Origin of the sequence: Brevibacillus porteri, assembly GCF_003013475.1 — a bacterium.
In the GTDB taxonomy this organism is placed as follows: Bacteria; Bacillota; Bacilli; order Brevibacillales; family Brevibacillaceae; genus Brevibacillus; species Brevibacillus porteri.
In genome coordinates this window covers 173,015-228,600 of the sequence record NZ_PXZO01000042.1, presented here as the reverse complement: position 1 = coordinate 228,600, position 55,586 = coordinate 173,015, and the positions used below count along the sequence as shown (strand labels likewise).

Genomic DNA, 55,586 nt, shown 5'->3' with positions numbered 1-55,586 from the left:
TCGTTCTACCGTTAAACTATGCCCCTATGGTAGCGGTGGAGGGGATCGAACCCCCGACCTTTCGGGTATGAACCGAACGCTCTAGCCATCTGAGCTACGCCGCCATAATTATTTCGTAATAAAAAGAAGTGGCGGAGGGAGAGGGATTCGAACCCCCGTGAGCTTGCACTCTAACGGTTTTCAAGACCGCCCCGTTATGACCACTTCGGTATCCCTCCGCAAAATATGGAGCGGGTGATGGGAATCGAACCCACGCGACCAGCTTGGAAGGCTGGAGTTCTACCATTGAACTACACCCGCTTGAATATGGTGCCGGTGAAGGGACTTGAACCCCCACGGTTTCCCTCACGATTTTGAGTCGCGCGCGTCTGCCATTCCGCCACACCGGCATATTCATTTGAAACATGGTCGGGAAGACAGGATTCGAACCTGCGACCCCTTGGTCCCAAGCCAAGTACTCTACCAAGCTGAGCTACTTCCCGACTATAGAAACTTCTTCACTTTTTAAGATGAAGATGCGTGCCCTGAGAGATTCGAACTCCCGACCTTTTGATTCGTAGTCAAACGCTCTATCCAGCTGAGCTAAGGGCACATGTTATGGAGCGGACGAAGGGTCTCGAACCCTCGACCTTCGCCTTGGCAAGGCGACGCTCTACCAATTGAGCTACGTCCGCATAAGAAGGAATTTCTTGGTGCGGTCGAGAGGACTTGAACCTCCACGGTGTTGCCACCACTGGCACCTGAAGCCAGCGCGTCTGCCATTCCGCCACGACCGCATATGAAGATCTATCTCTCGTTTTAAAAACTGGTGAGCCATGAAGGACTCGAACCTTCGACCCTCTGATTAAAAGTCAGATGCTCTACCAACTGAGCTAATGGCTCTCGAAAAATGGCTGGGGTACTAGGATTTGAACCTAGGAATGACGGAGTCAAAGTCCGTTGCCTTACCGCTTGGCTATACCCCAATAGCCATGAAGTAAAGATGGTGGGGAGAGACGGATTCGAACCGCCGAACCCGGAGGGAGCAGATTTACAGTCTGCCGTGTTTAGCCACTTCACTATCTCCCCAAGCTTGTCCTTCAAAAGTAAACCTTATTCAACTTTCAAAGAAAAAGTGGTGCCGGCAATAGGACTTGAACCCACAACCCCCTGATTACAAGTCAGGTGCTCTACCAATTGAGCTATACCGGCGTGCTTTGTATAAATGGTGGCTCGGGACGGAATCGAACCGCCGACACGAGGATTTTCAGTCCTCTGCTCTACCGACTGAGCTACCGAGCCTCAAGCGTAATTATTTCGCCATCGCTTGAGAAAAATGGCGGAGCTGACGGGACTCGAACCCGCGACCTCCGGTGTGACAGACCGGCGTGAACTCCAACTTCACCACAGCTCCATGTAAAACATTCAGTTGTTAAAAGTGGTGGAGGCTGACGGGATCGAACCGCCGACCCTCTGCTTGTAAGGCAGATGCTCTCCCAGCTGAGCTAAGCCTCCAGGACCCCTGCGTTTGCAGGGCGTTTTGCTAGGTGACCCGTAGGGGATTCGAACCCCTGTATGACAGCGTGAAAGGCTGCTGTGTTAAACCGCTTCACCAACGGGCCGTTTCAATGGCTCCTCGGGACGGACTCGAACCGCCGACCGATCGGTTAACAGCCGATTGCTCTACCAACTGAGCTACCGAGGAATAATCATATTTTAGAATGGTGGAGCTGAACGGGATCGAACCGATGACCTCCTGCTTGCAAGGCAGGCGCTCTCCCAACTGAGCTACAGCCCCATCCTAACGCTTTAATGACGCAATTGCCATGTCAGCTATGTAAGTGGTGGGCCTAGGCTGACTCGAACAGCCGACCTCACGCTTATCAGGCGTGCGCTCTAACCAACTGAGCTATAGGCCCATAATTACTTCCGGAACTTAAATCTAGCATACTTTTTAATTCATTGCAATAGAATTTTTGATTTTTTTTATTGCGTGGGTGAACTTTTTTTTGTGAATGGAACTTAACAAAAAGCACAATCTATTATAAGTCATGTTCATACTATATTTCAAATATGTTTTGATATTTTCATAAAGAAAAAGCTTGCCCGGTAAAGGACAAGCTTTTCTTCGTTCCAACTTAAATATCAAGATCGCGTACGTTTGCCGCGTATTGCTCAATAAACTCCCTGCGAGGCTCTACTTCGTCTCCCATCAGTGTCTCAAACACCATATCGGCATCCATAGCATCCTCGAGATCTACTTGAAGCAGTGTACGAGCTTCTGGGTCCATCGTAGTCTCCCACAATTGATCCGCGTTCATCTCACCTAGTCCTTTATAGCGTTGGACGTTAGGCTTTGGTTGAGCCTTCAAGGTAGCGAGTACCTGATCACGCTGCTTGTCGGTATAAGCATAATGCAACGTCTTCCCTTGCTTGATGCTGTAAAGAGGCGGCTGCGCAATATAAATATACCCCGCTTCAATCAACTGTTTCATGTAGCGGAAGAAGAACGTCAGCAGAAGCGTACGAATATGCGACCCGTCGACGTCGGCGTCCGTCATAATGACGACTTTGTGGTAACGTGCCTTTGAAATATCAAAGTCTTCGCCAACACCCGTTCCCAAAGCCGTAATAATGGCACGGATCTCGTTATTCCCGAGAATTTTGTCCAGACGTGCTTTTTCTACGTTCAATACCTTCCCGCGAAGAGGAAGAATGGCTTGGAAATGACGGTCGCGTCCCATCTTCGCAGAACCACCCGCAGAGTCACCCTCTACAATGAACAGTTCAGATTCGGATGCATCCTTGGAAGAGCAGTCCGCCAGTTTACCCGGCAAAGCACTTACTTCCAGCGCACTCTTGCGACGAGTCATTTCACGTGCTTTACGAGCTGCCTCACGGGCACGAGAAGCCATAAGCGCTTTTTCCACAACTTTTTTGGCTACACCCGGGTTTTCTTCCATGAAGGTGTTAAAACGGTCACCGAAGACAGACTCGGTAATGCTACGCGCTTCCGAGTTGCCCAGCTTCGTTTTTGTTTGTCCTTCGAACTGAGGCTCCTGAATTTTTACGGAGATAATCGCGGTAATGCCTTCACGCACATCGTCCCCGGAAAGATTGGGATCCTTTTCCTTCAGGAAATTAAACTTGCGGCTATAGTCGTTGATAACACGGGTAAGAGCCGTTTTAAATCCGGTTTCGTGCGTACCACCCTCATGCGTGTTGATGTTATTGGCAAAAGAGTAGATGTTGCTCACATAGCTGTCGTTGTACTGAAGGGCAACCTCTACGACAAGACCTTCTTTTTCCCCTTCGCAATAAATCACATCATCATGCAAGGCTTCCCGGTTTTTATTCAAGTATTCTACGAACTGGATGATACCGCCCTCGTAGTGGAAGGACTCTTCCTTCTGCTGATCTGGACGTGTATCTTTCAGCGTGATACGCAAGCCTTTGTTAAGGAACGCCAGCTCGCGAATACGTTTTTGCAAAATCTCGTATTCAAATACCGTTGTTTCGGTAAAAATAGTCGGGTCTGGCTTGAAGGTAACTTTTGTTCCCGTCTCTTCGGTCTCGCCCACTACAGCAAGATCGGCATCCGGTGCGCCTACTTTAAAGCGCATGTAGTATACCTGGTTATTTTGTTTAACCTCGACTTCCATCCATTCGGATAGCGCGTTCACTACCGAGCTGCCTACCCCGTGAAGACCGCCGGACACTTTGTATCCGCCACCACCGAATTTACCGCCGGCGTGCAATACAGTCAAAACGGTTTCAACAGTAGATTTTCCGGTCTTTTCATGAATGCCAGTCGGGATTCCTCGACCGTTATCGGTTACAGATACGGAGTTGTCTGGATGAATGACCACCAAGATCTCGTCGCAATAACCGGCTAACGCCTCGTCAATGGCATTGTCGACAATCTCCCATACCAGGTGATGCAAACCTCGGCTGCTGGTCGAACCGATGTACATGCCGGGACGTTTCCGAACTGCCTCTAACCCTTCCAGTACCTGAATCTGACTCGCATCGTAGTTTGTATCTTTCGTCGTCACTTGATCCACTACTCTGTCAACTCCTCCACTTCAGCTTGTACAAAGGGAAACTGATCCAAGCTGTCCACGAACTGAGCGCGTCGCTTCAGCGTCAGAGAAGAAATAGGTGAACAGTAAATGGCGTTCTGGGTGATTACATAAGACTTCGTTTCTTCCTCGCTATGATCAACAATTGTCTTACTTTTTTCGAGTAAAAACGCTTTGTTGATTTTTGAGGATTTCACAGTCTGATGATCAAGAATGGAAATGACTTCCTTCGTGCTCACCACAGTATCTCCACCAATGTGAATAAACATCCCTGTACCCCCTACCTTTCTCCGGAGATTTTCCCTTCCCTCACGTAAAAACGAGAGGCTTGCTGGAGAACCTGATGCTTTAAGCCTTCCACACCTGTGGTACTTACAAACGTCTGTACTCGATCCTGAATGGTTTCGAGCAGCAATGTTTGCCGATGTTCATCCAACTCTGACAAGACATCATCCAACAACAAAACGGGGTATTCTCCCACTTCTTCTTTAATCAGCTCAATTTCGGCTAATTTAATAGACAGCGCACTAGTGCGTTGCTGTCCCTGGGAACCATACGTTTGCACATCCATGTTGTTCACTTTAAGTGAAAAATCATCACGGTGTGGCCCAATAAGGGTGCTCCCCCGCATGATTTCCCGGTCGCGAACCTCTTCGTAGGCAGCAAGCATTTTATCTACAGCCTGATCTATCGTCATTTCTTCTGTAACGGGCGATGAGTTTACGTAATGCAAAGAAAGTCTTTCCCTGCCATCGGTAATGCCGGTGTGGATTTCCTGTGCCCACGTCTCCAACTTCCGAAGGAACTCAAAACGCTTCCGTAACAATTTTACCGCTAAATCGGCTAATTGGGTATTCCAAATTGCCAGCATTTCCAGCGAGTTACTTTTTTTCATGGCCAAATCCTTTAAAAGCTGATTTCGCTGGGCCAGCACTTTGTTGTAATTGCTCAAATAATAAAGATACGTAGGTGAAACCTGACCGATTTCCATATCGATGAAGCGTCTGCGCTGGGCAGGTGCGCCTTTGACAATGGAAAGATCCTCCGGTGCAAACATGACGACATTCAATGCCCCCACATAGGCGCTCAGCTTCTGCTGTTCCATTCCGTTGATTTTGGCCCGCTTTCCCTTGGTTGTCAACTGTAGCTCTAAACGAACAGAACCGTAGCGACGAAGAACATCGCTACGGATCGTGGCATAATCGGCATCCCAGGAAATTAGCTCCTTGTCACGGGGCGTTCGGTGGGATTTGGCGAGTGCCAAAACATAGATCGATTCGAGAGCATTCGTTTTCCCTTGAGCGTTGTTGCCAATAAACAACTGGATGGGACCGTCAAACGACAGGGACATCGTTTCGTAGTTGCGATAATTGGTTAGAGACAGGTTCTTGAGAAACAAGAATCACGCTCTCCTCTCAGGGGCGTACCACTTGATAGCGACCATAGCCTTCAATCGCCACTTCATCGCCAGGATATAGCTTGCGTCCACGTCTGTTGTCCAACTCTCCATTGACTTGGATCGGAACCTCAGCCAAAAAAGCTTTGGCCATTCCCCCCGTGTCAATGATTTCAGCCAGCTTTAAAAATTGGCCGAGAGCAATATAGTCTGTGCTAATGGAAACCTCACGCATGGCTTGGCTCCTTTCTTTTACGTAAAAACAAATTAGTACGTACGAACCGGCAAAATCAAATGGAGCATCCAGTCGTGATCGGTCGGACGAATCACAAATGGACTCATCGGGCCGCTAAAGCTCGCTTTGATTTCCGCGCTATCGATTGCACGCAGCGCATCGATCATGTATTTGGCGTTGAAGGAAATTTTCAATTCTTCGCCATTCATTGCTTTTGGCGTCAAAATGTCCGTTACCTTCCCGATCTCAGGTGCATTGGACGTAATTTCGACGGTTCCATCAGGCATCGTAACGAGCTTGACTACGTTCGATTTGCCTTCGCGGCTCAGCAAGGAAGCACGCTCAATGGATTGCAAAAACTCCTTGGTGCTGACGGTGATTTCCGTTTTACTTCCTTGTGGAATAATTCTGGTTGTGTCTGGATATGTTCCTTCCAAGAGACGGGAATAGAACAAGATATGCTTGGACTTCACCAAAATTTGATTGTCAGCAACAACGATATCCGCGAGATTTTGGTCGTCATCTAATATTTTTACCAATTCATTGCAGCTTTTACCCGGAACAACCACGTTATGGAAAGAAAGATCCTCTGGGCATTCGACCATAGCAGTACGACTAGCCAAGCGATGGCTGTCGGTTGCCACAAAACGCAATTTGCCTTGATCAAGCGACCACATCAAACCAGTCAAGATCGGACGCATTTCGGAAGTAGAGACACCAAATACAGTCTGGCGAATCATTGCCTTCAGTAAATCACAGGGAACACTGAAGACTTTATCTTCTTCCAGATGCGGCAGCTGTGGATATTCGTTGGCATCCATTCCGTTAATGGTGAACTCCGCTTGTCCGGAACGAATTTGGGTTACGAGACGATCATCAACTTGAATATCGATTTCATTGCTTGGCAACTTACGCACGATTTCGCTGAAAATACGTGCAGTCAACACAATGCTACCAGGTTGATGTACGGTTACTCCCCATTCTCCGGCTTCTTTCAGCGGGATCTGAACTTCAATAGACACATCAGAATCGCTTGCTGTCAGTGTCAAACCTTCATCATCCGTTTTGATTTTAATCCCGGTCAAAATTGGAATCGTAGTTCTGCTAGAAACTGCTTTGCTAACATGCGATACGGCGTTCGATAGCTTTTCACGCTGAACGGTAATATGCATCGACGTGAGCCTCCCTCTCCGGCGCCATTATTTTTGATTGGAATCTGCATAATGGCTGCGCCTTTATCATAACTTATTAGGATAGATCTTTTTAACAGAAGTAGTAATAGGGCCTGTGGATTTGTGGATATGTGGGTTCAATACGTAAAAGAGAGCCTATACACATGTGGGTAAGTTGTGTATAGGCTTTTTGCGTTATGCACAGGTTTAATGGTTTGCTTTTAACTTTTCAATGAGCGACTGAATTGTTGTTTGCATATGAGGGTCATTTGCCAGCGCACGAGAGATTTTCTCATGGGCATGGATGACTGTCGTATGGTCACGGCCGCCAAATTCATCACCGATTTTCGGCAAGGAGGCATCCGTCAGCTCTCTAGAGAGATACATCGCAATCTGACGTGGGAAAGCGACGGTTTTTGTCCGTTTTTTCGCCTTGAAATCTTCTAGTTTCAGGCTGAACGCTTCTCCGACTGTTCGTTGGATGTCCATAATGGTAATCACGCGTGGGCGGGAGGAAGGAATAATGTCTTTCAGTGCTTCCGCTGCCAGCTGCGTGTCGATATCGCGATTAATCAAGGAAGAGTAGGCAACGACACGAATCAGTGCGCCTTCCAGCTCGCGGATGTTGCTGTCGATCTGGTTGGCGATGTACGCCATTACCTCATTAGGGATATCGAGATTTTCCGCTTTCGCCTTTTTGCGCAAAATCGCAATCCGCGTTTCGAGGTCTGGCGGCTGAATATCCGTAATCAGTCCCCATTCGAAGCGTGAGCGGAGGCGATCCTCCAGTGTCGGGATCTCCTTGGGAGGCCGATCGGAGGAGATGATGATTTGTTTGCTTTCTTCATGTAAGGCATTGAACGTATGGAAAAACTCTTCTTGTGTCGATTCTTTGCCCGCTAAAAACTGAATGTCATCAATTAAAAGAACGTCAACACTCCGGTATTTATTGCGGAATTCGACGGCTTTGTTGTCACGAATAGAGTTGATGAATTCATTGGTGAATTTCTCAGACGACAAATAGACCACTTTCGCCGATGGGTTGTGCTGAATGACATAATGGCCAATTGCATGCATTAAGTGGGTTTTGCCAAGTCCGACTCCTCCGTATATGAAGAGGGGATTGTAAGCTTTTGCAGGAGCTTCAGCAACCGCAAGCGATGCGGCGTGAGCGAATCGATTCCCTGAGCCGATGACAAACGTGTCAAAGGTGTATTTGGGATTTAAGATACTGGGTGGCTGGTCATCCGCGACTGTTGGCGGCACGCTCATTTTCACCCGTGGGGCAGGTTGTTCGTCGGCAAAAGCCGCATCAGGATTTTGCATCGCGACGAACTTTACTTTCATATTGATACCCGTCACTTCATATAGTGTATCGGTAATCAGTTGTGCGTACCTGGTTTCTAGCCAATCACGAGCAAAGTCGTTTGGTGCGACGACGATCAGTGCATCTTCTTCTAATGTAGTTGCCTTTGTCGCCTTCAGCCAGGTATCAAAACTGGGTTTGCTTAGCGATTTTTCTATCTTGGCGAGTACTTTGCGCCATAGTTCGCTAATCGCTGCATCCAACCAGAATCCCTCCCTCTGGACCATCCGAAAAATTGATGAAGCACCGATCCATAATGATCGAGAAAAAGTGCAAAAACCTGCTATGTTGTGACCTAATTGTCAACACAGTCGAATGTAGCGACTGTGGATAAAAAAAGTCGAAATATAGGGATTCCGCTCGTAGAAGTGAAAAAAAGCAGACGGTTATCCTCAATCCTGTGAGTAACGACATACACATAGGAAAGAATCTGTCCACAAACTTATCCACACCCTGTGGAAAAACCGATTTACGTATCGGAGTTATTCACGCTTCAAAACAAAAACATAATAACAGATATAAGGCATGGTATCAATGGTTTTTTCATACTTATCCACAAACACAACTTCTGGTACCCCCCACATATTCACATCCCTATATTTTGTGTACAAGCTGTAGATAAACTTGTCGAAACCTGTTTTTGTGGATAAAATGATATCCACAGGTTCGGGAAATAGTTTTATGGGGATATTTGCCTTGGTAATGAAATTCCACTGTCACTTGACTTTTTAGGCATATGTTCTTATAATGCAAAAGAATGTCTTTGCAAGACGGAGGTGTATACGTAATGAAACCATCTTTCAATCCTAACAACCGCAAGCGCAAAAAGGATCATGGATTCCGTAAGCGCATGAGCACAAAGAATGGCCGCAAAATTTTGGCTGCTCGTCGTCAAAGAGGTAGAAAAGTTCTTTCCGCTTAGGCCACACTTTCAGTGGCCTTTTTGTTTGCTTACATATGTCTGAAAATTCTTTGTTCTTATAAAAAGAGGAAGGCTCTCTCCGATGTGGAAACCTTTTGAGGGATAATCGTTACCTAGCTACCGAAAATCCTACTATTTATTGAAGGGACAGGAGGAGGCCGATGGAGCAAAGCAAGGACGTAACCGAGTTTTTTGTATCATTGGCGCGAGAGTTTCTTGACGAATGGCCTCTAGCTAGCTTGGTATGTGCCTATGCTGGTGGATCTGTCGGGAGGGGAGAAGCGGACGCATACAGCGACCTCGATTTACACATCTTTGTGGAGGGAGAAGGTGATCCTTCCTGTGAAAATCGTCTGTTTAGAGGGCATGTGATACAGCTACAGGTCCAAGCTGCTCCTACAGATGAAGAAGTATACGAGAATCCGTGGGCATGGCGTTACTTAAAGGAAGCAAAGGTTGTTCTGGACCCAGAGGATCGTTTCACTTCCTGGATGAATGACATGTGTGCCTACATGGATTCTCTGGCGGGAAAAGAGAAAATGTTCGCACAGGCAAAAGCGGTGGTAGATTCATTCCACGAAGAGGCGCAGGCTGCCTTAATGGAAGGCTTCCCTTACTCTGCTTATTTGGCTGCATGGGCAGGATGGATCGGTGCGCATCAAATGAGTGCCTTTTTCCAGGGGCATTCATTGAGTGATGCACAGTTGTATCAGTTGGTACAGAAAGCAGGACGTTCCGACGGTATGGAAGGCTTTTTTCAGGAGACATACCAGCGTAATGAAGAGGTACAGGATGCACTCATGCTATTGGCGGACTATCGAGCTCATCTACGATCAAAATATGAGGGGACCCAGTTTGCGCTGGCGGTTGAAAATGATTGGTTAGTAAAGAAGAAGGTTCAGAGATTGCAGGAGAGAAATAAGCTTGATATGGCCGGGTTTTTATTATTTTCAGAGGCGATCTGGTTATATCATAGCGTGGATTCTGATGAATGGCTGGAGAATCATTGGGCGGATCTGCCTGCTAAGCTTTCCTTGTCCCTTCAAAAATTGGGCTTTTTCCAAGCGGATGAGCAATTGCTCTCTGACTTGCGCTATGCCAGTGCAGAAATCATCGCGGAAATTGGCTGATAGCATTCATTTTTTCCACTGAATTTTTGATTTTGTTCTAAACCGAGTATACTTAGGGAAAAAAGTGGACGAAACAAGGATATACTGGTAGATGCTGTGTACGTTTTCTACTATAATTGTGATGTTAGGGGTTGTTTACCTTTGCATCGTTCACACCGGCTCAAAAAAAATGAGCAATTCCAAGCTGTGTTTCAACGAGGAAGTTCTGCTGCTAATAAGCAGTTTGTCTTGTATTCAGCAAAGCAAGAAGGACAAGCGGCTTTTCGCGCGGGAATTTCCGTCAGTAAAAAAATTGGCAATGCTGTTGTCCGCAATAGAGTCAAGCGGCTTATACGCGAAGCAGTAGCTCGAATGGAGTCTGATATTCCGGTCAGTCTCGATCTCGTCATCATCGCCCGTCCGGGTGTGGAAGCGATGACGCTTGAAGCCATTGAGCAATCTCTGTTACATGTGATGAAGCGAGCCAAAGTGATCAAACAGGCACCCGTACATAATGGAAAAAGAGATGGAAAAAGAGGGTGAAACGATGATGGTGAAGATCATGGTTTGGTTGATTCGGGGATACCAACTGATGATTTCTCCGTATAAACCACCTTCATGCAGATTCGCGCCCACCTGTTCTCACTACGCAATCGAGTCGATTCGTCGATTTGGGGCGTGGAGGGGAGGCTGGTTGGCCCTTCGTCGCATCTTGAAATGCCATCCGTTCCACCCGGGCGGGTATGATCCAGTCCCGGATCAGCACAAATAAGATTACCTCAATTGAAGCGGGGAAAAGGAGGATCACCCTTGAGTAGACGTACACTCAGCATTCTTATGCTGACTATGCTGGTTCTAGTTTTGTCGGGCTGTAACCCCCAAGCTGCTGCACCAATTGGCCCTGACGCAACCGGCATTTGGGACAAGTATTTTGTTTATCCACTGTCCTGGCTAATTAAAGAGAGCGCATTGATACTCGGAAACAACTACGGTCTGGGTATCCTGATTGCAACGATCATCATTCGAATCATTGTGCTTCCATTGATGGTCAAGCAAATCAAGAGCTCCAAGAAAATGCAAGAGATTCAACCGGAGATGCAAAAAATCCGTGAGAAGCACAAGAATGATCCACAAAAAGCGCAAGCGGAAACAATGGCTTTGTTCCAGAAGAGCGGTGTCAATCCGTTGGCTGGATGCTTGCCAATGTTGGTACAAATGCCGATTTTGATCGCGTTCTACCATGCGATCATCCGTACCACGGAGATTAACTCGCAAACGTTCATGTGGTTAACGTTGGGAGAAAAAGACCCGTACTACATTTTGCCGATTGTTGCGGCGATTACGACGTACCTGCAATCCAAGATGATGGGTCAAGCAACACAAGGAAATCCACAAATGCAAATGATGATCATCATGATGCCGCTGATGATTTTGGCGATTGCCGTCACATTGCCATCAGCGCTGTCTCTATACTGGGTATACGGTAACCTGTTTACCATTGTACAAACCTACTTCCTGTATCGTGATAAAGGAAATATGCCTACTCCTAAAGGGGGAGCCTCCAAGTGAAAAAGGTGGTAGCTACGGCAAAAACGATCGACGATGCTGTGCAAAAAGCTTTGCTGGAATTGGGAGTGCCGCGTGAGCGGGCAACGATCCAAGTTCTAGAAGAACCAAGCAGAGGATTGTTTGGACTGATTGGGGCAAAGGACGCTAAAGTGCAAGTAGAATTTCACTTTGATCCGGTTGCACAGGGACGTGACTTTCTTCAAGACGTTTTGTCGAACATGAAGGTGAATGCCAAAGTGGAGACGCGTACAAATGAAGAGGGTATGCTGTTTGACATCCAGGGAACCAATCTGGGAATCATTATTGGCCGCAGGGGACAAACTCTTGATTCATTACAGTATCTCGTAAACGTCGTAGCTAACCGTCATGCGGACAAACATGTACGTATCACTTTGGATGCCGAAAATTACAGGCTGCGTCGCAAGGAAACATTGGAGCAGCTCGCAGATCGTGTGGCGAAAAAAGCGTTATCGACCAAACGGGATGTGCGTCTGGAACCAATGTCTGCTGCTGAACGGAAAGTAATCCATGCCTTCTTGCAAAAGAGAGCGGATGTGGTTACCTTCAGTGAGGGAGACGAGCCAAATCGTTATATCGTGATTGCACCGAAAGAAGCCTCTCGCTAGGCTTCTTTTTTTTGGCTGAAATTAAGTGAGCAAGCGTCGACATTTTGAACAATCTCTTCAAAAAGTTGTCCACTGTGGATAATTGACCAAATGGTTGAGGATTTGCGAAAATGATTATACTGTGGATAACCAAAATGGACAGCAACCTTGGCGGATAGGGTTGCTTTTTCCTATTAGATGTTTAGCCATATGGATTGGCTGCACTTTCTTTTGGAATTTTTCTAGACGATCTGTTATGCTAGTAAGTTAGTGGCTGACTTGTAAGAGTGGAAAGCTTGAGGTGAACAGCATGAAATTCGATACAATAGCGGCGGTCGCAACACCGATGGGTGAAGGCGGTATTGCCGTGATCCGGGTAAGCGGTACGGAAGCGATCGAAGTTGTGGATAAGATATATAAAGGAAAGCAGCGGTTGTCCACTGTGGACAGCCATACGATCCATTATGGGCACTTGTATGAGCCAAACACAGGTGAACGAGTGGAAGAGGTACTGGTTTCCGTAATGAAGGCTCCCCGTACATTTACGAGGGAGGATGTAGTTGAGGTCAACTGTCATGGAGGAATTGTTTCCGTTGAAAAGGTTCTGGAGTTAATCTTGGATAATGGTGCAAGATTGGCGGAGCCGGGCGAGTTCACAAAGCGTGCGTTCTTAAATGGACGTGTCGATTTGTCTCAGGCTGAGGCCGTCATTGATTTGATCCGGGCGAAAACAGACAGAGCGATGAAGGTCGCATTGAATCAAGTAGAAGGGAAGCTGTCCAGGCTCATTCGGCAGCTGCGCCAAAACTTGATTGAAGCGATGGCCCATATAGAAGTAACACTGGACTATCCAGAGCATGACGTTGAGGAGTTTACACAAAATTTCTTGCGAGGAAAGTGCCTGGAGGTTAAAGGTGAAATCCAACGACTGTTGCAGACCGCACAGCAAGGAAAAATTTTGCGTGAAGGCTTGTCGACCGCGATTATTGGACGTCCGAATGTAGGAAAATCCTCTCTATTAAATAGTCTGGTCCAAGAGGAAAAGGCGATTGTGACTGACGTTGCGGGAACGACACGCGATGTTATCGAAGAGTATGTCAATGTGCGTGGGGTTCCTTTGCGACTCATCGATACCGCAGGAATTCGTGATACAGAGGACATCGTGGAGAAAATCGGGGTAGAGAAGTCCAGACAGCTGCTGCAAAAGGCTGACCTCGTGTTGCTCGTGATCAACTACAACGAGCCTCTCTCCGCCGATGATTACGCGATTTTTGAAGCGGCAAAAGGGTTCCATGTGATTGTGATTGTTAATAAATTCGACCTGCCGCAAAAAGTGGATTTGGAAGAGATCAAGTGTCATTTCCCTCAGCAGCCGTTGATTATGACGTCTGCGCGTGAGGAGACGGGGATCGATCTTCTGGAGCAGGCAATTGGGGAGATTTTCTTCAGTGGCCGTGTGCAGCAGGATGACTTGACCTACGTGAGTAACGCCAGACATATTCAACTGCTTCGTCAGGCAGAGCGAGCCATAGATGAAGCACTGGGTGGAATCGACGACTTGATGCCAGTAGACATGATTCAGATAGACATTAAAAAGTCGTGGGAGCTGCTTGGGGAAGTCATCGGGGAAAGCGTCGGCGAGGATTTGATTGACCAGATTTTCTCCCAGTTCTGTCTGGGTAAGTGATAGAGGAGGACAAAAAATGAACGTTGTACCTGCATATGAAGCGGGCTCGTTTGACGTCATTGTCATTGGTGCGGGTCATGCCGGTGCGGAAGCTGCATTGGCGGCTGCACGTATGGGTTGCAGTACATTGCTGTTGACGATCAACCTGGATGCTGTGGCGTACATGCCATGTAATCCTTCCGTAGGTGGTCCGGCAAAAGGCCACGTCGTACGCGAATTAGACGCGCTTGGTGGAGAGATGGGACGCAATACTGACAAAACCCATATCCAAATGCGTATGCTGAATACAGGGAAAGGACCTGCTGTGCATGCCTTGCGCGCACAAGCAGACAAATTTGCGTATCAGCATGAAATGAAGAAAACGATTGAAAATACTCCGAATCTGATCCTGCGTCAAGCGATGGTGGAAGAGCTGATCGTGAACGACGGTGTCTGTGAAGGGGTTATTACGCAAACTGGGGCTCGATACATGGCCAAATCTGTTGTATTGACGACCGGAACTTATTTGCGCGGAAAGATCATCCTTGGAGATCTCCAATACGAAAGTGGACCGAACAACATGCGTCCGTCCATTCGTCTGGCCCATCATTTGAAGGAACTCGGTTTTGAAATGACACGTTTCAAGACGGGGACGCCACCACGTGTTCATAGCAGCAGTGTGGATTTCTCTAAAATGGAGATTCAGCCTGGTGATCCGGTACCGCGCGCTTTTTCTTATGAAACAACGGAGTTTATTATGGATCAGCTTCCTTGCTGGCTGACATATACGAATGAAGAAACACATGGACTCATCAATAGCAATCTGCATCGTGCTCCAATGTACTCGGGGATGATCGAAGGAACAGGCCCGCGTTATTGCCCTTCGATTGAAGATAAAGTAGTTCGTTTTAACGATAAGCCGCGTCACCAAATTTTCTTGGAGCCAGAAGGACGCAATACCGAAGAAATGTATGTACAAGGCTTGTCGACCAGCTTGCCGGAGGATGTTCAGCTTTCCATGCTGCGCTCCATGGCTGGAATGGAAGAAGTCAAAATGATGCGCCCTGGCTATGCGATTGAGTATGATTCGGTCGTGCCGACGCAGCTCTGGCCTTCTTTGGAAACCAAAATCTTGCCTGGCTTGTTCACAGCAGGACAAATCAATGGTACCTCTGGCTATGAAGAAGCAGCGGGTCAAGGTCTCATGGCAGGAATTAACGCAGCACGTCGCGTTCAAGAGAAACCACCAGTTATTTTGGGACGAGAAGAGGCGTACATCGGTGTCTTGATTGACGACCTTGTTACGAAAGGAACGCATGAGCCTTATCGTTTGCTTACTTCTCGTGCAGAATATCGCTTGCTGCTGCGTCATGACAATGCGGACTTGCGCCTGACGGATATCGGCCGTGAAATTGGTCTGATTAGCGAAGAGCGCTATAATCGATTTATCCAAAAACGCGAGCTGATCGAGCAAGAAAAAGAACGTGTGGCAAACACGCGTGTACGCCCTGAAATGGCACATGTCCAAGAGGTTTTGCGCAACGCAGGCTCTCCTGAACTGACAGATGTCATCGAGCTGGCTCAATTGCTGCGTCGTCCGGAAATCAACTACAGCCACATTGCTCAAATGGTCCCTGCACCAGAAGCACTGCCAGAGGATGTGACCGAACAGGTTGAAATCCAGATTAAATACGATGGCTACATCAAAAAGTCTTTGCAACAGGTTGAGCGGATGAAAAAAATGGAGGAGCGCCGCATCCCAACGGATATTGACTACCACCAAATCTCTGGTTTGTCCAAGGAATCCCGCGACAATATGACCAAAATTCGTCCATTGAACATCGGGCAGGCGGCTCGTATTGCAGGGGTTACTCCAGCAGACATTTCCGTGTTGATGGTATATCTGGAGTACAAACGCGTGGGAGTAGCCGAATAAGGAGAAAAGCTATGACGAAAGAACAGTTTGCCGAGGTACTAGCAGCCCAGGGGATTTCTTTGACGGATCGTCAGAAGGAGCAGTTTGATCATTTTTACCGCCTGCTGGTGGAATGGAATGAGAAGATGAACCTGACCGGGATTACCGAAGAGGGGCAAGTGTACAACAAGCATTTTTATGATTCGATCACGCCGGCTTTTTACTTCCCATTTGACCAGGTGCAATCGGTTGTAGATATCGGTGGGGGCGCAGGCTTTCCGAGCATTCCTTTGAAAATTTGCTTCCCACATCTGAAAATGACGATCATTGATTCCTTGAATAAGCGAATGAGTTTTTTGCAGCATGTAGCTAAGGAACTGGGCCTGGAGAACGTAAATCCCGTACATGGGCGTGCTGAGGATCGAGGGCAAGAAGCGATTTATCGGGAAAAGTTTGATCTCGTAGTGGCACGTGCTGTTGCGAGACTCAATCTGTTATCGGAGTTCTGCCTTCCTTTTGCCAAAGTCGGAGGACACTTCGTCGCTCTCAAGGGAGCGGAGATTACTCCAGAGCTTGCTGAAGCGAAAAAGGCAATCAAGACGCTCGGTGGAAAGACGAGAAAGGTCGAGACATTCCAGCTTCTAGAGGAAGCGGGAGAGCGTAACATCGTCATCATGGAAAAAATAGAAGCGACACCGAAAAGCTATCCGCGCAAGGCAGGAGTTCCTGCGAAAAAGCCGTTAGTGTAGGAGTCAGTCATATGAGAGGGTCGTAGCCACGTGCTGCGGCCTTTTTTCGTATGGAAAGTTTAAGTGAAATTGTCCATTCCTGATGAAATGGAAAGTATGCCTCAGAAGTAGTCTCTCAGGTTTGCTTCTTGGATCATGGAGTCTACAGCTCGGCATATACATAGTACTAGCTCCTTCGAAGGAATGACATCGTATGAGAGGGTGATTAGACTATGCAAGCAGCAGTACTTTCCTCCTTTTTTCCGCCAGAACTCCCGACCATATTGCTTCGGCTCTTTCTTGCTTTTCTAGCAGGTGCCATCATGGGATGGGAGCGAGAGAGATTCATAAAGGATGTGAGTAGGCAAAGAGGCGCTGGGTTTCGAACGTATAGTCTCGTTTGCTTTGGTTCGTGTCTTTTTGGACTAGCTTCTATTTATGGCTTTTCTTCGAGTGGCGTAAATCAAGATCCAGGGAGGGTAGCTGCACAAGTCGTGACGGGCATGGGATTTTTGGGAGCCGGAGCTATTATTAAATTCAATGGTACGGTGAAAGGCCTGACGACGGCAGCAAGGATGTGGGTTGCTTCAGCCATTGGTCTAATGTTCAGTGCAGGAATGTATGTCGCTGCGATCGTTGCCGCGATTTTTTCGTACCTGACGTTAGACTTTCATAGACTTTTCCCTAGATTGTTTTCTGTCACCAAGATTTCACATCCTACTGATGAGAGCATTGGAAGTGAAGAGAGGCCAAAGCACCGTGACGATCGCGATTTTTATGACGAAGATCACGATTGATGTTTCACGTGAAACGTTTTTCGTTAGCAGGAATTGGACGAATCTTGCAGAATTACATATATATAAATGAACCTGAAGAAAGCGTATAGGGAAAGAAGATTAGGTCAAAGGCAATTTTACAAACCGACCGGATGGGCAGGAAGAGTCTGTTAAGCAGTGTGTACGATAGGGCTTGTGAAGCTTTTTTCAAATAAATGCATGCTGTCTCTAACGATGTAAGAGGAGGACCTATGTAAAAAGAGTAGGACTGCACTCACTTACGACGCCAATATGCCATTTTTCCTTAGCAGCAACAATCAAAGAACATATTCAATCTGTCATATCCAGACAATGGATGGGCGAGGGATACAAAATGTTTCGAGGGAGATTCTGTCGTTGATTGGACAGGACCTTTTTCAGTTTCAAGGACGTATTCAAAAAGTCGTCTTTTCAGCACCAAGAAAGTGGCGAGAAGCTGAAGATAGAGGGGCGGAATGTAGGGGAGCTACATGAGCACCAGGATTTCGAAGGTGAACGCTTGTTTCGTTGTTGCGCAATCTTTCAGGATTACTTCGTGATCAAAAATGACTTTTTGAACACCTCTTCAAAGACTTTAAAATAGTACGGATGGAACGGGTAGAAGTGGGGGATTTTTCTATGGCAGTTAAAGATTCATTTTCTCGGATTTTTGGCTTGACGGACAAGACAGATAACGAAGAAATCAAACAAATACCAGTTGAGGAGATTGTACCGAATCCATATCAACCTCGTACTGTATTTGATGACGAGAAAATTGATGAGTTGTGTCAAACGATACGTACTCATGGGCTCATTCAACCGATTGTCGTGCGGGTTCGCGATGGTCGTTATGAATTGATTGCTGGAGAACGACGTTTGCGCGCAACTAGAAAATTGGGCATGGAGAGGATTCCTGCGATTGTCAAAGAGTTTAATGACTCGCAAACAGCCTCTATCGCTTTGATTGAGAATTTGCAACGAGAAGGTTTGACAGCCATTGAAGAGGCAGTCGCATATCAAAAGCTGATTGATTTGCACAATTTGACGCAAGAGAGTCTTGCTCAACGTTTAGGCAAAGGACAATCGACAATCGCAAACAAACTGCGCTTGCTCCATTTACCGCAAGAAATTCAAGATGCATTGTTGTCCAGAAAAGTAACAGAGCGTCATGCAAGGGCTCTGATTCCGTTAAAAGATCCAGAATTACAAAATAAGGTCTTGTTGGAGATTTTGGAGCGGGAATGGAATGTGAAACAGACGGAAGTGCGCGTGAAGCAGCTTCTAGAATTGGCTGAGAACCCAAAATCGGAAAAAGATGCGAAGCCTCGCTGGAAAGCATTTTCAAGAGATACGCGGATTGCGATTAATACTGTTCGACAATCGATCGATATGGTGATCCAGACGGGCCTACCTGTAGAGACGGCGGAAGAAGATCATGATGAATTCTATCAATTCACCATTCGTATTCCGAAAAACAAGGAAACAGGGAAATAAATGAGATGGTAACAAAAAAGGCGACAAGGTCGCCTTTCTTTTTGGGCAAATGCTGATTATTTAGAGGAAAAAGAGACGTTCGGTAATGTTTAATTTCCAGAAAAAAGCATTTCGTATAAAAAAGCTAGGGAAATTTGCATTTTTGGGACAAAAATCAGGCTTTTTTGTCTCACTATCTAAAAAAAACAGCGTACGACCAAGCTGTAAATCTGATAACATGGAGAGTACCAACCTGTGCATACTAGCAGGTTTACTCAATAATAAATGAGGATAACTTTGCAGAGACTTTTTTCGTCTTATCATGTACAGGCCATGTAAGGTTACTGAATGGCAACGAACGAAGGAAAATGTATAAAAAACTATCGTTTTACAAGAATACGAGCAAATCGTAAATAGACTCGAATGACTAACTAGATGAGGATACAGAAGATGACTTTGAAAGACGTACTGGAGAGTGTACTGGTCAAACCACAAGCTTTCCTACACGACAAAAAAGAGGTGGAGAAGTTGGGAAAAATCATTGCGGTTGCGAACCAGAAAGGCGGCGTCGGGAAAACGACTACGTCCGTCAATCTAAGTGCTTGTTTGGCCGCATTGGGGAAAAAGGTGCTGCTGGTTGATATTGATCCGCAAGGAAATGCAACCAGTGGGATCGGGGTAAATAAGGCAGATGTTAAGTACTGCATTTATGATGTCCTGATCAATGATATCAACCCCGTCGATGCGACTTTGCCAACTGAAATTGAAGGATTAATGATCATTCCTGCCACCATTCAATTGGCAGGTGCGGAAATCGAGCTGGTTCCTACGATTTCTCGTGAGGTTCGTCTGAAAAAGGCACTGGAAGTTGTCAAGGACAAGTACGATTACGTCATCATCGATTGCCCGCCATCCTTAGGGATTTTGACCGTTAATTCTTTGACAGCATCTGATTCCGTCTTAATTCCAATCCAGTGTGAATACTATGCGCTAGAGGGATTAAGCCAACTGTTGAACACCATTCGTTTGGTCCAAAAACACTTGAATTCACAGCTTGCTATCGAGGGTGTCGTGCTGACAATGCTCGATGCACGTACGAATCTCGGTTTGCAAGTGATTGAAGAAGTGAAAAAGTATTTTCAGGACAAAGTATACAAGACAATTATTCCTCGAAATGTTCGCTTGAGTGAAGCGCCGTCACACGGACAAGCCATCATTACGTACGATCCACGCTCAAGAGGAGCGGAAGTCTATACTGATTTGGCGAAGGAAGTGGTAGGGGTATGAGTAGAGGATTGGGAAAAGGGCTGAATGCGCTTATTACTTCCAATCTCATCGAAGAAGGGGAACAGGTAAAAGAAGTTTCCATCAATGAGATTCGTCCTAACCCTTATCAGCCCCGGAAAGAATTCGAGCAATCTGCTATCGAGGAACTAGCACAATCGATCAAAGAGCATGGGATCATCCAGCCGCTGATAGTTCGGAAAAGCATCAAAGGTTACGAGCTGGTAGCTGGGGAAAGACGATTGCGTGCTGCAAAAGTAGCGGGGTTAAAAGAGGTTCCGGTAGTAGTAAAGGCGTACACAGATCAGCAATTAATGGAGATTGCCCTGATTGAGAACTTGCAACGGGAAAATTTGAATCCACTCGAAGAGGCAGAGGCTTATGACAAGCTGATTTCTCACCACGATTATACGCAAGAACAGCTTGCACAAAAGATAGGGAAGAGTCGACCGCATGTAGCCAACATGCTGCGTTTGCTGCAACTGCCAGAGAAGATCCGAAAAATGGTCTCGGCATCCGAACTATCCATGGGACATTCGCGTGCTTTGCTTGGGGTAACGGATAAGAAATTACAACAACAGCTCGCAAATGACGTGGTGGAAAAAGGATTGAGTGTTCGTCAGCTGGAGGAGCTTGTGAAGCAGCTCAATGTTTCACGTGAAACAAAAAAGAAAAAGCCAGCGAAAAACGAGCCAGTATTGATCGAGATGGAGGAACGGCTACGCAGTCGTTTTGGAACATCGGTCAAGATTAAAAAAGGATCGAAGCGCGGCAAGATCGAAATTGACTTCTATTCACAGGAAGACTTGGAGCGAATCATCGATATGTTGAATATAGAGAAGTAAGTCCAGGAGGTAGTCATGGCGATCATCTATTTGGATAACGCAGCTTCTACATGGCCGAAGCCACCAGCAGTCAAAGAAATGATGGCGGAAGTCATCGAAGATTTTGCTGCAAATCCTGGCCGAGGTGGACATGCACTGGCGATGAAAGCGAGTAAAGCTGTGTTTCGGACACGGGTGCAAGTGTCGCGGTTGTTTGGGATTCAAAACCCGAATAACCTCTTTTTTTATCTCAATGCTACTCAAGCACTTAATCAGGCGATAAAAGGATTCTTACAAGCAGGCGATCATGTTATTTCTTCGTCTGTTGAGCATAATTCGGTAAGACGTCCCATCGAGTACATGCGCAAAAACAACCAGGTAGAAGCTACTTTTGTCGAGCCGAGAGAAGACCATCAATTCTATGTAGAGGATTTTGCCAAGGCAATTACGCCCGCGACGCGGTTAATCGTTGTGAGTCATGCCTCCAATTTGACAGGTGTCATCCTGCCTGTAGCCGAACTGGGGAAACTGGCAAAAGAGCACGGAATTACGTTTTTGGTGGATGCTTCTCAATCTGCTGGTGTTTTGCCTATCGATGTAGAGGCAATGAATATCGACATGCTTGCTTTTCCTGGGCACAAGGGACTGTATGGTCCACAAGGTACAGGTGGTTTGTATGTGAGCAATGATATTGATCTAGAGCCCTTGATTCATGGGGGGACAGGTAGTCAGTCTGAAGCGATCGATCAACCAACAACTCGTCCAGATCGATACGAAAGCGGAACACTCAATACGGTTGGTTTGGCAGGGCTGCAAGCAGGCGTTGATTTTGTCATGGAAAAAGGTGTGGACAACATTCGTCAGCACGAATGGGAGTTAGTGAAACAAACGATCCTTGGATTGCAGCAGATCGAGGGTGTACATGTCTACGGACCGGGGATTGAGACGGAACGTGTAGGTGTGGTTGCTTTTAATATCGGAGAGGTGGATGCAGCAGAGGTATCGTTTATCCTGGATCAACAATACGGGATTGCGACCAGATCGGGTTTTCATTGCACGCCACTGGGTCACCAGACTGCCGGTACCGAACAACGTGGAGCGGTTCGCGCCAGCTTTGGAATTTTCAACTCAGAGAAAGATGTAGAAGCGCTTCATAACGCTGTTCGAGAAATAGCAGCAGCGTTTGTGTAAGGGTAAGGCATCTGTAGGGGGACAGCGCAAGTGATCTTGCTTGGAACATTGGTCAACGCCGGAGCAATCATCTTAGGAGCATTGTTAGGCAGAATGTTGAAGCGAATTCCGGAGTCGATGCGACAAACCGTCATGCAAGGAATTGCTCTGGCCGTATTCATATTGGGCATTAAAATGTGCCTGGGTTCGGATAATTTTTTACTCGTGATTATCAGTATTGTGCTAGGAACAGTACTAGGTGAATGGATTGGGATAGAAAAAGGCTTAAACAATCTGGGGCATTGGCTGGAGAGGAAAGTTGGGGGAAGCCAAGGCAGTATCGCCACTGGTTTTATCACGACGACGCTGGTGTACTGTATTGGAGCCATGGCTGTACTGGGTGCATTGGACAGTGGTTTGCGTAACAACCATGATGTATTGTTTATGAAAGCATTGCTAGACGGATTCTCTGCGATCATTTTCACATCAACGCTAGGAATCGGTGTTATCTTTTCGGCTGTGCCCGTGTTTTTATATCAAGGCATGATTGCGTTATTATCTACACGCATTTACAGTGTGGTAAGCGAAACGATGCTGGATGCGATCCTGGTAGAAGTAACGGCGGTAGGTGGCTTGATGATCATTGCCATTGGATTAAACGTCTTGGAGATCAAACAGATAAGGGTAGCGAACATGATGCCAGCATTAGTGATCGCAGCAGTCGGAGTTCCCTTTATAGATTGGATTTCAAAGCTGTTTTCATAGATGGCACAGAGGCTCTTCCTTCGGGAGGAGTCTTCTTTAATGAAAAATCAACTATCATCGATAAAAATAGCATGCGATAATATGATACAAAAACTTGATTTGCGAGCAAGTATGGATAAGTGGGACGAAACAGTACGGTATGACAGCATGTTGGGGAGAGAATTACTATGTTGGGTGTAATCGTCAATCCTGTATCGGGCAATGGCACAGGGTTGAAAGTATGGAGGAAAATTGAGCCAACGCTACGACGTCTAGGAGCGCCTTTTCATGTCAGGATGACATCAGGAGAGGGGGAGGCAGAAAAATTATCAAAAGAGCTGATTCAAAAAGAGGGAGTAAATAAAATCATTGCTGTCGGAGGCGATGGAACGGTCCGAGGCGTGATAAACGGAATATACGAGTCGAATCAAGATTGCCGATTTGGATTGGTACCAGCTGGTTCCGGGAATGATTTCGCTCGCGGACATGGAATTCCGATGAAACCGTTACAGGCATTAGAACGAATTCTGTCGGAAAAAGGGGAAAAGCGAATCGATCTGATTTTATTGAATGGAGAAGTGGCTGCGAATTCAATCGGGGCCGGATTCGATGCACAGGTAGCAAAGATAACGGATCAAGCTGTGTACAAAGCTTGGCTGAATCAGTACAAGCTAGGAGCACTCGCCTACATTATATCGGTGATTCGCGTCGTATTTACGTATCAGCCACGTGACATCGTACTGAACGTTGATGGTCTTGAGGTTCGTTCAAAGGCTGTCTGGCTAGTTGTCGCTGCCAATATTCCGAATTACGGAGGCGGAATGCTGATTTGCCCCGATGCTATACCGGACGATGGGATTGCGGATATTTGCGTAGTAAGTGGTATGAGTCGACTCGGATTGTTAGCAGCTTTCCCGAAAATATTCACAGGAGCTCACCGTCATCATCCGGGTGTCCGTTTTTATAGGGGCAAGCAGGTAACGATACAAGCAGCAGGACAACTGCCCGTCCATGCAGATGGAGAAAGCGTAGCGCCAACGACGATCAGTGCTCAAGTGATTGAAAAGCGTCTGACGATTTTTGTGTAAAAAAAATAGACCTGTCATCCGTTGAGGGAGAGAACAGATCGTAAAGCAAGTTTTCTAAAGAGGGATGGAACCTTTTGCAAAAAGAAACGGTCAATCATATAAGACACTATCGAATCGACTCGGCGTAGAAGCCAGTGTTACGGCTTTTGCCAGTCCGGAAGCTATGATATCTGCCATGTTCATGACGATGGAGAGGCGGGTATTTTGAAGGACAAAATACTCCATGAATCCTCCTACGTTGACAATCCCGGTAATGTGAAAGGAACCAACAGGAGGCAGCTCTTTTTTAACACCAGCCCCTGGTTTTAGTGGACCATTAATCACATTGATGTTTCCGACGTGGCTAAATTGACCTAAACAGGCATCGACTGCAATGAGTGTAGCTGTCGGATGATTCGCTTGGATGAGCTCTAATTTTTCCTTAAGATTCATGGCGTGTACAGGATCCTCAAGCGTTCCGTACACTTGCAAAAAACGAGTTGACTGTGCGATGAGCTTGGTTCCTACTAATGGGCCTAGAGCATCACCAGTAGAACGGTCTGTCCCAATACATACAATGACAAGGTCGTCATCGAACCGATTTAAGCGAAAGCGCTGTGCAAGGTGACCGGCGAGATGCTCGTCTGCGTTTTCACTGCGGTATTCCACTTTAAAAGGTGGCAAAGAATAATCCTTGCGATTATCGGATGTGCTCATGGAAACCCCCACTCTTGCCGACTTGGCTTAAACCAACCTGTAAAAGGTTATATAAAAGTATTCACAGTATCGTACCGATATGACATTTTTATACCTGCTAATGGGAAAGTTACGTAGGTTTTGAAAACTCAGTGAGGCTGGCATGCATGAAAACGAACAGGTAAAATAAGAGGAGCCTATAGCAGTTTGTGTGAAATAGATGAGGGGGAGTGAAATGGGAGGAGAGACCGTGCTGATCGCGTTTGATTCCACGCAGCAAGCCTTGCGGGCAGAAATGCTGCTGGAGTACGAAGATATTGAGATCGATACAAGACCAACGCCGAAAGAAATAACGGCAGGCTGTGCCCTTTCCATTGAGTTACCACTGTCGGATTACTCACGAGCGAAAGCGATCATGATGGAACAACAAGTGGTAATACGAGGATACTTCCGTCAGTTTTTTGGCCAGTATAGCGAGGTCGACGAAAACGGGGAGCAGAAGGAGCGGGAGGAATGAATCAGGCTGGTTTTTTTGAGAGAATTTATGCCCAAGTATATGCGTATGTGACCGATGCAGATATGTGGGTAAATATAGGGATGGCTGTACTGAAAATCGCAGCGATTATCCTGTTATCGCGAATCGTCGTGTCGGTTGTGCAATCAGGCGTAAATAAAGTGTTCCAGCACCGGCATGGAAGCAAGATTCAAATGGATCAACGTCGAGTAGACACGATGCGGGTTCTTGTCAACAATGTCGTGCAGTATGGCATTTACTTTTTGGCAATTCTCATGATTTTGCAGCTGTTGGGCATTGATTTGCGTCCTGTTTTGGTAAGCGCAGGGGTACTTGGGCTGGCAGTTGGTTTTGGGGCGCAGAGTCTCGTTCGTGATATCATTACGGGATTCTTCATTATTTTTGAGGACCAATTTGCTGTTGGAGACGTCGTAACGATCAACAATTTGACGGGCACGGTGCAGGAGATTGGTCTGCGCATTACAAAGGTGCGAAGCTGGACGGGTGAGGTACACATCTTTCCAAACGGCACGATTAATCAAGTGACCAACTTTTCTTTGCAAAATACGTTAGCGGTTGTCGACGTATCTGTAGCGTATGAAGAAGATCTGAACCAAGTGGAGTCTGTGCTCAAAGAAGTGTTGGCATCGGCTCAGACGGAATTGACGGATATCGTAGCTGAGCCGCAAATTTTGGGAGTACATGCACTGGGACCTTCCGAAGTCATCATCCGGGTTACGGCTGAGTGCAAGCCGAACACGCATCACGGGGTCAATCGAAATTTGCGTGCGAAGATCAGAACGGAATTAACAAACCGAGGCATTCAAATTCCGTATCCCAAAATTGTCGCGGTGTCTGGAAAGGGAACAGTGTAGAGAGGAGAAAGAGAAATGGAACGCAAGCAATTTGGACTGGGGGATGTCGTACAGATGAAAAAGCCACATCCATGTGGCACGAATGCGTGGAAGGTAATACGCATGGGCATGGATGTGCGAATCAAATGTACGGGTTGCGATCATAGTGTGATGATTGGACGACTAGAGTTTGAACGCAAGCTGAAAAAGATACTGATTCGCGCAGAGGAAGAACCGCAAGCATAGACCATATTTCTTTGATCAACCCATCTGTCTTTTTCTACAATGCCTGTAAACGATGAAGAGACGCGTTTATATGCTTCAGGGAGCGGCTTTGTCGTTATAGACGGGAGGGGTTCGATGGAAAAGATGAGTGTTCGGTGGTTGCAGTGGGTAGTAGTGCTTGCGATTTTCCTACTTCCATCACAGGGAGTGTGGGCAAAGTCAGCAAACGAATGGGGAGTGAGAATATCCCTGGCTGACAAATCGGCGGAAATAGACCCGGATGAAATCATTACACTGACATTTTCGGGAACAGTATCGTTGAAAAATGGTCAAGAGCTCACTGACAAATCTGGTCTCTCGATCATTTCGCTCACGGATGCGAAAAAAAAGAAGGTTCGTTTTACGGCAAAATGGAACAAAACAGATCGAAGCATGACGATTGATCCGATAGGAAATCTGGAAGCAGGGGCGTCTTATCGAATAAGCTTGCTGGCCAAAAAAGTGAAGGATCAGCGCGGTAATTTGAATCCAGAGCTGACCAGCACGTTTCAAACGAAAAAACCTGTGGATAATATCGCTCCACAAGCAGTCATATTGCCTGGTCATGGAGCTAAAAATGTAGGGCTCCAGAATAAAGTGACACTCCAGTTTGCAGAAGAGATTGCTTTGGTTGGTGGTGGAGTCCTCTCCAGCAAAACGGCCGGTCCATTAGTTCGCGTGACAGATGAAAAAGGGGCTATCGTTCCGCATACCATTACGTGGAACAAAAGCAAGCGGATGTTGTCTGTGAAGCCAAAAGGAAAATGGCAGCCACATACGAGATATCAGGTAAGTCTCATTATGGGTTTGGTAAAGGACACAGCAGGTAATGTAAATCAAGTGCAGTGGATAACTTTTCAGACAGGATCTAAATAATTCAAGCATGTGGGTAAAAAAAAGGATGCAGCCAATAGAGGCGCATCCTTTTTCCTTTTGTACGATTACATGTATCTCCCGGTGGTGGTACTTAGGTTATGACTGATCATTATCCCTGGGCTGCATCGCCTGGTTATGATCTATGTGCAATGGAGAAGGTAAGGCTGCTGAGGATACAAGCTTACCTTCATATAGGCTGGATGGCAGCGGAGTAGGTTAGTCGCAGTCGCAACCTACGATAACGAGAAGGATGAACAGAACCAAGATCAGCGCGAAATCGTCGAAGCCGTTAAAGATACCCACTTGCTAACACCTCCTACCGTAGTTTCAATACTCATGCTATGTAGGAACCCAATACGAGGTATAGGCGGATGCCCTAGTTCCAAAGAAAATAAGTTATTCACAGCATATCCACAGAAAATGTGGACAACTTTTTGCGGGAAAAAGGAGTGTCTGCAATCGTTGTGGGGGATAAAAAGTTGTTAGTAAATACTTATCCACAGACTTATCCACAAAAGGGGATTTTCTCTGGATAAATTGACGGTTGTTATTGAATATTTGAAAAATTTTTATTAGTAAGAAGGAATTTGGCAGGTGAAAATATAATTACACACTTATAAATTTGGCAAAAATAGATAGAAGAAAAGGGGCGATTGAGATTTGAAGAAGCAAGTATTTGCATCAGTTACGGCTTTGGCCATTGCATTGTCGACAGTATCCGTACCATTCATTCCTTACAGCACGAAGGCGGTAGCTCTTGCTGCTGAGAAGCCTTCTTATCAAACTCGCGCTGAGATCCCAGATGCGTACAAGTGGAAGCTGGATCATATTTATCCGACTGTTAAGGAATGGGAAAAGGATGTTGCTAAGGTTGAATCTTTGGCAAACGCTTTCACAAAGCACCAAGGCAAGCTGGGTACATCATCTGCTGCGATGCAGGCGGCATTCGATGACTATGTTGAATTGATGCGTTTAAATGACAAAGCATACGTGTACGCAAACATGTCTCTCGATGTAAACTCCGCGAATCCTGATCTGCAAAAGCTGGGAGACCGTGGTGAGAAAATGTCCACGCTTGTCACAGAAAAAACCTCGTGGGTACAGCCTGAAATCGTTGCGATTCCCGATGACAAAATAAAGAGCTTGCTGTCCGAAAAGGAGCTTGAGCCTTACAAGCTGTTTATCGAAGACATGCTGAGAACGAAGCCGTACTCACTCTCTGCGGATATGGAGCAGCTCTTGGCAAAATCGTCTCCGTTGGGCGGTGCACCGACAAACATTTACAGCATGCTGTCCAAAGACGTGAGGTTCCCTAAAATCAAGGATGAGACAGGCAAGGAAGTTCAGTTGACGCGTGCCAATTTCATTTCCTATCTGGAAAGCAAGGATCAAAATGTGCGCAGAGAAGCGTTTAAGGCGTACTATGGTGCACTGATCAATTTCCAAGACTCGTTTGCATCGACGTTGGCTGCCAAAGTAAAGGGCGATAATTTTTACGCAGCTGTACGCAATTACGATTCTGCGCTGGAAGCAAGCCTGACACCGAACAACGTACCGACGAAGGTGTATGATGAGCTGATTGACACGGTGAATGACAATCTACCATTGCTGCATCGCTACATTTCTTTGAAAAAGAAAATGCTTGGCGTGAAGGAATTGCACATGTACGACATTTACGTGCCAATCGTTCCATCTGATGACAAATATATTTCCTTCGACGAAGGAAAGAAAATTGTCGTTAATGGGTTACAGGTAATGGGTGATGACTATGTGAAGGCAATGTCTGACGGCCTGGATGGCGGCTGGGTAGATGTCTATTCCACGGATGACAAGCGCACCGGTGCTTACCAATGGGGGGCATATGACACACATCCATTCGTACTGTTGAATCACCAAGGTACGCTCGATGATGTGTATACCATCGCCCATGAGATGGGACATGCCATGCAGTCGTATTACACGAACAAAAACCAGCCGTACATTTCGTCCAACTATCCAATCTTTACGGCAGAAGTGGCTTCAACCATGAATGAAACCCTGCTGTTCAAGAGCATGTACGCGAAGGCGAAGACGAAAGAAGAGAAGATGTATCTCTTGAATCACTATCTGGAAAACTTCCGTTCTACGCTGTTCCGTCAGACGCAGTTCGCGGAGTTCGAGAGAGCGATTCACGAGAAGGAGCAAGCTGGGGAATCTCTGAATGCGGAAGCGATCAAGAAGATCTACCTCGACATCAACAAAAAGTACTACGGAAAAGACATGGTTTCCGATGAGGAAATCGGTATGGAATGGGCACGTGTGAGCCATTTCTATAACTATAAATACTACGTCTATCAATACTCGACGAGCTTTGCCGCTGCACAAGCATTAGCGAAGCAAATCATGGATGAAGGTCAGCCAGCAGTGGATCGAGTTCGCAAAAACTTCCTCGAAGCGGGTAACTCTGCTCCGCCTATCGAGGTACTGAAAGCAGCAGGTGTGGACATGTCCACGTCCCAGCCAATCGAGCAAGCAATGGAAATCTTTGAAGAGACATTGAATGAGCTGGAAAAGCTGGTAAACGAGAAGTAAAGAAACGGCAGAAGCAAAACAGGCTCCCTTCCATTATGGATAGGAGCCTGTTTTTTTCCCTGTATGTATCAATAGGCAATGCCGACTCGCGCTCGTATGTATTCGGAAGTAGAAAGCTGCTGATACGTAAACTCCGCCGTATCCGGCACGGAGATTTGCATCCCATCTACAGGCAGCTGGTGAGCCTCGGCCCGGTAACTGCCAGTATACTCTCCATCAGGCAAATATGTCGGACATACAATGGTCCAATCGAGCTCGGACTGTTCCAAGAGCGAGTATGCCTTGTGATGTTCCTCGGCAGCACGCGTCAATTTTTGTCTGGACTCACTGGATTGATAGCGGAGCAGGTCAGGAGAAACTCTGCTTTGCAAGATGCCGGCGGTGCCCACCGTAATAATGCGTGAAACGTCTTCTCGTTTCATTGCTTCAATTATATAAGGAGTTCCCTCGGATAACGTCGTTGCCTTGTCTGTCCCGAGTGCGCTAATGACCGCGTCAACTCCACGCATGGCTGATGCAACATCCTTTTGATCGAGGACATTTCCCGTCAGGACACGCAGGTTTTCAGCAGCTAGGTGAGCAAGGTTGTCTGCTGAGCGAACGAGCACGGTTATTTCATGCCCATCTTTTAATGCATAGTCGAGGATATGGCTTCCTACGCGACCAGTGGCACCGAGAAGTAAGAGCTTCATTTTTGTAGTCACCTCATTTATGAAAATGTCGAGATAATTCAAAGAACAAGTTTTTTCCAGTCTAGCATTTCTTTTTCTGTCCCACCACCTGAAGGTATTTTCTATGTTATGGAACAAGTATATGGAGTATAAGGTAGTGTGTAATATTACATTCCATTACAGAAATTTACTCCTTTCAGGGATTGTGAAATATTACTTAGTTCGTCACGCTTGTTTTTTAAAATGAAATATTTTTCATTTTGTAATCCAAAAGGACGGAACGATTTACTGGTGTAATGATCCAGAAACAATTTTCTACCACGTAGGCAATAGCAACCGACATGCACTAGGCATTTGCCTTGTCGGGGACTTCCGGACACAGCAACCGACGCCTGAGCGACTTGAAGTACCCCGGCTACGCGTGGAAAAATTGCCCTGCATTCCCAATGGGCGCGTTCCGAACAAATTACTCACAATTCTTGCAAAAAGCTGTGGGTATAGTGGATAAGCCCAAGCAGATTCCGGTTGCAATTAAGTTGAACGAGGCATTGCTAGCTGTAACGGGCTTTTTGCAGGATGGTGTTTCTATGCTGCCAGTCCGATCGGTAGCCAATGCTGCTGGTGGAAAAGTGGAGTGGATCGAACAGACGAAGGATGTTCGCGTGAACGGGAAGGATCTGAAAAAGGTGATTGATGGATCGGCTTATGCTCCTGCTCGGGAGTTGGCTGCGGTACTCGGCTTACAAGTGGAATGGGACGGATCAAATAAAATTGTAAAGCTGAAAGGGAGTGTTAATTCATGAAAGACTTTTTGAAAAAGCACAAGAAATCAGTGTTGCTCATTGTCACGGGCGCGCTGGCTATCGCGGGCGCTTATATCGGTATTGATGAGGAAGCACAAACGCAGATTCTAAAAGCGATTGAATAGGTACTTCCATAGAGCGTAGGTTTGTCTCAATAGGGCAAATACATTTATTTACAAAAGTTTACACAACGGGCGTTTTCAGTAATCAAATTGTAATATTTGGTAAAATGGATACAAGCAATTGGGGGTTGAGGCGTGCCAGTGTGAATAATGCCCGATCCTGGACGACTTTGGCAGGCAGCAGAGTACGATCGGAAGCGACGATAACCTTTTTGTTGAAGAGCTATTACAGCAACTCCCTAATGAAAAGGAAAGGCACGTCATTCGCAAGATCGTATTGGAAGGCTTCACAGCAAGAGAAGTCGGAGAAGACCTACACATGGGAGAAAGAGGAGTGAATCAATGCAAAAATCGGAGCCTGAAGAAACTGCACAATTATCTAACCACGCATTCAGTCTAATAGCTGAGCAAGCAAAAAATGGTGATAACGAGGCGTTACTCAAAGTCTTGGAGGAAATGCAACCTGAAATTGACTCCCTAGCTGGTTTTCTCAAGCTACCGAAAGAAGAGGGAATTCAAGAAATTACGACGCAGTTTATTGAGAAAATCAGGGGTTGAAAATCTTTTTTAAAATTTTTTAGAAAAGCTGTTCCGTTTTGTCCCTGTTTTTTACCTAGATAGGTGAAAGCGACGATGACCGGTCAAAAACTGTTGCTTATCACATTAAAAAGGAGAAATGAAAAATGGCACTCCCTTATTGGTTCATATACAGTTGTTTAATTCGTTCGCCATGTTAATTTTGTGAAATTGAAATATTCTTCATTTTGTATTTGCCATCTTTAAAATAATATTCAATCGCTATATACTCAATATATTTCAAATAATCACCTTCCACACCAACAGTGGTCGTTATTGTATTATCTGAGATCCCATAGTAAATGAAATTTTCATAACTGATTTCAGAAATTTTATCGGGAAGAAGTTTGGACTCTTTAAAAGGGATATTCTCTAACTTGATATTTGAAATCGTTTCACCTATTTTTATGTCCACTTCAGTATCAGATATTATTTTTGTTGTAACGTTGTTTTTAATGATATCTAATGGTTTTTCTATAGGATACTCAGTAAAGTTTTCAGGATTTACAATATGAATGGTTTCGCTAGAAAAACCTGTCCCATGACCTTTACTTAAAAGAATAGCCAATTCTTTTTTTGATCATTATTTAAATCTAAATAAAACAATTCGGGTAAATCTGTAATCATTGCAATGGTTTCCCAATCAAAAACTTTTTTAACCCCATTGATGCTTACAATTAAATCCTTATACATGTTTGTATCTTTATCTTTATTTAAAGCATATAAGTAAATTTCTTCTTCTGGAAGGGAAGCAATCATTTTGATATCAGAGTTAATATCAACTACCTTTTTGCTATTATCCCAACTTACTTTAGAACCTAAAGAGTCCGCAATTAACTTTACTGGCACATAGACACGCCCATTAATGAATTGGGGATCCAAACCAGTCTTTTGTTCACCATTAAGATAAATAGATATTTTTTGTTGTACGGCATAACTATCATTAATCCAAAAACCAAAGAAAATTATTGGCAAAAGCGATAAAGTAATAAAAAACCTGATCTTTTTAAGTAACATTTTACTCCTCCTCATTTCTCTGCTCGACTCCCCATTGAACATGGTACGTAGCATTAGTCCAATCTAGTTGCCCTCCGCTCTCTGTTAAAGGTGCATTTAATTTATTATACCTCGTATCAACATTAGGAATCCATTTACTGTTAAAAAAGGTATTTACTACCTATATCTATCGACTCATGATAATGAAAAAAAGGAAATGCTCAAACAAATTGACTTGTATGCGTAACCTAAATGGATTAACCAATTACGAGGAATCTTGCTAAGTATGTAGAACTCCAAACTAAAGCGCAGTAAGCTTAACTGACCGAAGAGCGTGTGATAACTTATTTAACCCGACTTTATTTTAGGAGACGGGACGTTTACTATATTAATTCATATCATTGCTTCCAAGTTAATGGCTGATTGGACGCAATGACAGAATGTGATAGACTATTTGAGTTGGATAATAAATGAACGAGGTGTATATAGATGGGTGCATCATGCGGGATTGTAGGTCTTCCTAACGTAGGAAAATCGACATTGTTTAATGCCATTACACAAGCGGGCGCTGAATCGGCTAACTACCCATTCTGTACGATTGACCCGAACGTAGGGATCGTAGAGGTACCAGACGAGCGTCTGGAAAAGCTGACACAGATCGTTGTACCAAACAAGGTAGTTCCAACTGCGTTTGAGTTCGTAGACATTGCAGGTTTGGTAAAAGGCGCGAGCAGAGGCGAAGGACTTGGCAACCAGTTCCTTGGACACATCCGTGAAGTGGACGCGATTGCTCATGTTGTACGGTGCTTTGAAGATGAGAACATCACTCACGTATCAGGTCGTGTCGATCCTTTGAGCGATATCGAGACAATCAACCTGGAGCTGATTTTTGCTGATCTGGACTCTGTTGATCGTCGTATTGACCGAATTGCACGCAAAGTGAAATCCGGCGACAAGGAATCCAAGCAAGAGCTGGACGTGCTGGAGAAATTGAAAGCAGCATTTGAAGAGGGTCAATCTGCTCGCAGTGTTGAACTCGATGACGAAGAGCGCAAATGGATTCGTGATTTGCATCTTCTGACAATCAAGCCGATGCTTTATGTGTGCAACGTAGCAGAAGACGGCATTAACGATGCAGACAACAACCCGCATGTGCAGACAGTTCGTCAGCATGCAGCGGGTGAAGGCGCAGAAGTGGTTGTCATCAGCGCGAAGGTGGAAGCAGAAATTGCTGAGCTCGAGGGCGAAGACAAAGAAATGTTCTTGGAAGAGTTGGGACTTTCTGAGTCTGGTCTCGACCGCTTGATTCGTGCTGCTTACAAGCTGCTGGGATTGGTAACATACTTCACAGCAGGTGTACAAGAAGTACGCGCTTGGACCATCCGTCAAGGTACAAAGGCTCCAGGAGCAGCAGGCGTGATTCATACTGATTTCGAGCGCGGCTTCATTCGTGCCGAAGTGATTGCTTATGATCATCTGGTAGATGCTGGCTCCGTAGCAGTAGCCAGAGAACGTGGGAAGTACCGTCTTGAAGGGAAAGAGTACGTAGTGGCAGATGGAGATGTTATGCATTTCCGTTTCAATGTTTAGTACGAAATTCTTGATTCGAACTAGGCGGTTTGCTATAATACGATAATGCGAGTATTTATGGAGTGCATGTTTTGTGCGTTTCGTTTTAGCACTCGCTCCTTGCCCGAACAGGGCCGCTAAAGTCCATAAGGAGGTGAAAAGGTATGCGCCAATACGAAGTAATGTATGTATTGCGTCCAGACCTTGAAGAAGAGAAAGTAAAATCCAATGTAGCTCGTTACAGCGATGTTGTAACTAACTATGGTGGCGAAATCTCTAAGCTTCAAGAAATGGGTAAACGTCGTCTTGCGTACGAGATCAACAAGTTCCGTGAAGGTTACTACGTTTTGATGAACTTCAAAGCGAACTCCGATGCTGTTGCGGAAGCTGAGCGTCTGATGAAAATCAATGACGACGTAATCCGCTTTATGTTTGTTCGTGATGAGAAGTAATCATTGTCGCGATCAGAGGGGGAACCAAGATGAATAAAGTCATTCTCATCGGCAACCTGACGAAAGATCCTGAACTTCGCTACACGCCAAATGGCGTTGCCGTTGCTACTTTTACTGTGGCCGTTAATCGTCCCCGCACCAATCAAGCGGGAGAGAGAGAAACGGACTTCATTAACATTGTCGCTTGGCAAAAACTTGCCGACCTGTGCGCAAGCTATTTGCGTAAAGGTAGACAAGCAGCCATCGAGGGACGTATGCAAACACGCTCCTATGATAATAAAGAAGGTAAAAAGGTATACGTGACGGAAGTCGTTGCGGAGAACGTTCAATTTTTGGGCGGTCGAGGCAATGAATCCGGCGGAGACAATTCAGGATACGATCCAGGACCAGGCATGGGTGGCGGTAACAAACCATCCGGTCAACGAAATAATGACTATGATCCGTTTGGTGATCCTTTCGCGAGTGCAGGCAAGCCGATCAACATTTCAGATGATGACTTGCCGTTCTAGTATCGTATAACTTTCACATTCCTAAGAGGGAGGGACTATCATGGCACGCAAAGGACGTCCTAATAAGCGTCGTAAAGTATGCTTCTTTAAAGTGAACAAAATCAAGCACATCGATTATAAAGATATTGATTTGCTGAAAAAGTTCATCAGCGAACGCGGCAAAATCTTGCCACGTCGTGTAACTGGTACTTCTGCGAAGTATCAACGTGCACTGACAATCGCAATCAAGCGATCCCGTCAAGTAGCACTGTTGCCTTACACTGCTGAATAATTTTCAAAAGCTATACAAAGAGGGGCACAATTGCGTGGCCCTCTTTTTTCCATAGTTTTCTATGGAAAGTGTACATGAGACATGAATAATGAGGTGCTGACATGCCGTCCAAAACGAAACACTTGGCTGAAAATGCCCTTATGCTGGGTATCGCACTGGTGCTGCTGTTTCTCACCACATATACCATACTGGGATTGTTCGTCAGCTTCTTGATACCTCTGCCGTTTATTCTTTTGGCTGTAAATCGAACAGTACCTAACATGGTGTGGGTCACGTTGGCCTTTACGTTTCTAGGATGGATCATTACCGGTCCACTCGAAGCCACACTCGCTTTTTACAGTGCCGCTTGGGGTTCAGTAATGGGGATTGTTTACGCGAAAAAGAAGGCGGCCTTACCAGCCATTGTGGCGGGTGCTGGTGTCTCTTTTCTGGGTGTGGTTTCTTATCTTGGATTCTTGGCATTCGGAATGAACGTGGATTTTAATGCGGCCTTGCAAGAGGTTTCTAAAATACGTCCTGCGATGATGCCAAAAGAACAGTTTGATCAGCTCATTGCACTGGGTAAAATGGTATTGCCTACGAGTCTCGTTCTGTTCAGCTTTTTATCTAGCGCCATTAATCATGGATTGGCGAGTCTGTTTGGAAGGCGTCTGCGCAGACCAATTCCAGCATTGAAGCCAATTCGGGAATGGAACTTCCCGCGTTCGTTGATTTATTACTACTTCATTGCGATGATCAGTCTATTGTTGTTTGCTGAAAGCATGCAGGGAACGTTTTGGGAAATCGCCCTGATGAACCTGAAAGTCATGCTGGATGTTATTTTTGTTTTGCAGGGCTTGAGTTTTTGTCTATTTGCTGCCTATTTGTACGGCTGGAAGAGATTGACTCCCGTGCTTATTGTCTGTCTATTTATTTTTCCACCCCTAAGTACTATACTTAGTCTAGTAGGGATATTTGACCTAGGAATTCGTTTGCGTGAAAAACTGGAAACAAGAGTGAAGAGGGGCTGAGGAAATGCCCAAGTTCCTGTTAAAGCGTTGGTACGGGATGCACATGGTCCTGGCACTCAGCTTTAGCTTGCTGTTGTTGGGGATTTTGACCTTGTTCCATTGGATGTACGGGGCGATCGGCATGATTTGCTTGATTGGCTTGGTTCTTTACGCTCTTCAAGCAGAAAAGGGGTTCCAACGAGACTTGCGCCTGTATTTGGCGACGGTCACCCATCGCGTGAAGAAGGCGGGAGAAGGCGTTATCCAGGAACTGCCGATCGGAATTCTTTTATACAACGAGGAAAAGGCAATTGAGTGGGTAAACCCGTATATGACGCATATGTCCGGGGATGAATCCATGATCGGGAAAAGCCTCCAAGAGGTATTCCCCCAACTGGTTTGGAAGCCGGAGCAAAAACGGCTGGAGTTTACTTATAACGAGCGGGTATACGAGGTCATTGTGCGGTCCGATGAGCGCCTTTTGTATTTCAAGGACATTACGGACTTCAAAGAACTGACGACTCGTTACCATCGAGAAAAGGCTGCACTTGCCATCATTCACCTCGACAATTTGGATGAGGTTGGACAAGTCATGGATGATCAGAGCCGTACGCTGCTCTCTACAAGCGTGGCTGGTGTGATTACAGAGTGGGCCAACAAACATGGCATATATCTTCGCCGAATCACGGCCGACAAGTTTTTGGCTCTGATGGAACGGGAAGCACTTGATAAATTGGAAGAATCGCGATTTGACATTCTCGATGTAGTACGGGAGATGACGGCTGACAACAAAATTCCGATTACGCTTAGTATCGGGGTTGGAGCGGCTGCTACCACTTACATTGAGCTGGGACAAATGGCGCAATCAAGCTTGGATATCGCATTGGGGCGCGGTGGCGACCAGTGCGCTGTCAAGATTGGCAACAAGCTCACTTTCTACGGTGGGAAATCGAATGCGGTGGAAAAGCGGACACGTGTCCGGGCTCGTGTTATTGCACATGCTTTGCGTGATCTCATTCATGAGGCGGAGCACGTCATTGTCATGGGGCATAAACAGCCTGACATGGATTCCATCGGGGCATCACTTGGTGTATTGAAGGCTGTGCAGCTGCACAACAAAACGGCTTATATCGTCATGGACGAAGGCAATCATTCTGTCGAGCGTCTGATGAAAGAGATTTATGCCAATGAAGAGTTGGCTGAGACCTTTATCACGCCAGAACAGGCGATCCGACTCATTTCTGGCCGCACATTGCTGGTAGTTGTTGATACGCATCGACCATCGCTGGTGATTGAGCCGAAGCTGTTGACGGAAACGAGCCGAATTGTAGTGATTGACCACCATCGACGTTCAGAGGAGTTCATTGAGCCAGTACTCTTGTATCTGGAACCATATGCTTCTTCTACAGCCGAGCTCGTCACGGAGCTCTTGCAATATCAGAGCGAGCGATTGAATATCGACAATCTGATAGCAACGGCACTGTTAGCAGGGATTGTGGTGGATACCAAAAGCTTTGCCTTCCGCACAGGTTCACGGACCTTTGAAGCGGCGTCTTTCCTTCGTCGTAACGGGGCCGATACCGCGGCTGTCCAGCGTCTGTTGAAGGAAGATCTGGGACAGTATGTGAAGCGGGCAAAAATCATCATGAACACGGAAACGTACCGTGACAACATGGCAATTGCCATAGGAGATCCGTCCGAGGATTACACGCAGGTACAGGTGGCGCAAGCTGCTGAGCAGCTACTCACTTTGTCAGGTATCCAGGCGTCGTTTGTTGTTGCAGAGCGATCCGACGATACGATCTTGATCAGTGGACGTTCTCTGGGCGACATCAATGTTCAGTCCATCATGGAACTGCTGGGTGGAGGCGGTCACCTCACTGGTGCTGCGACACAAATTCAAGGCATATCAATTAAAGAAGCTACACGTCGTTTGAAAGAAGCGATTGACTCGGTCGTATAGGCCAAAATATAAAGGGGGAAACGATGATGAAAGTCATTTTTCTTCAAGATGTAAAAGGCCAAGGGAAAAAAGGCGAAGTTAAGGATTTGTCAGAGGGCTATGTACGCAACTTCTTGTTGCCAAAGAAGCTGGTAAAAGAAGCGACAGATAGCAACGTGAAAACGCTCGACGCTCAAAAGCGCAGCGAAGATAAGCGCAAGGAGCAAGAAAAGCTGGATGCTCAGGAGCTGGGCAAAAAGCTGGAAGAGCTGACAGTGAAAGTAGTAGGAAAAGCAGGCGAAGGTGGTCGCTTGTTCGGTGCAATTTCCAGCAAACAAGTAGCGCAAGCGCTGGAAGATCAGTATAAAATCAAAGTAGACAAGCGTAAGCTCGAAATGGATGCCATCCGTGCTTTGGGCGTGACGCAAATCAAAGTAAAACTGCACAACGAAGTAACTGTGACTCTGAAAGTACACGTTGTGGAAGAATAATGTCTCAATTGTGGGGGGTGTGACGTGAGCGACCTGTTTTTGGATCGTGTGCCGCCACAGAACAAGGAAGCGGAACAATCGGTACTGGGTGCCGTGTTCTTGTCTAAGGAAGCTTTAATCACGGCCATTGAGATTCTCCGTCCGGAGGATTTTTACAAGACAGCGCATCAGCGCATCTTTCAAACGATGGTGGACCTGTATGAAAAAGGCGAACCTGTCGATCTGGTTACTGTTACAGCGGATCTACAGGACCACAAGCTGTTGGATGAAGTCGGTGGCGTTACGTATATCACGGAAATCGCCAGCTCAGTTCCAACGGCTGCCAATATCGAATACTACGCAAAAATTGTAGAAGAAAAATCGCTGCTTCGGCGATTGATTCATACAGCTACCAAGATTGCCAATGACGGATATTCCCGTGAAGATGATGTCACGCAGATCATCGCGGATGCGGAGAAGTACATCATGGAGATCGGTCAAAATCGCAACAGTGGCGGTTTTACACCGATTCGTGATGCCCTTCTGGAAACGTATGAGCGGATTGAGTTTTTGAGTCAGCGTCGCGGTGATATTACGGGGATTTCTACGGGATATACGGATTTGGACAAGATGACAGCAGGATTGCAGCGGAGTGACCTGATTATCTTGGCAGCCCGTCCTTCTGTAGGGAAGACGGCTTTTGCCTTGAATCTCGCGCAAAATGTAGCAGCACGTGCAGGTGAGACCGTAGCCATCTTCTCCTTGGAGATGGGGGCTCCTCAGTTGGTACAGCGTATGATTTGTGCGGAGGGCAATCTGGATGCGTCCCGGATGCGTTCAGGGTCACTGGAGGAAGATGATTGGCAAAAGCTAACGATGGCAATTGGTACGCTGGCGAAAGCGCCGATTTACATCGACGATTCACCCGGGGTTACTGTACAGGATATCCGGGCGAAATGCCGTCGCCTTCAAACAGAGAAGGGCTTGGGCTTGATCCTGATCGACTACCTTCAGCTGATTCATGGACGAGGCAAAGGAGATAACCGTCAGCAGGAAGTATCTGAGATCTCTCGTACGCTAAAAGGGATCGCGCGTGAGCTGAACGTGCCAGTTATCGCCCTGTCGCAGTTGAGCCGTGGTGTAGAGCAACGGCAGGACAAGCGACCGATGATGTCTGATATCCGTGAGTCGGGGTCAATTGAGCAGGACGCCGATATCGTTGCCTTCTTGTACCGTGATGACTACTATGACAAGGAATCAGAAAACAAGAATGTCATCGAAGTCATTATCGCCAAACAGCGTAACGGCCCGACCGGGACGGTGGAGTTGGCGTTCTTGAAAGAATTCAACAAGTTCGTTAACTTGGATCATCGCTTTCGAAATCAAGCAGGTTAATAGTTGGAATGGAAAAAAAGCCGGAGAAATTCCGGCTTTTTTTTCTATATTGAATTGCCGAACATATTAAGAACTAACTATATGAATGTTCGTATTTAGCGTTGACATGGGGAGTCTCGTTTAGTAAACTTAGATTGTTTCAGGCCCGAAAAGACATGATAATATCAGGAGGTGTTTTTCGATGTCAACAGTTGTTGTCGTCGGAACCCAGTGGGGCGATGAAGGTAAAGGTAAAATTACAGACTATCTAGCTGAAAGTGCAGAGGTAGTGGCTCGTTACCAAGGCGGTAACAACGCAGGCCATACCATTATTTTTGATGGTAACAAGTATAAGCTGCATTTGATTCCATCCGGAATTTTTTATAGTGACAAGACCTGCGTAATCGGAAACGGTATGGTAATCGATCCGAAAGCATTGGTAAAAGAGCTGGAGTACATTCATAGCTTCGGTTTTTCTACAAGCAATTTGAAAATCAGTGATCGCGCGCATGTGATTCTGCCGTACCACATCAAGCTGGATGGCGTAGAGGAAGATAGCCGCGGTGCTAACAAAATCGGTACAACCCGTAAAGGTATCGGACCTGCTTACATGGATAAAGCAGCCCGTATCGGTATTCGTATCGCTGACTTGTTGGATAGCGAAGAGTTTGCTCGCAAGCTCGAGCGCAACCTGGCAGAGAAAAACATGCTGCTGGAGAAAATGTACAACACAACTGGCTTTGAGCTTCAAGAAATTCTGGATGAATACTTGGCTCTGGCAGAAATCATTCGTCCTTACGTAACTGATACATCTGTTGTCCTCAATGATTCCATTGATAGCGGCAACCGCGTATTGTTTGAAGGTGCACAAGGCGTATTGCTCGATATTGACCAAGGTACGTATCCTTACGTAACGTCATCCAACCCAATTGCGGGTGGCGTGACTATCGGTTCTGGTGTAGGACCAACTAAGATTCACCAAGTAATCGGGGTTGCAAAAGCTTACACGACGCGTGTAGGTGATGGTCCGTTCCTGACTGAGCTGACTGATGCAACAGGCGACCATATTCGTGAGGTTGGATTCGAATATGGTACGACAACAGGTCGCCCACGCCGCGTAGGCTGGTTTGACAGTGTTGTTGTTCGTCATGCTCGTCGTGTCAGTGGTCTCACTGGTTTGGCGATCACCAAGCTGGATACCCTGTCTGGAATCGAGACCCTGCGTATTTGCACAGCGTACAAATACAATGGAGAAGTTATCGAAGCGTTCCCAGCGAACCTCAACCTGCTGGCGAAATGTGAGCCAGTTTATGAGGAGTTGCCAGGTTGGACTGAGGATATCACAGGCGTTCGCAATCTGAACGACTTGCCAGAAAACGCTCGTCACTACATTGAGCGCATCACGCAACTGACTGGTATTCCAATGTCGATCTTCTCCGTAGGACCGGATCGTGAACAAACTGTCATTGTTCGTGGCATTTACGGATAAGCAATAGACTATATAATAGAGGAAAGCTGTCGATCAATCGGCAGCTTTCTTTTTTTTGCAACGGACAGACACGAAACGACACCCTCTGGGCATATGGATAGACATAGGGAGAAATGGAGAGGTGAAAAGTGATGATGGGTTTTGGATTTGACCAAAAGGCCATGAAGCTGCTAGGCAAAAATGTACAGGTAAAGATGATCAATGGCGTCGTCATCAAGGGAACCATGACTCATTTTAACAATGGCTACTTATGCTTTATCACCACATACAAACAACAAAATGACGCCGAGAAAACGAAAATACGCAGACTTGCGTTAAAAGACGTTACCTCGATGCAAGAGGTGTGAGTTCACAGATGTCCATAACGAAATAAGCCATCTTTCCTAGTTAGTTAAGGGAAGATGGCTATATTTATTTTAGATCATGCCTCCATACGATCGGATGATCTCGATTGCAAGATCACCCTGTTCTTCTGGTACGACTGCCGTTAATAAGACACTCCGATATAAATTATCGTCGCCCCGGTCTGCCATGCCGCTGGCGTCAGGATCTACTGCTGCCATGATGCTTGCATCCCTGCCGCTTGGGAAGTCACCTGCCAATGTAAGGCTGCCCAAGCTGGGAAAATCTCCGGAAATAGGATTCATGATCTGTTCATTCCCATCACCAGGGAATTGTCCAATTCTGTCGATCTGAATGATGGAAAAACCAGCTTGTCGAAGTGCTTTTTCTGCCTCTTGGGCATCGTCCTCGGTTTGAAATCCTGCAAGAATGTTACGTTCCTTCACGTATATCAGCTCCCATTTATGATAAATGCTACCAATTATTTGTACATATAGTGACTCTACGGCTATTTTTTTATTCGACAGCAATTTACACTTGATGTTGTCGTTTATCTTATGGTAAAGTCGACATAGTTGGTTTCTTTAGGCAATTTGGCAGATAAATGGAAACTAAATTTTGGGATATACGACCTAATCAATAAATTAAAAATTTTCAGGAAATAGAACGAGCAAGTTGTATCTGTTTTCAGGAGGGACAAGTTATGCATTGGTCGGAATGGAAGGCCAAGCTGCAGGAACGGTCATCACGAATCGTTCGGGATTGCAGTGATCTGGCGAAACGTACAATGAAACGTACAAGCTCTTACATCCAGTCGCATAAAAAACAATCGCTTTCAATTGCGGCGGGTCTAGTATTGACGATTGCTGGTGGAGCATCTGCACAATACTATTACACAAGCAATGTCAATTCTGTCTACCATGTCAGTGTGAACGGCAAAGAGATTGGCGTGGTAAACGATCCAAATGTGATACATAACTGGACAGCAGCCAAGCTGGAAGAGGAAAAGGCAAAAACAGGCCTTAACTTGCAATTGGCTAACTATATCGCATTTGAAGAAGAGCGTGAATTCAAGGCACCGTTCAATAATGATGCCGCTGTACAAGCTCTGGCATCCGTAGCGGATCTCAAGGTTCAGAGCGTTAAGCTGACGATTGATGGCAAAGTGGTAGGTTACCTGCCAGACCAGCAATCAGCTGATGAAGTACTGGCTGAAGTGAAGCAAAAATATTCCGGAGTTCCTGCAACGACAGGGAAAAAGGCTATTGTAGCAGCAGCATCAGCAGTCCCAGTCAAACCAAATCCGGTAAAAGAAGTCGCATTTAAAGAAAACGTAGAGATGCAAACCGAAACAGTCGATGCATCTCAAATTTTGTCTGCCGATAAACTTGAGGAGTTGCTGGTAAAAGGCACCTTCAAGGATATGAAGCACACGGTCGTAGAAGGCGATTGCATCGGTTGCATCGCGAAGAAATACGGCATTACATCAAAAGATATTTACGCGAACAACCCAGGCATCACGGAAAATACGGTCCTTAAATTGGGACAAGAAATCAATGTAACCGCAGTACGTCCACTGGTTACTGTACAAGTCAAAGAAGAAGTAGATCAGCAAGAAGTCATTGCTTTTAATACTCAAATTAATAACAATGACAAGGTCCCTAAAGGCGAAACAAAAGTCGTACAAGAAGGTAAAAACGGCACTAAAACAGTTAAGTACGAAGTCTTGAAAGAAAATGGACAAGTAGTCGATCGCAAAGTCATTAAACAAGATGTAACTGTGCAGCCTGTAACCAAAATTATGGAGCGCGGTACAAAAGTAATTCCATCGCGCGGGACAGGCCGTTTGAGCTGGCCTGCTAGCGGATATATCAGCAGCGGCTTCGGCAAACGCTGGGGCAGCATGCATAAAGGAATTGATATTGCCGGTTCTGGTTCTGTCATGGCGGCAGACAATGGACGTGTCACCTTCGCTGGTTGGAATGGTGACTATGGAAAATCGGTTATCATCGATCACGGCAATGGAATGAAGACATTGTACGGTCACATGAGCAGCATTAATGTGAAAGTCGGCGATGTTGTTAGCCAAGGAAAGAAAATCGGCGTAAAGGGTTCTACTGGACAATCGACCGGCGTCCACCTGCATTTTGAGGTTCTACAAAATGGACGAAACCAGAACCCGATTCGTTACTTAAAATAGACATGTAATTTCTGGATAAAAAAGGGCAACTCTTAGGAGGGGCCCTTTTTTTGTTGGCAGGGATTGAATGCCAAGCCCTTCTTTACATGGCGTACATGGTGTATTGTAGAGGAATAGTGAGGGTCGAAGTGGAATCCTTGAAGAGGCAGTTTGAGAGGAAACAGGCGACTGTTGGAACACGTACTTACAGAAAAAGGAGGGCGCAGGATGGCAAAACTCCTCGTAGTTGACGACGAAAAACCGATTGCAGATATTTTGAAATTCACGTTTGAAAAAGAAGGATATCAGGTCGTATGCGCCTACGATGGTGATGAGGCACTTGTCGTGGTCAAGGATGAGCGACCAGATCTGATTTTACTAGATGTTATGCTTCCAGGCAGAGACGGAATGGATGTGTGCCGAACCGTTCGTCAAACGTATGATATTCCGATCATCATGCTGACTGCCAAAGACTCTGAACTGGATAAAGTACTCGGGCTGGAATTGGGCGCGGACGATTACGTGACGAAGCCATTCAGTACGCGTGAGCTGGTAGCCCGTGTAAAGGCCCATTTGCGCCGTAACCGCTCGAAAGTGGAGGAAAAGGATAGCCAGCATGTACTGCGCGTGCATGAGCTGGAAATCGATTTGAACTCGTATACCGTCGAAAAGGTGGGAGAAGCATTAGAGCTGACCCATCGTGAGCTTGAGCTGCTGGTGTACCTCACTCGCCATCAGGGACAAGTATTGACGCGAGAGCATCTCCTGCAGTCGGTCTGGGGATTCGACTATTTTGGCGATGTGCGGACGGTAGATGTGACGATCCGTCGTTTGCGGGAAAAAATCGAGGATGATCCGAGCCAGCCGAAGTACATTATCACGCGGCGTGGTTTGGGCTATACATTACGCAATCCCGGCATGGGAGGCCAGCCTGGATGAGGCGGCTGTTCAAAACCGTTCAATGGAAAATGGTCATCATTTACATGCTGTTGATTTTGCTTGCGATGCAATTTATTAGCGCTTATTTTGCCCGGGAAGTCGAGAGCTACTACATCAACAACTTTTCCGAGGCATTGAATGGACAAGCTAGTTTGTTAGCGAGTTTGCTGGAAAGCGATTTGCGCCCGCACGACGGGAAGGAATCCAACGCCGAACAAAACCGTCAGTACATCGACAACCTGATCAACAACCTGGTCAAAATCAATGGAGCGAATGTGCAGGTCATCGATCAGACAAGAACGGTGGTTGCGACGACAGAGGACAAAAGCACAATTGGACAGCGGACCTCGCAGCCAGAAGTGACTGTTGCCTTGCTCGGGACACGCAGTGAATCGATGCGGATCGATCCGAAGACGGGGGCGCGGGTGAAAGTATTGGCTCTACCTGTTAAGGGTGATCAGATTGTATACGGTGCGGTCTACATGATCGCTTCGATGGAAGGCACTTATGCGACGATTGGTAAAATGAACGGCATCTTGGGAACAGGTACGATGATCGCCATGGTCATTACGGCGGTGCTCGGGGTTGTGTTGGCCCGCACCATCACCAAGCCTGTGAAGGAGATGACCCGTCAGGCACGATTGGTGGCAGACGGGGACTTTAACAGTAGTGTACGAGTCTATAGCGATGATGAAATTGGCCAACTCGGTATGGCCTTTAATCATATGACCTTGCGCTTGCAGGAAGCGATTTTGCAGCAAGAAGAAGAGCGTGAGAAGCTCGCGGGAATTTTGAGCAACATGACGGACGGTGTCATTGCTGCTAACCGGAATGGACAGATCATCCTGTTTAATCGGGCTGCCGAAGATATGTTGCAGGTGACGATGGCTGACGTCCTTCTCAAGAGACGCACCTTGTACGATCTGCTGGGTCTGCCACCAGAGGATGAGATGTCACTCTATGCGCAGGAAGAACCGCTTATCATTGAGATGACGCTTCCGAATAAGGAAGAAGTGATCCTGCGTGTGACGTTTACGCCCTTGCAGCACGATAGCAAAAAAATGGGTGGGATCATCGCTGTCGTAGCTGATGTGACGGAGCAGCAACGACTGGAGCAGCAGCGCCGCGAATTCGTGGCGAATGTGTCGCATGAGCTGCGGACACCACTGACGACCATTAAAAGCTATGTGGAAGCGCTGCTGGATGGTGCAGTGGAAGATCCAGAGCTGTCCCAACGGTTCTTGAAGGTTACTTCGTCAGAGACAGAGCGCATGATTCGCTTGGTAAACGATTTGTTGCAGCTATCGCGTTTTGATTCGCAGGGGGTTCGTCTGCATTGTAAGGAAGCGGACATCAATCGATTGCTTCGCTATGCTGCCGATCGTTTTTCCATGTTCAGTGAGCAACAGGAGGTTCAGCTCAGCTTGGATATGCCGAGCAAGCTTCCGCTGGTTTATATTGATTTGGATGCGATCAATCAAGTATTGGATAATCTTTTGTCCAATGCGATCAAGTATACGCCTCAAGGAGGCACTGTGGTTCTCATGACAAAAGAGAACCACAAGCAAAAGCGGGTCCAAATCTCCATCACCGACACAGGAATCGGTATTCCCAGTCGCGATTTGAAGCGAATCTTTGAGCGCTTCTACCGCGTAGACAAGGCGCGTTCGCGCGGTCAGGGTGGAACAGGCCTGGGATTGGCGATTGCCCGTGAATTAGTACAGGCACACGGTGCAGATATCGAGATTACGAGCGAATGGAACGTAGGAACGACAGTCACGTTCTGGGTGCCACTTGCCCAAGGAGGAAAAACGGGATGAAGCGGATGCTAGAGCCTGCCAAGACCGTCTTACTCAATCTGCTAGTGCTAGCCAGCTTTGTTTTGACAGCGATGTTGTGGTCGAATCAACCTAACCTTCAATTTATTGAGCCGGCAGAGTACACGCAGTCAAAGCCAGTTCAGGAAAAACAACTCGAACAGCTCGTTACGCCGGAATCCGTTGTTTTTCACTATGGGGAAGATCGCCACACAAAAGCATCCGCGACCGATGCTCCTTACAGTTTGATCGTGCGAGAAATGTCGAAATGGATCTTCCTCGATTTTTCTCCGCTCACCATCTCCAATGAGAAATGGGAAGATATTGCCCGGGAAAAGATGGGTTTGGAAGTGCGCTTTCGGAGCACGGTTCCCTTGTCAATTGTAGGTCGGCTGGTAACCTTTCGGGATGAGTTTGACAACCGAATGAAAGGGATTGACCGATTGTGGTTGTACTACGAGAAGGACGAGGATGTCGTCTACGCGTTATTTTTGTCGACTGAGGAAGGTCGAATGATGCGTTCTCGAACATCGATCAGCCCTAAGGATTTGCGAGAATCGTATTTGGCTTCCGGTGATTTAATGCCTGAGCAAATCATGAAAATCGTCAAACCAGAGCGAAGCTTCGTAGATTTGGAAGGACCTGCCCTGATGTGGAGCACTTACTATTTGCCCAAGAATCAGATGCGCATGCAGCAATTCCGCTACAGCTACGTACCTGTTACGAATGATAGATTGATCGAGTCCTACTTTATCGATCAGTCGCTCGTCAGACAGATTATGGAGCGGGACAAAACGGTTATTTTTACAGATGGCAGCAGATCGATTCAATTGAGATCGGAGCAGCAGGCGTTCACGTTTACTGATCCGGCATACCAACAGCGGGATCAGGAGCTGTCTGATGAAGAAAAAGTGCAGAGTGCCGTTACCTTCATGAATAAGCACTTGGGCTGGCTTGATGACTATCATTTTGAACGAATCAAGAAGAGCTACAATGAAAAGGACTTGATCACGTTCCGCCAGTACTTGGGGGCGTATCCCTTGATCAGCGAAGGGGAGGCCAAGCAGATCGATACCATCCAAATCACTTCAGAGGCAGGCCAGGTTGTGACGATGAGCCGATCGCTGCTGGATTTGGACAAGTATATCGATAACAAAGAGTGGACGGTTATGTCTGGTCCGGAGCTGTATCAATATATCCGCGACAAAAAGCTGGCGGACACGGAAAAAATCACGAACGCTTATTTGGCTTATCAGACCAAAGTAGGCGAAGGATACGTAGACCTGATGCCAATCTGGGTTGTGGAATTGACGAATCAGGCGAACCTGTATATTTCTGCGCACACCAAAAAGGGAGGAGGGAAGGCGCATGGATTGGAGTAGGACCAAGACGATTCTGATCTGGGCCTTTCTTCTCCTCGATTTGTTTCTCCTGTATCAGGTGTATGTGACGCGCATTAGCCTGTGGAATGACAAGGAAGTCGCGCAGAGCGAGAAATGGAATACAGAGCTGTACTTGAATCAGCAAAATATCACATTGGATACAGAAGTACCGCAGGATACACCGGAAATGTCCAATTTGGATGCGGAGTATATCGGAATTAATCCGATTTCCTTGCATGAGATAACAGGACTTGAGGCGACGGTAGAAAAGATGGCGCTGGCTGCCAAGCTGGAACCACCGATGCAGATTCGTGGTCAACTGAATCCGCAGGAGCTCTTGCGTCAAATTGGTCCGAGGCTGATTTATTCCGATCAGTACGTAGCCGATCCGTATCAATCGAATCAAGCGCGGCTCTTGTATTGGCAGGTCTATGATAAAATGCCAGTATTCGTCGCGCCATTGGAAATGTATTTGGACAACGGAACGATACTCGGATACAGGCAGACCTTTTTCCACCTTCGTAAGCAGCAGGGAGAACGACAGGTGATCTCTGGTTATGCGGCACTACGCTCTCTGGTGGACAAGCAAATCATTTCGCCAGGAGAACGGATTGAGAATGTGAGCCTGGGTTATTACGGTTCTTACGATGCGGATATTCAGACGCTGGTGCCTGTATGGCGCGTGGTTCACGATGGCAAATGGCATTTTGTCAACGCGATTACAGGAGCGCTGGAGCGTCCGATGGTAACGCAGCGCTGAATAGATAGACAGCCTGGGAAAGATACGGGAAGAGGGATGTTCGGTGAGATTTAGTGTGTTGGCAAGCGGGAGTACGGGCAACGCCATTTATGTGGCGACAGACCGTGTCTCCGTATTGATCGATGTAGGCATTACAGGAAAGCAGGCAGAAGCGGCACTGGAGACTATTGGTGTCAATCCAGCCGATCTGAGCGCCATTCTCGTCACTCACGAGCACGTCGACCATATTAAAGGAGTCGGCGTCATGGCGCGGCGATATGGATTGCCGATTTACGCCAATGAAAAGACATGGTCGGAGCTCGATGGGCAGATCGGGACGATCAAGGAAGATCAGCGACGCTTCTTTTCTGTGGGGGAAAAGAAAGAGTTGGAGGATTTGGGCATCGAGTCATTCGGAATCTCGCACGATGCCGCCGAACCGATGGGCTTTTGCTTTTATGATGGAAAGAAAAAGCTCAGTGTCGCGACAGACCTGGGGTATGTTAGTGATCGGATTAAAGAGACGATACGTGGAGCAGATGCATATGTGTTCGAGTCCAATCACGACGTCGAGCTGTTGCGTATGTCCCAGTATCCCTGGAGCATCAAGCGACGTATCTTGAGCGATGTCGGGCACTTGTCCAATGAAGCGGCGGGCGATGCTTTGCTCGATTGTCTAACAGGTGGGGCAGAACGTGTATACCTCGCCCACTTGAGTAAGGAAAACAACATGATTGATTTGGCCCGACTGACGGTCAAAAACATCTTGGAGGAGCGGGGGCTATCTGTTGGTAACGATGTGCATCTGCGCGATACGTACCCGGATCGACCTACCAAGCTGGAAGAGCTATAAGATTGGTTTGATCCCCGCTTGACGACTGGCGATGCGCTCTGTGAGCTTAGAGTACGTATCGAGCTGAAAGGTCAATTGTGTATCGAGCTCGTTCATTTTGGCAGTCAGCTCGTCATGTGTCAGCAGTCCTTTGGCTACTAGCAGCTCGATCAAGGCATGCAGGACAAGCGTATTGTGGTAGTCTACTTCCTGAAGGTCGGCCAGCTTGGCGATGAGGTGGACTTCTTTCAAGTCTATCAATCCTTTCTATTTGGTCTGGCAGCTAAAAGCTTTTAATCTATCATATCCGTGCTCTCGGAGAAATATTCCGGGAGCTTTTTTCTATTCCACAACCTTTCCATAATTCTCACGCCATTTTGCCGAAAGCGGGTCGTATACTAAGGGTGTCAAAAGGAAACAGACATCAACGAAATCAATCTTGCAAACCAATTATGGCGCATGTCATTGTGTATACGAGCATCAAAAACCTGTAAAGCTAGTAATGGTAGAAAGTAGAAAGGGGAGTATGAATCATGGGTTTCTATGATGATTTAACTCATGTAGAGCGGAAAAAACAACGCGGTTCTAGTATTGGACGAATGGTTGTGACATCGGTAACGTCCGCTGTAATTGGGGGGATGGTCGTCCTGCTCACGCTGCCGACTCTCTCCAATGCCGGATATATCAATATGGTTAAGCCTGGAACAGAAAATGCGCTAAGCAGCAATGCTTCTTCTTCTAACCCGTTTGCCAAGCCAGTATCTGTAAGTGTGGGCTCTGGTACAGTAGATGCGGTGAAAAAAGTGGAGAATGCGATCGTTGGTGTAATCAACATCGGTCAGCGCAGAAACAGCTGGATGCAGAACTCGATGGATGTAGAGCAAGGCCAAGGCTCTGGTGTCATCTTTGAGAAAAAAGGCGGAAAAGCCTACATCGTTACCAACTACCACGTAATCGACAAGGCGCAAAAACTAGAGGTCGCTTTGCCAACCGGTGAAAAAGTAGCGGCAAAAGTGGTCGGTGCCGATGGTTACACCGATCTGGCTGTACTGGAAATCGACGGCTCCAAGGTTACGGACGTTGCTGAGTTTGGTGATTCCTCTACCTTACAGGTGGGCGAACCGGCCATTGCCATCGGGAATCCGCTGGGCATGCAGTTCTCCCGGACCGTCACACAAGGCATTATCAGTTCCAAAGAACGCTCTATGCCAATGGACTTTAACGAAGATGGTCAGGACGACTGGGAGCTGGATGTCATTCAAACAGACGCAGCGATCAACCCTGGTAACAGCGGTGGTGCTCTCGTAAACATCGAGGGTCAGGTCATCGGGATTAACACCTTGAAAATTTCCAAAGCCGGTGTCGAAGGGTTAGGTTTTGCCCTCCCGATCAATGATGTCAAAGTGATCGTGGACCAGCTGATGGAAAAAGGCACGCTGGCACGTTCTTACCTCGGTGTGCAGCCGCTCGACTTGGCAAATGTGCCGCGCTACGAATGGAAAGAAACCTTGAATCTGCCTGACAATGTGAATGCTGGTGTCGTTGTGCAAACAGAGGTAGGCAAATTCTCTCCTGCGGGTGAAGCAGGCTTGAGACAATTCGATGTCATCGTCAAGCTAGATGACAAGAACATTTTCAATAGCGCTCAGCTGCGCAAGTACTTGACGATGAGCAAAAAGCCGGGCGATACAATGGAGGTTACGTACTATCGTGACGGTATCCAGAAGACTGCCAAAGTGAAGCTGACCGCTCCGCCACAGCAGTAAGAGGTACTGACCAAGCCATTTTGCGGGCAGGCATGTTCAAGGAAACAAACTTTGACGGGCAATTCCGGGATGCATTTTATCCCGTTTGCATATATGCAGCATCTGAAGTTCCCCCCTCTATCTATTTTTAAATAGATCCCTACTTAAGAGCGCCGAGCTGATACGGCGCTCTCTTTTTTTGTTGTTGATCAGACTTTCGGTGGAGGAGAGAAAAAAGAAGAAAACGCTCAAGTTCTTGGGCTACCTGCTGTGAGGTGGTTCTGCCCAGCTTCATGGAAAAAGTGAAACCCGCGTCCAAAGTCGCGCAGCTATGCAGTGTCTCAGAGGTGGACGCTAAAGGCAGGTTTCCCTTTTTCCATTGCGCTTCGGATGGTATCCCAAAGACTTTCGCCGTTTTCTTCTTTTTTCTCTCTACAGCTTTAACTGTCGATTGAGAGTTAAAAAACAAAAGCTATAAAATGCAGAGGCTATGTCATTTTACTGGATTCATTTGTTTTGTTGCGGTTCTGGGGTAGAATAGGAAGCGACATTATTCGTACGGAAAAGAGGCAATCGATATGGACATGAAGATGAAGAGCATTCAGATAGAAGGCAAGGAAGTTGAGCTGTTGGCGGAATATCCGGTGCGGTTTGCTTGCATGGAGCATTTGGAGCAGGAGTTGGATGATTACGTAAATGATTTTGAGGCGGCGCCGGATACGTATGCAGCACAGGCGATTGAGGGCGATGGAGTAGACAAGCGTTGTAGGGAATGTGGAGAGCCTGGGCAGATCGCGCTTTTGAAAGAGAAGGGAATGTAGGATCATGCAAATTTCGATTATCACGGTAGGGAAGCTGAAGGAGAAATATTTGCGTGAGGGCATTGATGAATACAGCAAGCGTCTGTCTGCTTACTGCAAGCTGCAAGTGATCGAGGTCAATGATGAAAAGGCGCCGGAAGAGATGAGTGCGGCGGAGATGGAGCAGGTAAAGCGCAAGGAAGGCGAGCGCATACTGGCGCAGATCAAGCAGGATCAGTATGTGATTGCGCTGGCGATTGATGGGCAAATGTGGTCATCGGAGAAGCTGTCTGCGGAGATGGACAAGCTGGCTTTGCATGGGCGCAGTCAGGTGGCGTTCGTGATTGGGGGCTCGTTGGGGATGTCCGATCAGGTATTGAAGCGGGCGGATGCGTTGCTGTCGTTTTCGAAGATGACGTTTCCACATCAGTTGGTGCGGTTGGTGTTGTTGGAGCAGGTTTATCGGGCGTTTCGGATTAGTCGGGGAGAGCCTTACCACAAATAGTGGTAAAACAGCGGATCGAGCTAGAAGTACACCTCCGAAGAAAAAAGGAACCTGCTTCGGGATGAATTGTACAAGTTTTCCCGTAATCCGCTGGCTTACAAATTAGCCGAGCTTGTTCCGGCCGATGATATGAGAGAGCTTGCGGAAAAGGCAAAAATGATCGCAGATGAGCTGGCACCGTTAAGCTGAGCCTTATCACAAGTAAAGGCAAGCTTTTACAGAAGTCTGGGGAGAAATTGTCTCGCTAGCACATACCGTTGTACTCAAAAAGGCCCCGTATTAGCAGGGGGCCTTAGAGTTGTTTATTCACATTACCGCTTCTTGGAACCAAACGCGCTTACTTCGCCTTCATAGTATCAGAAGTTTTCTAAAACAATTTTTCCAATGGTCCGTCCAGATTCCAGCTTCTCATGCGCGAAACGTAGGTTTGCTGCATTGATGTGCTCTAGTCGTTCAGTCAGCGTAGTTTTTATTTTTCCATCATCGATTAAGTCCGCCAGTTCATTCAACAATTCGTGTTGTTTGATCATGTCATTGGTATGAAACAAGGACCGTGTAAACATGAACTCCCATACAAACGTAACACTTTTAGAAAACAGCAAGTCCATTTTCAAGCTCCCTGTCCAGGTTGCTTTATTTGTAGGAACGATAGAGCAAATTTTACCTTGGGGGACAATGACTTCCGCCATATTTTCAAGATGTTGAACAGTATCATTCAAGCAAAGGATATAATCTACGGTGTCAATACCAACTTCCTTGAGTTGAGGGTGAAAAGGTTCGTTGTGGTTTATGATAAAATCTGCACCGAGACTGTTGACCCATTGAATTGACTCTGGACGTGAAGCAGTACCGATGACAGTCAACCCTGCTAATTTTGCAAGTTGAATAGCAATCGATCCTACTCCTCCAGCTGCACCGATAATCAGTATGTTTTTGTTTTCACCTGTATTTACGCTAATTCCTAAACGATCAAATAGGCCCTCCCATGCAGTTATCGAGGTAAGCGGTAATGCGGCGGCGGCAGCGAAATCCAAACTTCTCGGCATATTTCCCACAATTCGTTCATCAACTAAGTGAAATTCACTGTTACTACCAGGTCGAGACACACTGCCCGCATAATAGACCTTGTCCCCAGGTTTAAACATTTGGCAGTCAGGACCGACTTGTTCTACGATTCCAGCGGCATCCCAACCAAGAATTTTCGGTGAATCGGCTTCGTAGTTATGACTTTCGCGGACGCCTACGTCTGCAGGGTTGACAGAGATTGCTTTTACACGTACAAGCAAATCGCGGCCAGTAGGTTCCGGTTTATCCAAGTGCAGATCAATAAGGCTTTCCGGATTCGATATGGGGAGGTATCGGTAAGCACCGACAGCTTTCATCTTTTGGTGAGTATTCATGGGTATTCATCCTCTCAAATAGGAAATGTTGTACATTTGCATTGTAAATCGATTCAATTACTTTAAGTAAGTACGCATATTTTTATGGTATAGTATTAAAAATCAAACCATTGGGGGATAAGCTGATGGGAGACCGAAGAAAGAAATATGGAGTAAGTCCAGATATGCAAGCATGTCCGGTTGAAACAACGCTGGATGTTATTGGTGGAAAGTGGAAGGGGATCATTCTCTATCAGCTCCTGAATGGAACGAAAAGATTCAATGAATTCAGGCGGCTCAATCCAGGAATAACGCAGTTTATGCTCACATTGCAGTTAAGAGAGCTTGAACGGGATGGCATCATTCATCGCGAAATATATAAAGAGGTTCCTCCAAGAGTGGAATACTCCCTTACTGATTTCGGAAGGACTCTGGAACCGGTCATTATGTCAATGAAAGCATGGGGCGAGTCTTATAAAGTGCGGCTTAATGAAAATCCAACGATACAAGAGGAGGAGAGTTAAAGGAAAGTTGGGTAACAAGGCGGCAGGTACAGGGCCATAGCTACATTCCGCAAAGGATGGCCTTAAAAACTTGCTGTTACGGACAGCGCGGAGAGCCTTATTATAAGTGATGGCGAAAAATTTGTGAGAAGAAGGGTGTAGAGGTGTGGAGGAGTGATGGAGGAAGGTGCTATAGAAATAGGCTTACGATCTGGACGGGTGTCGTCCGATGACGAAACCACAACACAGACCAAGGAAGATCTTGTTACTTCTTTTGATCCTCACTCCCCTATTTTTGAAAACATCCTGATCTGAT

The 55,586-nt window shown here is 46.5% G+C and carries 60 protein-coding genes, 20 tRNA genes and 1 pseudogene (1 of these 81 cut by a window edge); 47 read left to right on the top strand and 34 right to left on the bottom strand.

What is annotated here, in order from left to right; genetic code table 11:
• From C7R92_RS21575 to dnaA, 26 genes are all read right to left on the bottom strand, one after another.
• Positions 1–26: transfer RNA gene (locus tag C7R92_RS21575), tRNA-Trp, on the bottom strand; it reaches 48 nt to the left of the window's first position.
• Position 27: 1 nt separating this feature from the next.
• A tRNA-Met gene (locus tag C7R92_RS21570) sits at positions 28–104 on the bottom strand.
• A 25-nt stretch (positions 105–129) separates the two neighbouring features.
• Positions 130–218: transfer RNA gene (locus C7R92_RS21565), tRNA-Ser, on the bottom strand.
• Positions 219–226: 8 nt separating this feature from the next.
• Positions 227–300, bottom strand: a tRNA-Gly gene (locus C7R92_RS21560).
• A 7-nt stretch (positions 301–307) separates the two neighbouring features.
• A tRNA-Leu gene (locus tag C7R92_RS21555) sits at positions 308–389 on the bottom strand.
• Between the two features lie 16 nt (positions 390–405).
• Positions 406–482 (bottom strand) — tRNA-Pro (locus C7R92_RS21550).
• Between the two features lie 36 nt (positions 483–518).
• A tRNA-Arg gene (locus tag C7R92_RS21545) sits at positions 519–592 on the bottom strand.
• Between the two features lie 6 nt (positions 593–598).
• Positions 599–674: transfer RNA gene (locus C7R92_RS21540), tRNA-Gly, on the bottom strand.
• Between the two features lie 16 nt (positions 675–690).
• Positions 691–776 (bottom strand) — tRNA-Leu (locus C7R92_RS21535).
• A 30-nt stretch (positions 777–806) separates the two neighbouring features.
• Positions 807–882 (bottom strand) — tRNA-Lys (locus C7R92_RS21530).
• Between the two features lie 8 nt (positions 883–890).
• Positions 891–965, bottom strand: a tRNA-Gln gene (locus C7R92_RS21525).
• A gap of 18 nt (positions 966–983) precedes the next feature.
• A tRNA-Tyr gene (locus tag C7R92_RS21520) sits at positions 984–1,068 on the bottom strand.
• A gap of 47 nt (positions 1,069–1,115) precedes the next feature.
• Positions 1,116–1,191 (bottom strand) — tRNA-Thr (locus C7R92_RS21515).
• A gap of 14 nt (positions 1,192–1,205) precedes the next feature.
• Positions 1,206–1,281 (bottom strand) — tRNA-Phe (locus C7R92_RS21510).
• Between the two features lie 35 nt (positions 1,282–1,316).
• Positions 1,317–1,393, bottom strand: a tRNA-Asp gene (locus C7R92_RS21505).
• 25 nt (positions 1,394–1,418) lie between these two features.
• Positions 1,419–1,494, bottom strand: a tRNA-Val gene (locus tag C7R92_RS21500).
• Between the two features lie 33 nt (positions 1,495–1,527).
• Positions 1,528–1,601 (bottom strand) — tRNA-Glu (locus tag C7R92_RS21495).
• A gap of 7 nt (positions 1,602–1,608) precedes the next feature.
• Positions 1,609–1,684 (bottom strand) — tRNA-Asn (locus tag C7R92_RS21490).
• Positions 1,685–1,701: 17 nt separating this feature from the next.
• Positions 1,702–1,777, bottom strand: a tRNA-Ala gene (locus C7R92_RS21485).
• 44 nt (positions 1,778–1,821) lie between these two features.
• A tRNA-Ile gene (locus C7R92_RS21480) sits at positions 1,822–1,898 on the bottom strand.
• Between the two features lie 219 nt (positions 1,899–2,117).
• On the bottom strand, positions 2,118–4,043 hold the full coding sequence (gene gyrB, locus C7R92_RS21475) for a DNA topoisomerase (ATP-hydrolyzing) subunit B (RefSeq protein WP_106835597.1): 1,926 nt from the start codon (positions 4,041–4,043) through the stop codon (positions 2,118–2,120).
• Entirely contained in the window at positions 4,043–4,330 is a 288-nt protein-coding gene (gene remB, locus C7R92_RS21470) for an extracellular matrix regulator RemB (protein WP_017246848.1), read from the bottom strand. The genes gyrB and remB overlap by 1 nt, the downstream gene beginning before the upstream one ends.
• An 11-nt stretch (positions 4,331–4,341) precedes the next feature.
• Complete coding sequence (gene recF / locus C7R92_RS21465) at positions 4,342–5,460, bottom strand: DNA replication/repair protein RecF (RefSeq protein ID WP_106835596.1); 1,119 nt, start codon at positions 5,458–5,460, stop codon at positions 4,342–4,344.
• 16 nt (positions 5,461–5,476) lie between these two features.
• Positions 5,477–5,692, bottom strand: coding sequence for a S4 domain-containing protein YaaA (gene yaaA / locus C7R92_RS21460; protein ID WP_017246846.1), 216 nt, complete (start codon positions 5,690–5,692; stop codon positions 5,477–5,479).
• Between the two features lie 32 nt (positions 5,693–5,724).
• The gene (gene dnaN / locus C7R92_RS21455; RefSeq protein WP_106835595.1) at positions 5,725–6,864 is read right to left on the bottom strand and encodes a DNA polymerase III subunit beta; all 1,140 of its coding nucleotides are present in this window, start codon (positions 6,862–6,864) and stop codon (positions 5,725–5,727) included.
• A 207-nt stretch (positions 6,865–7,071) separates the two neighbouring features.
• Complete coding sequence (dnaA, locus tag C7R92_RS21450) at positions 7,072–8,457, bottom strand: chromosomal replication initiator protein DnaA (RefSeq protein ID WP_106835594.1); 1,386 nt, start codon at positions 8,455–8,457, stop codon at positions 7,072–7,074.
• Positions 8,458–9,017: 560 nt separating this feature from the next.
• Between dnaA and rpmH the strand changes: the two genes are divergently transcribed.
• The 16 genes from rpmH to C7R92_RS21360 all read left to right on the top strand — a co-directional run bounded on the left by rpmH (position 9,018) and on the right by C7R92_RS21360 (position 24,121).
• Complete coding sequence (gene rpmH / locus C7R92_RS21445) at positions 9,018–9,152, top strand: 50S ribosomal protein L34 (RefSeq protein ID WP_007720125.1); 135 nt, start codon at positions 9,018–9,020, stop codon at positions 9,150–9,152.
• Positions 9,153–9,313: 161 nt separating this feature from the next.
• Positions 9,314–10,282 (top strand): nucleotidyltransferase family protein, encoded by a 969-nt coding sequence (locus tag C7R92_RS21440; RefSeq protein ID WP_106835593.1) that lies wholly within the window; start codon positions 9,314–9,316, stop codon positions 10,280–10,282.
• Positions 10,283–10,423: 141 nt separating this feature from the next.
• Positions 10,424–10,804, top strand: a complete 381-nt coding sequence (rnpA, locus tag C7R92_RS21435) for a ribonuclease P protein component (protein ID WP_017246841.1) — start codon at positions 10,424–10,426, stop codon at positions 10,802–10,804.
• A 4-nt stretch (positions 10,805–10,808) separates the two neighbouring features.
• Positions 10,809–11,033, top strand: a complete 225-nt coding sequence (gene yidD, locus C7R92_RS21430; RefSeq protein ID WP_205669431.1) for a membrane protein insertion efficiency factor YidD — start codon at positions 10,809–10,811, stop codon at positions 11,031–11,033.
• 38 nt (positions 11,034–11,071) lie between these two features.
• Entirely contained in the window at positions 11,072–11,830 is a 759-nt protein-coding gene (gene yidC / locus C7R92_RS21425; protein WP_017246840.1) for a membrane protein insertase YidC, read from the top strand.
• Positions 11,827–12,456 (top strand): RNA-binding cell elongation regulator Jag/EloR, encoded by a 630-nt coding sequence (gene jag, locus C7R92_RS21420; RefSeq protein WP_007720132.1) that lies wholly within the window; start codon positions 11,827–11,829, stop codon positions 12,454–12,456. The genes yidC and jag overlap by 4 nt, the downstream gene beginning before the upstream one ends.
• 289 nt (positions 12,457–12,745) lie before the next feature.
• Positions 12,746–14,122, top strand: a complete 1,377-nt coding sequence (mnmE, locus tag C7R92_RS21415; protein WP_106835592.1) for a tRNA uridine-5-carboxymethylaminomethyl(34) synthesis GTPase MnmE — start codon at positions 12,746–12,748, stop codon at positions 14,120–14,122.
• Positions 14,123–14,138: 16 nt separating this feature from the next.
• The gene (mnmG, locus tag C7R92_RS21410) at positions 14,139–16,037 is read left to right on the top strand and encodes a tRNA uridine-5-carboxymethylaminomethyl(34) synthesis enzyme MnmG (protein ID WP_017246838.1); all 1,899 of its coding nucleotides are present in this window, start codon (positions 14,139–14,141) and stop codon (positions 16,035–16,037) included.
• Positions 16,038–16,048: 11 nt separating this feature from the next.
• Positions 16,049–16,765: a 16S rRNA (guanine(527)-N(7))-methyltransferase RsmG gene (rsmG, locus tag C7R92_RS21405; protein WP_017246837.1), complete on the top strand. Its 717-nt coding sequence runs from the start codon at positions 16,049–16,051 to the stop codon at positions 16,763–16,765.
• Positions 16,766–16,977: 212 nt separating this feature from the next.
• Positions 16,978–17,541, top strand: coding sequence for an MgtC/SapB family protein (locus C7R92_RS21400; RefSeq protein WP_106835591.1), 564 nt, complete (start codon positions 16,978–16,980; stop codon positions 17,539–17,541).
• A 636-nt stretch (positions 17,542–18,177) separates the two neighbouring features.
• Positions 18,178–19,032, top strand: coding sequence for a nucleoid occlusion protein (noc, locus tag C7R92_RS21390; protein ID WP_106835589.1), 855 nt, complete (start codon positions 18,178–18,180; stop codon positions 19,030–19,032).
• 507 nt (positions 19,033–19,539) lie between these two features.
• Entirely contained in the window at positions 19,540–20,298 is a 759-nt protein-coding gene (locus C7R92_RS21380; protein WP_015894094.1) for a ParA family protein, read from the top strand.
• Positions 20,295–21,140: a ParB/RepB/Spo0J family partition protein gene (locus tag C7R92_RS21375; protein WP_017246833.1), complete on the top strand. Its 846-nt coding sequence runs from the start codon at positions 20,295–20,297 to the stop codon at positions 21,138–21,140. The genes C7R92_RS21380 and C7R92_RS21375 overlap by 4 nt, the downstream gene beginning before the upstream one ends.
• A gap of 15 nt (positions 21,141–21,155) precedes the next feature.
• Positions 21,156–22,310, top strand: a complete 1,155-nt coding sequence (locus C7R92_RS21370) for an aminotransferase class V-fold PLP-dependent enzyme (protein ID WP_069850189.1) — start codon at positions 21,156–21,158, stop codon at positions 22,308–22,310.
• 30 nt (positions 22,311–22,340) lie between these two features.
• Positions 22,341–23,054 carry a DUF554 domain-containing protein gene (locus tag C7R92_RS21365; protein WP_069850187.1) on the top strand — a complete coding sequence of 238 codons (714 nt, stop codon included), beginning with the start codon at positions 22,341–22,343 and terminating at the stop codon, positions 23,052–23,054.
• Between the two features lie 167 nt (positions 23,055–23,221).
• Positions 23,222–24,121 (top strand): diacylglycerol/lipid kinase family protein, encoded by a 900-nt coding sequence (locus C7R92_RS21360; protein ID WP_106835587.1) that lies wholly within the window; start codon positions 23,222–23,224, stop codon positions 24,119–24,121.
• 90 nt (positions 24,122–24,211) lie between these two features.
• Here C7R92_RS21360 and yyaC read toward each other — a convergent pair whose 3' ends face one another.
• Positions 24,212–24,817 carry a spore protease YyaC gene (gene yyaC / locus C7R92_RS21355; RefSeq protein WP_017246828.1) on the bottom strand — a complete coding sequence of 202 codons (606 nt, stop codon included), beginning with the start codon at positions 24,815–24,817 and terminating at the stop codon, positions 24,212–24,214.
• 214 nt (positions 24,818–25,031) lie between these two features.
• Here yyaC and C7R92_RS21350 point away from each other — a divergent pair, with 214 nt between their 5' ends.
• From C7R92_RS21350 to C7R92_RS21335, 4 genes are all read left to right on the top strand, one after another.
• Positions 25,032–25,313 carry a putative Se/S carrier protein gene (locus C7R92_RS21350; protein WP_106835586.1) on the top strand — a complete coding sequence of 94 codons (282 nt, stop codon included), beginning with the start codon at positions 25,032–25,034 and terminating at the stop codon, positions 25,311–25,313.
• Positions 25,310–26,185: a mechanosensitive ion channel family protein gene (locus C7R92_RS21345; RefSeq protein ID WP_106835585.1), complete on the top strand. Its 876-nt coding sequence runs from the start codon at positions 25,310–25,312 to the stop codon at positions 26,183–26,185. Before C7R92_RS21350 ends, C7R92_RS21345 begins: the two co-directional genes overlap by 4 nt.
• A gap of 15 nt (positions 26,186–26,200) precedes the next feature.
• Positions 26,201–26,410, top strand: coding sequence for a DUF951 domain-containing protein (locus tag C7R92_RS21340; protein ID WP_007720174.1), 210 nt, complete (start codon positions 26,201–26,203; stop codon positions 26,408–26,410).
• A 114-nt stretch (positions 26,411–26,524) separates the two neighbouring features.
• Positions 26,525–27,304 carry an Ig-like domain-containing domain gene (locus tag C7R92_RS21335; protein WP_106835584.1) on the top strand — a complete coding sequence of 260 codons (780 nt, stop codon included), beginning with the start codon at positions 26,525–26,527 and terminating at the stop codon, positions 27,302–27,304.
• A 216-nt stretch (positions 27,305–27,520) separates the two neighbouring features.
• On the opposite strand, the gene C7R92_RS21330 is transcribed toward C7R92_RS21335, so the two are convergent.
• The gene (locus C7R92_RS21330; RefSeq protein ID WP_017246824.1) at positions 27,521–27,607 is read right to left on the bottom strand and encodes a YjcZ family sporulation protein; all 87 of its coding nucleotides are present in this window, start codon (positions 27,605–27,607) and stop codon (positions 27,521–27,523) included.
• A gap of 357 nt (positions 27,608–27,964) precedes the next feature.
• Between C7R92_RS21330 and pepF the strand changes: the two genes are divergently transcribed.
• Positions 27,965–29,875 (top strand): oligoendopeptidase F, encoded by a 1,911-nt coding sequence (gene pepF, locus C7R92_RS21325; protein WP_106835583.1) that lies wholly within the window; start codon positions 27,965–27,967, stop codon positions 29,873–29,875.
• Between the two features lie 68 nt (positions 29,876–29,943).
• Here pepF and C7R92_RS21320 read toward each other — a convergent pair whose 3' ends face one another.
• Positions 29,944–30,567 (bottom strand): NAD(P)-dependent oxidoreductase, encoded by a 624-nt coding sequence (locus tag C7R92_RS21320; RefSeq protein ID WP_106835582.1) that lies wholly within the window; start codon positions 30,565–30,567, stop codon positions 29,944–29,946.
• Between the two features lie 229 nt (positions 30,568–30,796).
• On the opposite strand from C7R92_RS21320, the gene C7R92_RS32940 reads away from it, so the two are divergent.
• From C7R92_RS32940 to C7R92_RS31900, 5 genes are all read left to right on the top strand, one after another.
• On the top strand, positions 30,797–31,054 hold the full coding sequence (locus tag C7R92_RS32940) for a peptidoglycan recognition protein family protein (RefSeq protein WP_328141687.1): 258 nt from the start codon (positions 30,797–30,799) through the stop codon (positions 31,052–31,054).
• Entirely contained in the window at positions 31,047–31,349 is a 303-nt protein-coding gene (locus tag C7R92_RS32935) for a copper amine oxidase N-terminal domain-containing protein (RefSeq protein ID WP_244195789.1), read from the top strand. The genes C7R92_RS32940 and C7R92_RS32935 overlap by 8 nt, the downstream gene beginning before the upstream one ends.
• Positions 31,346–31,474, top strand: coding sequence for a hypothetical protein (locus C7R92_RS33175; protein WP_279629825.1), 129 nt, complete (start codon positions 31,346–31,348; stop codon positions 31,472–31,474). The genes C7R92_RS32935 and C7R92_RS33175 overlap by 4 nt, the downstream gene beginning before the upstream one ends.
• A gap of 274 nt (positions 31,475–31,748) precedes the next feature.
• The gene (locus C7R92_RS33415) at positions 31,749–31,871 is read left to right on the top strand and encodes a hypothetical protein (RefSeq protein ID WP_412679007.1); all 123 of its coding nucleotides are present in this window, start codon (positions 31,749–31,751) and stop codon (positions 31,869–31,871) included.
• Entirely contained in the window at positions 31,814–32,029 is a 216-nt protein-coding gene (locus tag C7R92_RS31900; protein WP_137030555.1) for a hypothetical protein, read from the top strand. Before C7R92_RS33415 ends, C7R92_RS31900 begins: the two co-directional genes overlap by 58 nt.
• Before the next feature lie 175 nt (positions 32,030–32,204).
• Here C7R92_RS31900 and C7R92_RS21305 read toward each other — a convergent pair whose 3' ends face one another.
• Positions 32,205–32,615 carry a hypothetical protein gene (locus C7R92_RS21305; protein ID WP_106835580.1) on the bottom strand — a complete coding sequence of 137 codons (411 nt, stop codon included), beginning with the start codon at positions 32,613–32,615 and terminating at the stop codon, positions 32,205–32,207.
• Complete coding sequence (locus C7R92_RS21300) at positions 32,600–33,064, bottom strand: stalk domain-containing protein (RefSeq protein WP_158265764.1); 465 nt, start codon at positions 33,062–33,064, stop codon at positions 32,600–32,602. The genes C7R92_RS21305 and C7R92_RS21300 overlap by 16 nt, the downstream gene beginning before the upstream one ends.
• A 468-nt stretch (positions 33,065–33,532) precedes the next feature.
• Here C7R92_RS21300 and ychF point away from each other — a divergent pair, with 468 nt between their 5' ends.
• The 10 genes from ychF (at position 33,533) to C7R92_RS21250 (ending at position 42,455) form a co-directional block, all read left to right on the top strand.
• Positions 33,533–34,633, top strand: a complete 1,101-nt coding sequence (gene ychF, locus C7R92_RS21295; protein ID WP_017246821.1) for a redox-regulated ATPase YchF — start codon at positions 33,533–33,535, stop codon at positions 34,631–34,633.
• A 143-nt stretch (positions 34,634–34,776) separates the two neighbouring features.
• Positions 34,777–35,064 carry a 30S ribosomal protein S6 gene (gene rpsF / locus C7R92_RS21290; RefSeq protein ID WP_007720183.1) on the top strand — a complete coding sequence of 96 codons (288 nt, stop codon included), beginning with the start codon at positions 34,777–34,779 and terminating at the stop codon, positions 35,062–35,064.
• A 29-nt stretch (positions 35,065–35,093) separates the two neighbouring features.
• On the top strand, positions 35,094–35,573 hold the full coding sequence (locus tag C7R92_RS21285) for a single-stranded DNA-binding protein (RefSeq protein WP_016739386.1): 480 nt from the start codon (positions 35,094–35,096) through the stop codon (positions 35,571–35,573).
• A gap of 40 nt (positions 35,574–35,613) precedes the next feature.
• Complete coding sequence (rpsR, locus tag C7R92_RS21280; protein ID WP_007720187.1) at positions 35,614–35,844, top strand: 30S ribosomal protein S18; 231 nt, start codon at positions 35,614–35,616, stop codon at positions 35,842–35,844.
• 101 nt (positions 35,845–35,945) lie between these two features.
• Complete coding sequence (locus C7R92_RS21275) at positions 35,946–36,854, top strand: DUF2232 domain-containing protein (RefSeq protein ID WP_106835578.1); 909 nt, start codon at positions 35,946–35,948, stop codon at positions 36,852–36,854.
• Positions 36,855–36,858: 4 nt separating this feature from the next.
• Positions 36,859–38,796, top strand: coding sequence for a DHH family phosphoesterase (locus C7R92_RS21270; RefSeq protein WP_007720189.1), 1,938 nt, complete (start codon positions 36,859–36,861; stop codon positions 38,794–38,796).
• Positions 38,797–38,822: 26 nt separating this feature from the next.
• On the top strand, positions 38,823–39,266 hold the full coding sequence (gene rplI, locus C7R92_RS21265; RefSeq protein ID WP_017246819.1) for a 50S ribosomal protein L9: 444 nt from the start codon (positions 38,823–38,825) through the stop codon (positions 39,264–39,266).
• Positions 39,267–39,290: 24 nt separating this feature from the next.
• Positions 39,291–40,640 (top strand): replicative DNA helicase, encoded by a 1,350-nt coding sequence (dnaB, locus tag C7R92_RS21260; protein ID WP_106835577.1) that lies wholly within the window; start codon positions 39,291–39,293, stop codon positions 40,638–40,640.
• A 181-nt stretch (positions 40,641–40,821) separates the two neighbouring features.
• Positions 40,822–42,108 (top strand): adenylosuccinate synthase, encoded by a 1,287-nt coding sequence (locus C7R92_RS21255; protein WP_069850168.1) that lies wholly within the window; start codon positions 40,822–40,824, stop codon positions 42,106–42,108.
• A gap of 131 nt (positions 42,109–42,239) precedes the next feature.
• Complete coding sequence (locus tag C7R92_RS21250) at positions 42,240–42,455, top strand: hypothetical protein (protein ID WP_020477510.1); 216 nt, start codon at positions 42,240–42,242, stop codon at positions 42,453–42,455.
• A gap of 69 nt (positions 42,456–42,524) precedes the next feature.
• Here C7R92_RS21250 and C7R92_RS21245 read toward each other — a convergent pair whose 3' ends face one another.
• A complete protein-coding gene (locus C7R92_RS21245) occupies positions 42,525–42,980 on the bottom strand; it encodes a hypothetical protein (RefSeq protein ID WP_106835576.1) in 456 nt (151 codons plus the stop codon).
• A gap of 173 nt (positions 42,981–43,153) precedes the next feature.
• Between C7R92_RS21245 and C7R92_RS21240 the strand changes: the two genes are divergently transcribed.
• From C7R92_RS21240 to C7R92_RS21210, 6 genes are all read left to right on the top strand, one after another.
• On the top strand, positions 43,154–44,650 hold the full coding sequence (locus C7R92_RS21240) for a LysM peptidoglycan-binding domain-containing M23 family metallopeptidase (protein ID WP_106835575.1): 1,497 nt from the start codon (positions 43,154–43,156) through the stop codon (positions 44,648–44,650).
• 207 nt (positions 44,651–44,857) lie between these two features.
• Entirely contained in the window at positions 44,858–45,568 is a 711-nt protein-coding gene (gene yycF, locus C7R92_RS21230) for a response regulator YycF (protein ID WP_106835574.1), read from the top strand.
• On the top strand, positions 45,565–47,388 hold the full coding sequence (gene walK / locus C7R92_RS21225; RefSeq protein ID WP_106835573.1) for a cell wall metabolism sensor histidine kinase WalK: 1,824 nt from the start codon (positions 45,565–45,567) through the stop codon (positions 47,386–47,388). The genes yycF and walK overlap by 4 nt, the downstream gene beginning before the upstream one ends.
• Entirely contained in the window at positions 47,385–48,767 is a 1,383-nt protein-coding gene (locus C7R92_RS21220) for a YycH family regulatory protein (protein WP_106835572.1), read from the top strand. The genes walK and C7R92_RS21220 overlap by 4 nt, the downstream gene beginning before the upstream one ends.
• The gene (locus C7R92_RS21215; RefSeq protein WP_106835571.1) at positions 48,754–49,527 is read left to right on the top strand and encodes a two-component system regulatory protein YycI; all 774 of its coding nucleotides are present in this window, start codon (positions 48,754–48,756) and stop codon (positions 49,525–49,527) included. The genes C7R92_RS21220 and C7R92_RS21215 overlap by 14 nt, the downstream gene beginning before the upstream one ends.
• A gap of 43 nt (positions 49,528–49,570) precedes the next feature.
• Positions 49,571–50,359, top strand: coding sequence for an MBL fold metallo-hydrolase (locus tag C7R92_RS21210; RefSeq protein WP_106835570.1), 789 nt, complete (start codon positions 49,571–49,573; stop codon positions 50,357–50,359).
• Here C7R92_RS21210 and C7R92_RS21205 read toward each other — a convergent pair.
• Entirely contained in the window at positions 50,354–50,590 is a 237-nt protein-coding gene (locus C7R92_RS21205) for a hypothetical protein (RefSeq protein ID WP_106835569.1), read from the bottom strand. The genes C7R92_RS21210 and C7R92_RS21205 overlap by 6 nt on opposite strands.
• Before the next feature lie 281 nt (positions 50,591–50,871).
• Between C7R92_RS21205 and C7R92_RS21200 the strand changes: the two genes are divergently transcribed.
• From C7R92_RS21200 to C7R92_RS21185, 4 genes and pseudogenes are all read left to right on the top strand, one after another.
• Positions 50,872–52,104 (top strand): S1C family serine protease, encoded by a 1,233-nt coding sequence (locus C7R92_RS21200; RefSeq protein ID WP_106835568.1) that lies wholly within the window; start codon positions 50,872–50,874, stop codon positions 52,102–52,104.
• A gap of 557 nt (positions 52,105–52,661) precedes the next feature.
• Positions 52,662–52,904 (top strand): CxxH/CxxC protein, encoded by a 243-nt coding sequence (locus C7R92_RS21195; protein WP_069850145.1) that lies wholly within the window; start codon positions 52,662–52,664, stop codon positions 52,902–52,904.
• Between the two features lie 4 nt (positions 52,905–52,908).
• Positions 52,909–53,388, top strand: a complete 480-nt coding sequence (rlmH, locus tag C7R92_RS21190; protein ID WP_106835567.1) for a 23S rRNA (pseudouridine(1915)-N(3))-methyltransferase RlmH — start codon at positions 52,909–52,911, stop codon at positions 53,386–53,388.
• A 45-nt stretch (positions 53,389–53,433) separates the two neighbouring features.
• Positions 53,434–53,577: pseudogene (locus C7R92_RS21185) on the top strand (imm68 putative immunity domain-containing protein); the annotation flags it as partial.
• Positions 53,578–53,744: 167 nt separating this feature from the next.
• Here the strand turns inward: C7R92_RS21185 and C7R92_RS21180 are convergent.
• Positions 53,745–54,788 carry a zinc-binding alcohol dehydrogenase family protein gene (locus tag C7R92_RS21180; RefSeq protein WP_106835566.1) on the bottom strand — a complete coding sequence of 348 codons (1,044 nt, stop codon included), beginning with the start codon at positions 54,786–54,788 and terminating at the stop codon, positions 53,745–53,747.
• Between the two features lie 125 nt (positions 54,789–54,913).
• Between C7R92_RS21180 and C7R92_RS21175 the strand changes: the two genes are divergently transcribed.
• Entirely contained in the window at positions 54,914–55,291 is a 378-nt protein-coding gene (locus C7R92_RS21175) for a winged helix-turn-helix transcriptional regulator (RefSeq protein ID WP_106835565.1), read from the top strand.
• The last annotated feature ends 295 nt before the right edge of the window (positions 55,292–55,586 follow it).

What these genes read in the sequence shown, in the direction of transcription:
- remB (WP_017246848.1), bottom strand. Translation starts at nt 4,330, where the DNA reads ATGTTTATTCACATTGGTGGAGATACTGTGGTGAGCACGAAGGAAGTC.
- yaaA (WP_017246846.1), bottom strand. Translation starts at nt 5,692, where the DNA reads ATGCGTGAGGTTTCCATTAGCACAGACTATATTGCTCTCGGCCAATTT.
- dnaN (WP_106835595.1), bottom strand. Translation starts at nt 6,864, where the DNA reads ATGCATATTACCGTTCAGCGTGAAAAGCTATCGAACGCCGTATCGCAT.
- dnaA (WP_106835594.1), bottom strand. Translation starts at nt 8,457, where the DNA reads ATGGTCCAGAGGGAGGGATTCTGGTTGGATGCAGCGATTAGCGAACTA.
- rpmH (WP_007720125.1), top strand. Translation starts at nt 9,018, where the DNA reads ATGAAACCATCTTTCAATCCTAACAACCGCAAGCGCAAAAAGGATCAT.
- C7R92_RS21440 (WP_106835593.1), top strand. Translation starts at nt 9,314, where the DNA reads ATGGAGCAAAGCAAGGACGTAACCGAGTTTTTTGTATCATTGGCGCGA.
- yidD (WP_205669431.1), top strand. Translation starts at nt 10,809, where the DNA reads ATGATGGTGAAGATCATGGTTTGGTTGATTCGGGGATACCAACTGATG.
- mnmE (WP_106835592.1), top strand. Translation starts at nt 12,746, where the DNA reads ATGAAATTCGATACAATAGCGGCGGTCGCAACACCGATGGGTGAAGGC.
- mnmG (WP_017246838.1), top strand. Translation starts at nt 14,139, where the DNA reads ATGAACGTTGTACCTGCATATGAAGCGGGCTCGTTTGACGTCATTGTC.
- rsmG (WP_017246837.1), top strand. Translation starts at nt 16,049, where the DNA reads ATGACGAAAGAACAGTTTGCCGAGGTACTAGCAGCCCAGGGGATTTCT.
- C7R92_RS21400 (WP_106835591.1), top strand. Translation starts at nt 16,978, where the DNA reads ATGCAAGCAGCAGTACTTTCCTCCTTTTTTCCGCCAGAACTCCCGACC.
- noc (WP_106835589.1), top strand. Translation starts at nt 18,178, where the DNA reads ATGGCAGTTAAAGATTCATTTTCTCGGATTTTTGGCTTGACGGACAAG.
- C7R92_RS21375 (WP_017246833.1), top strand. Translation starts at nt 20,295, where the DNA reads ATGAGTAGAGGATTGGGAAAAGGGCTGAATGCGCTTATTACTTCCAAT.
- C7R92_RS21370 (WP_069850189.1), top strand. Translation starts at nt 21,156, where the DNA reads ATGGCGATCATCTATTTGGATAACGCAGCTTCTACATGGCCGAAGCCA.
- C7R92_RS21360 (WP_106835587.1), top strand. Translation starts at nt 23,222, where the DNA reads ATGTTGGGTGTAATCGTCAATCCTGTATCGGGCAATGGCACAGGGTTG.
- yyaC (WP_017246828.1), bottom strand. Translation starts at nt 24,817, where the DNA reads ATGAGCACATCCGATAATCGCAAGGATTATTCTTTGCCACCTTTTAAA.
- C7R92_RS21350 (WP_106835586.1), top strand. Translation starts at nt 25,032, where the DNA reads ATGGGAGGAGAGACCGTGCTGATCGCGTTTGATTCCACGCAGCAAGCC.
- C7R92_RS21345 (WP_106835585.1), top strand. Translation starts at nt 25,310, where the DNA reads ATGAATCAGGCTGGTTTTTTTGAGAGAATTTATGCCCAAGTATATGCG.
- C7R92_RS21340 (WP_007720174.1), top strand. Translation starts at nt 26,201, where the DNA reads ATGGAACGCAAGCAATTTGGACTGGGGGATGTCGTACAGATGAAAAAG.
- C7R92_RS21335 (WP_106835584.1), top strand. Translation starts at nt 26,525, where the DNA reads ATGGAAAAGATGAGTGTTCGGTGGTTGCAGTGGGTAGTAGTGCTTGCG.
- C7R92_RS21320 (WP_106835582.1), bottom strand. Translation starts at nt 30,567, where the DNA reads ATGAAGCTCTTACTTCTCGGTGCCACTGGTCGCGTAGGAAGCCATATC.
- C7R92_RS33175 (WP_279629825.1), top strand. Translation starts at nt 31,346, where the DNA reads ATGAAAGACTTTTTGAAAAAGCACAAGAAATCAGTGTTGCTCATTGTC.
- C7R92_RS31900 (WP_137030555.1), top strand. Translation starts at nt 31,814, where the DNA reads ATGCAAAAATCGGAGCCTGAAGAAACTGCACAATTATCTAACCACGCA.
- C7R92_RS21300 (WP_158265764.1), bottom strand. Translation starts at nt 33,064, where the DNA reads ATGTTACTTAAAAAGATCAGGTTTTTTATTACTTTATCGCTTTTGCCA.
- ychF (WP_017246821.1), top strand. Translation starts at nt 33,533, where the DNA reads ATGGGTGCATCATGCGGGATTGTAGGTCTTCCTAACGTAGGAAAATCG.
- rpsF (WP_007720183.1), top strand. Translation starts at nt 34,777, where the DNA reads ATGCGCCAATACGAAGTAATGTATGTATTGCGTCCAGACCTTGAAGAA.
- C7R92_RS21285 (WP_016739386.1), top strand. Translation starts at nt 35,094, where the DNA reads ATGAATAAAGTCATTCTCATCGGCAACCTGACGAAAGATCCTGAACTT.
- rpsR (WP_007720187.1), top strand. Translation starts at nt 35,614, where the DNA reads ATGGCACGCAAAGGACGTCCTAATAAGCGTCGTAAAGTATGCTTCTTT.
- C7R92_RS21275 (WP_106835578.1), top strand. Translation starts at nt 35,946, where the DNA reads ATGCCGTCCAAAACGAAACACTTGGCTGAAAATGCCCTTATGCTGGGT.
- C7R92_RS21270 (WP_007720189.1), top strand. Translation starts at nt 36,859, where the DNA reads ATGCCCAAGTTCCTGTTAAAGCGTTGGTACGGGATGCACATGGTCCTG.
- rplI (WP_017246819.1), top strand. Translation starts at nt 38,823, where the DNA reads ATGAAAGTCATTTTTCTTCAAGATGTAAAAGGCCAAGGGAAAAAAGGC.
- C7R92_RS21255 (WP_069850168.1), top strand. Translation starts at nt 40,822, where the DNA reads ATGTCAACAGTTGTTGTCGTCGGAACCCAGTGGGGCGATGAAGGTAAA.
- C7R92_RS21250 (WP_020477510.1), top strand. Translation starts at nt 42,240, where the DNA reads ATGATGGGTTTTGGATTTGACCAAAAGGCCATGAAGCTGCTAGGCAAA.
- C7R92_RS21240 (WP_106835575.1), top strand. Translation starts at nt 43,154, where the DNA reads ATGCATTGGTCGGAATGGAAGGCCAAGCTGCAGGAACGGTCATCACGA.
- yycF (WP_106835574.1), top strand. Translation starts at nt 44,858, where the DNA reads ATGGCAAAACTCCTCGTAGTTGACGACGAAAAACCGATTGCAGATATT.
- walK (WP_106835573.1), top strand. Translation starts at nt 45,565, where the DNA reads ATGAGGCGGCTGTTCAAAACCGTTCAATGGAAAATGGTCATCATTTAC.
- C7R92_RS21220 (WP_106835572.1), top strand. Translation starts at nt 47,385, where the DNA reads ATGAAGCGGATGCTAGAGCCTGCCAAGACCGTCTTACTCAATCTGCTA.
- C7R92_RS21215 (WP_106835571.1), top strand. Translation starts at nt 48,754, where the DNA reads ATGGATTGGAGTAGGACCAAGACGATTCTGATCTGGGCCTTTCTTCTC.
- C7R92_RS21200 (WP_106835568.1), top strand. Translation starts at nt 50,872, where the DNA reads ATGGGTTTCTATGATGATTTAACTCATGTAGAGCGGAAAAAACAACGC.
- C7R92_RS21195 (WP_069850145.1), top strand. Translation starts at nt 52,662, where the DNA reads ATGGACATGAAGATGAAGAGCATTCAGATAGAAGGCAAGGAAGTTGAG.
- rlmH (WP_106835567.1), top strand. Translation starts at nt 52,909, where the DNA reads ATGCAAATTTCGATTATCACGGTAGGGAAGCTGAAGGAGAAATATTTG.
- C7R92_RS21180 (WP_106835566.1), bottom strand. Translation starts at nt 54,788, where the DNA reads ATGAATACTCACCAAAAGATGAAAGCTGTCGGTGCTTACCGATACCTC.
- C7R92_RS21175 (WP_106835565.1), top strand. Translation starts at nt 54,914, where the DNA reads ATGGGAGACCGAAGAAAGAAATATGGAGTAAGTCCAGATATGCAAGCA.